This is a genomic window from Klebsiella sp. V115_8 (assembly GCF_029967715.1).
Lineage (GTDB): Bacteria > Pseudomonadota > Gammaproteobacteria > Enterobacterales > Enterobacteriaceae > Klebsiella > Klebsiella quasipneumoniae.
Window position 1 is genome coordinate 57,672 of record NZ_JASCAR010000029.1, and the last position, 51,684, is coordinate 109,355.

A 51,684-nucleotide genomic window follows, 5' to 3' on the forward strand; every position below is an offset into this window, starting at 1 on the left:
CTATGCGTTTATTGTGCAGGAGGCGGTGGCGCGTGGGGAGCTGGTCCCAGTGCTTCCGGCATTCGCCGGACGCTCACGGCCTTTCTCGGTCGTTTACCCGCCGCATAAAAGCCAGTCAGCCGCCGCACGGGCGTTGATTGCGCTGCTGACCCTGCCGGCGGAAGCTTTGGCGACGCTCAGCGCCACATCGTCTGATACGAATGGATGAAGGCTCATCCAAAGGGACTAATACATATTGTCAATTATTTTTATTTAATCTTATTTTTTATTGTATTTTCTTTTTTTAGGTTGATTTGTTTCTGTTTTTATAGGGTCTAATCATTAATCTCTCGACGAAAAGTAAACGTTACTAATAATGGAGTATGTTGTTAGGGATTGTCTTAAGTCACATAATTGTCAGGGATGCTTGCAGTTTATATTAATGAATGCTATCACTATATACGGTAACAATTTGTAGCATTTATATAAGGAAGGAATATGAAATGGACTATTCTTAATACCCTGATCTGCCCGCAATCCGGCATCGCCTTTTCGGCGATATCCAGCCTGCGTTTCTTAAAATTTATTATGTGGTACGAGGCCGATGTGATCCTGCTGCCCGGCGAGACAATGAAGCTCTATTCCTCAAGAGTTTTAATTAATGACCAGTATCATTCATTAAAAATCTACAATATTGCGGTGTACGACGAGGCGCAGTGGGAAATATTACGCGAGCGGCCATCGTGCCCGTACCATGCCGGCGGCGAGCGGTCTGACTCCTGTTTTTACCAGTCCTTTTGCGCGATTAAGCGCTGCCCGAATAATATTTCCCGCAGCGAAACCTGGCGGTAGTCAGGCCTCGCCGGGGGCGGTGTGGCGTCATTTCTCCAGCAGGGCGGCCAGTCGTAGCTGGACGCCTGCGCAGCCGGCCAGCACGCGGTTATCTCGCCGTAGCCCCTCATTGGCGAGAAACGCATTGCACGTTCCGCCCGCCTCCTCAATCAACAGCATGCCTGCCAGCGCGTCCCAGCTGTTCATATGCGCTTCATAATAGGCATGGAGTTGGCCGGCGGCGTTATCAGAGCAGACATAATCCACCCCGGGGATCGTTGCCGCCAGTATTTTTGTTTTTCTGGAGTCGTTGGATGAGCTTACCGGCACCTTCTTCGTCGGGGCGCCGGATGTCACTACGCTACCGCTGCTGCTCAATAACGCCAGCATGTCGGGTAACTATCAGGTCTCGTCGATTACCGCGCTGATTTTGCTGGCGCCATCGCTGCTCTTTATGGTGGCGATCCATAAATTTATGCGTCCGGAGATGATGGCGAAGCTGGGGAAATAAGGGCTGCAGAAAACGAAAAAGCTTCCCGGTGGGAAGCTTTTTAACCTCAGGTCATCATCATTGGCCATTCTGGCGGTGTCTGACTCATGACTTCAATCATCACATCTTTGATATTGCCCCAGATTTTGGCAATATCGAGCAGGGTGATGCCGAGCAAACCGGTGGCGAACCAGCAGGCGGCGGCAAGGCCGAGGCAGCTGCAGATCACCGCCAGACCGGCATAATCGCTTTTGCGAAGTTGGATATTCAGTGAACTGGCAAGAAACATCAGTACCGCGCTCACCAGGGGCCAGCGCAACAACACAACACTGGTAGTAATGGAAGCCATTAACCTGTCCTCAAAGAAAGTCGGGGAGCCATGGACGACCTGGCGCGACTGACGATGGCATAGCGCTCTGGTCTCAACTGGCGTACTAGAGAGTGATGAAACGCCATTTCTGTTTCATCAACTTGTGTGAACTATATCACACTTGGCGCTTTATTCACCAGTCAAAAAATGAGCTTTCGCTGCGCTTAATAACACTGTTATTTATGTGGATATTGGTAAGTAACCCCTGATGATCTTATTTTCATTCTCTTGCTAATGATTATTATTCTGCGGGTTTTATTACTTGTTCTTGTTTAATACACGGAGAAACCGAGTCAGAAGCGCGTCTATTCTTAATCTTGGCGGAATATCTTCCGAATACCTGATAAATAAGTATTATTCTTCCCTGTCAGTGGTAAAGCTGACGCCCGTGAGGGCTGGCGGAAATCGGCTGATGTCTATCGCAGTCGCGATTGCTAACGTGTTTGGGCTACCTTAATTAAGGCATATCGCATGGATGTAAGCGTAAATGGGTGACAGTACGCCGCATAAGGCGCTAAGGCTCATCGGAACGGGGTTGGTTATTTTATTGCCAGTGGTACTGGCATTGTGGTTTGCCCAACTGCGGGCAAAAGCCGAAACCATTGATCAATTACACTCATTTTCGCAGCTGGCGCTGCAAAAAACGGAAATGGTCATCCGCGAAGCGGATCAGGCCCGGGCGAAAGCCAGCCAGTATCGCGGGGAGCTGTGCTCAGCGGACCATCAGCGTTATTTATTGCATATCGTTCGCGGCCTGCTGTATGTGGAAGATCTGATCTACGCTAACGGTCAGCGCTTTATCTGTTCAACGTCCGTTCATCAGCAAACCGGCTGGCGGATGCCGGCGGCCAATTACACCAAAAAGCCGGATGTCGCGATTTACTATTACCGGGACACGCCGTTTTATCCCGGCTTTGCCATGAATTATATGCAGAAGGGGCCCTATGTGGTGGTGGTCAATCCCTTCTCGTTCAGCTCAGTGATCGCCAGCGATCGCGATTTAGCCTATGGCGTGTTCGATACCAAAACCAACCTCTTTTTCTCGGTGAGTAACAATGTCGAGCCCGCGGAGCTCCATGCGTTAATTCGCGAAGGCGATACCTTTTTTAATCAGAATGGCCGGGTGTATACGATAGCCCGCTCCGCTATCCGGCCGATCGCCGTCATTATGTCCACCTCGCGGGCCAGCTATTATCACAACTTTTGTGACCAGGCCAGCCTGACGCTGCCGCTGGGGATCATCTGCAGTATTTTACTGGTGCTGGTGTGGTCGCGTACCCGCCGGCAGTATCACTCGCCGCGCAATATGCTGCAGCGGGCTCTGAGCTGCCGCCAGCTGCGCCTGCACTACCAGCCGATTATCGATATTAAAAATAACCGCTGCGTCGGGGCGGAAGCGCTGCTGCGCTGGCCAGGGTTTGACGGTCCGGTGATGAACCCGGCGGAGTTTATTCCGCTGGCGGAAAATGAAGGCATGATTGCCCAGGTGACGGACTACGTGGTGGATGAGCTGTTTTACGAAATGGGAGAGTTTCTTGCCAGCCATCCGCAGCTGTACGTGGCGATCAATCTCTCTGCGTCGGACTTCCACTCGGCGCGGCTGATTTCACAGATCAGTGAGAAAGCGCGCAGCTATGCGGTCTGTATCGGGCAGATCAAAATCGAAGTAACCGAGCGGGGGTTTATCGACGTACCGAAGACCACGCCGGTGATTCAGGCGTTCCGCGAAGCGGGCTATGAAATTGCCATCGATGATTTCGGTACCGGCTATTCGAATCTGCATAATCTGCACGCCCTGAACGTCGATATCCTTAAAATCGATAAAACCTTCGTTGATACGCTGACCACCAACAACACCAGCCACCTGATTGCCGAACACATCATCGAGATGGCGCGCGGGTTACGTCTAAAGACTATCGCGGAAGGCGTGGAGACGCCTGAGCAGGTAAGCTGGCTCTACAAGCGCGGCGTGCAGTATTGCCAGGGCTGGCTGTTTGCGAAAGCGATGCCGGCGCGGGAGTTTATGCAGTGGTTAGCCAATGCGCCCGCGCCCGTGAACGTGCCTCAGCCGTCGCGTCACGCGGAGATCTGATGGCGGTAGTCGCTGGGGGTGCGGTCGAACTCCCGGCGGAAGACCCGCGAGAAGGTTTGCTGCGAGACGTAGCCCAGATCCATGGCGATATCAAAGATCGGCCGCTGGGTGGTTCGCAACGCCTCCGCCGCCAGCAGCAGACGGCGCTGACGAATATAATCCCCCAGCGTCTGATGCATCACGGTGCGGAACATCCGCTGCAGGTACCACTTCGAGTATCCTGACTTTCTGGCGACTACATCAATGTTAAGTGGTTGATCGATATGTTCATCAATCCATTCAATCAGTGTTTGAATAATATCCTGATGGGACATAAAGCGGCCTCTCTCAATTCTCGATTCGTCGTTTTGTCTGCGGGCGAGTATAATTCCTCAAGTTAACTTGAGGTAAAGCGCTTTATGGAAAAGAAATCACCCCGCATCAAAATGCTGCTGACGCCTGGGGAAGTGGCAAAACGAACCGGCGTGGCGGTCTCGGCCCTCCATTTTTATGAGAGTAAAGGGCTGATCCACAGCCAGCGGAATGCCGGCAATCAGCGGCGCTACCGGCGCGATGTCCTGCGCGCGGTGGCGATTATCAAAATTGCGCAACGTATCGGCATCCCGCTGGCCACCATCGGCGACGCGTTTGGCGTCCTGCCGGAAGGGCACAATCTCAGCGCAAAAGAGTGGAAAATGCTGTCATCCCAGTGGCGCGAGGAGCTGGACCGGCGTATCCACACCCTGACGGCGCTGCGCGACCAGCTCGACGGCTGCATCGGCTGCGGCTGTTTATCGCGGCGCGACTGCCCGCTACGCAACCCGGGCGATAAACTGGGGGAAGAGGGGACCGGCGCCCGGCTGCTGGAGGAGGAGTGATAAAACTAAAGCGCCACAACTGGGCGCTTTAGTTGTTTTCCGGTCTTGGTCTTTCGCATTATCTCGTTGGTTCACGAGAGGGTTTCCCCCGACGTCGACGTCCCTCAATATTGCGCAATCTGTTGATGGAGGTTCCGGTTTGCGTCGACACTTTAACTATGGCATCCGCCGCCGTTTTTTCCTCACTATTTTGCCGAAATTTTCCCGGCAATCCGCGCCTGTTCCTATAGTTAATTTGAACAAACCACGGGAGAGGCCCATGCTGACGGTACATCATCTTAATCAGTCACGATCGCAACGCGTACTGTGGGCGCTGGAGGAGCTACAGCTGCCTTATCAGATAGTCCGCTATCAGCGGGAAAAGTCGATGCTGGCGCCAGCGGCATTGAAGAAAATCCACCCGCTGGGGAAATCGCCAGTGCTGGAAGACAACGGCTATGTGCTGGCGGAGTCCGGCGCGATCCTTGAGTATTTGCAGGAGAGCTGGGACAGCGATGGGCTGCTGAAGCCACAGGGCGCGGATGACAAACTGCAGTACCGCTTCTGGCTGCACTATGCCGAAGGCTCGCTGATGCCGCTGCTGTTAATGAAGCTGGTGTTCGCCAGCCTCGGCAAACCCCCGGTGCCCTTTGGCGTCCGCTCGCTGGGCTCGCTGCTGGGCAAAGGTATCCAGAAAGCGTGGCTCGATCCTCAGCTGGCCACCCATGCGCGGTTCATTGACGACCATCTTGCCACGCGGCCATGGTTTGCCGGCGATCGGCTGAGCATGGCCGATATCCAGATGAGCTTCCCGGTGATGGCGCTGCTGGCCCGCGGCGGCATGCATGATCTTCGCCATATTGAGGCCTGGCGACAGCGGGTGGAGCAGCGCCCGGCCTGGCAGCAGGCTATCGAGCGCGGCGGCCCCTTCACCTTACCCGGCGCCTGAAGTATCAGCGGATCCGATGACGCGGCTAAATGAAAGCAACTCACTAAAAAATTGTTAGCGGATTGCGCATGGACGATAACGTTTGCGCATCGGCTGGTTATTTTCTGTTCGTCATAAGCGAAATTTAGCGAAATACGATAAACATCGGTTGAAAAGGGTTATCTAAAGGCCGGATAATCGTTTGCCTTTCTGTTTTGCTCCCTCTTTTTTCTGCTAGCCGGGGGGAGTTGATAAGGTTGACACACCGTAGTGTATGCGCGGAGTTAAACGTTTGCTTTTTTGCGGCCCCCCTGGCGCTGCGATTCGGTACAAGGAGATCGCGTTTAACTGGCAGTGGAAGGTCCACCACGCATATCAACGAACAATAAAAATTTTCAGGGGAAGTTTTCTATGTCTACGCCTTCAGCGCGTACCGGCGGTTCATTAGACGCCTGGTTTAAAATTTCGGCGCGCGGTAGCACCGTGCGTCAGGAGATTGTTGCAGGTCTTACTACCTTTCTGGCAATGGTGTACTCCGTCATCGTGGTGCCGGGCATGCTCGGAAAAGCGGGTTTCCCGCCGGCCGCGGTGTTTGTTTCTACCTGTCTGGTGGCGGGCGTTGGCTCGCTGGCGATGGGATTATGGGCAAACCTGCCGATGGCCATCGGCTGCGCTATCTCGTTGACCGCTTTCACCGCCTTCAGCCTGGTGCTGGGGCAGCACATCAGTATTCCGGTGGCGCTCGGCGCGGTATTCCTGATGGGCGTCCTGTTTACGGTGATCTCGGCAACTGGCATCCGCAGCTGGATCTTGCGCAACCTGCCGCAGGGCGTGGCCCACGGTACCGGGATCGGGATCGGTCTGTTCCTGCTGCTGATTGCCGCCAATGGCGTTGGCCTGGTGATCAAAAATCCGCTGGACGGTCTGCCGGTGGCGTTGGGGAACTTTGACAGCTTCCCGGTGGTAATGTCGCTGATTGGCCTCGCGGTGATCATCGGTCTGGAAAAAATGAAGGTACCGGGCGGTATCCTGCTGACCATTATCGGCGTGTCGATTGTCGGCCTGATTTTCGATCCTAACGTCCATTTCTCCGGGATTTTCGCCATGCCATCCCTGAGCGATGACCAGGGCAACTCGCTGATTGGCAGTCTGGATATCGTCGGCGCGCTGAATCCGGTCGTGCTGCCCAGCGTACTGGCCCTGGTGATGACGGCGGTCTTTGACGCCACCGGCACCATCCGCGCGGTGGCTGGTCAGGCGAACCTGCTGGACAAAGACGGACAGATCATCAACGGCGGTAAAGCGCTGACCACCGACTCCCTGAGCAGCGTCTTCTCTGGCTTAGTCGGGGCGGCGCCGGCGGCGGTGTATATCGAATCGGCGGCGGGTACGGCAGCCGGCGGTAAAACCGGCCTGACCGCGGTGACGGTAGGGGTCCTGTTCCTGCTGATCCTGTTCCTCTCTCCGCTCTCTTATCTGGTGCCGGCCTACGCGACCGCGCCGGCGCTGATGTACGTCGGTCTGCTGATGCTGAGCAACGTGGCGAAGATCGATTTCAATGACTTCGTTGACGCCATGGCTGGCCTGATCACCGCGGTGTTTATCGTGCTGACCTGCAACATCGTGACCGGCATCATGATCGGTTTCGCGACCCTGGTGATCGGCCGTCTGGTCTCCGGCGAGTGGCGTAAGCTGAACCTCGGCACGGTGATTATCGCGGTGGCGCTGGTGGTGTTCTACGCCGGCGGGTGGGCGATTTAAACCCTTTGTGCTCCTCACGGGCGGCTCAGGCCGCCCGTTTTATTTTTAAGCCACATCCTGTTTCCATTTGCGTTAATCTGGGTAGCGTATGATTCAAAGGCAAGACGCCTCACAGGTATAAAAGAAAACGCAGCAAACAGGGAACACATGGAAATATTCTTTACCATCCTCATCATGACCCTTGTGGTCTCACTCTCCGGGGTAGTGACGCGCGTACTGCCCTTTCAGGTTCCACTCCCACTGATGCAAATCGCCATTGGCGCGCTTCTGGCGTGGCCGACCTTTGGTTTGCATGTTGAATTTGATCCAGAGCTGTTTCTGGTCCTGTTTATCCCGCCGCTGTTGTTCGCCGACGGCTGGAAAACGCCAACTCGCGAATTCATTGAGCACGGGCGCGAGATCCTCGGCCTGGCGCTGGCGCTGGTGGTCGTGACGGTGGTCGGCATCGGCTTTCTGATCTACTGGATTGTGCCGGGCATTCCGCTGATCCCGGCGTTCGCGCTGGCGGCCGTGCTGTCGCCGACCGATGCCGTGGCGCTTTCGGGTATCGTCGGGGAAGGGCGGATACCGAAAAAAATCATGGGTATTTTGCAGGGTGAGGCGCTGATGAACGACGCCTCCGGCCTGGTCTCGCTCAAGTTTGCCGTCGCGGTGGCGATGGGCACCATGGTCTTTACCGTCGGCGGCGCCACCGTCGAGTTTCTGAAAGTGGCGATTGGCGGCGTGCTGGCCGGGTTTGTGGTGAGCTGGTCGTATGGCCGCTCGATGCGCTTCCTCAGCCGCTGGGGCGGTGACGAGCCCGCCACGCAGATCGTCCTGCTGTTCCTGCTGCCGTTTGCCTCCTATCTGATTGCCGAACATATCGGCGTCTCCGGCATTCTGGCGGCGGTGGCGGCAGGGATGACCATCACCCGTTCCGGCGTGATGCGTACCGCGCCGCTGGCGATGCGCCTGCGCGCCAACAGCACCTGGGCGATGCTGGAGTTTGTCTTTAACGGCATGGTGTTTCTGCTGTTGGGCCTGCAGCTGCCGGATATCCTCTCCAGCTCGCTGGTGGCGGCGGAAGCCGACCCCAATGTCGAGACCTGGATGCTGTTTACCGACATCATCCTGATCTATGCCGCGCTGATGCTGGTGCGTTTTGGCTGGCTGTGGTCGATGCGTAAGCTTAGCCAGCGCTTCCTGAAGAAGAAACCGATGGAGTTTGGCTCCTGGACCACGCGCGAGCTGCTGATCTCCTCCGTTGCCGGGGTGCGCGGGGCGATTACCCTCGCCGGTGTGCTCTCTATTCCGCTGCTACTGCCGGACGGGAATGTCTTTCCGGCGCGCTATGAGCTGATTTTCCTCGCCGCCGGGGTGATCCTGTTCTCGTTGTTCGTTGGGGTGATTGCGCTGCCGATCCTGCTGCGCCACATTGAATCGAGCGATAATGTGCAGCAGCGGAAAGAGGAGCGTCTGGCGCGCGCGGCGACGGCGGACGTGGCGATTGTGGCGATCCAGAAGATGGAAGAGCGGCTGGCGGCGGATACTAAAGAGAATATCGATAACCAGCTGCTGACCGAAGTCAGTTCGCGGGTGATCGGTAACCTGCGCCGCCGCGCCGATGGTCGTAACGATGTGGAAACCTCGATGCTCGAAGAGAGCCTGGAGCGGCGCTTCCGCCTGGCGGCGCTGCGCTCTGAGCGCGGTGAGCTGTACCATCTGCGCGCCACCCGGCAGATCAGTAACGAGACGCTGCAGAAGCTGCTGCACGACCTCGACCTGCTGGAAGCGCTGTTGATCGAAGATCAGTGATCGTCAGACCCGGTGGCGTAGCGCCGCCGGGTGATCTCTCGTAACGCACGTGTGCCCGCGGGCAGCTGACGCCTTACCGGGCCGACAACCTCCGCGGTATCCACCCGATGCGCACCAGCCTGGCGCCGCCAGGCGTTATTCCAGCCAGAACGCTTTACTGCACGCCAGCCAGGCCTCAGCGCTACGCGACATATACACGCCTTCCCGCCAAATCATCCCCAGCTCCCAGCGCAGCTCGCTTTGCAATGGGATCCAGCAAAAGTTCTGCGGGTCGAGACGCTGGCAAATCGGCTCCGGCAGGATCGCCACGCCAATGCCGGCCTGCACCATGGCGGCGAGAAAGTCCCACTGGCCGCTGCGCACGGCGATCCGCGGCTTCACGTCGTGCTCGCTAAACAGGCGCATCAGCTGCTGGCTGAGGGCAAATTCCTCGTTGTAGATAACCAGCGGATGCGCCGCCAGCTCCGCCGGCGAGAGCGACGTTTTGCCTTCCCACGCCGCGGTCCTGGGCGTCAGGACGCACAGTGGGTGGTTGAACAACGGCAGGGTGGTGAGGCTGCTACCCTCTTCGATCGGCAGGGCGGTCATCGCCATATCAAGTTCACCATTGCTGACCGCCTGCTGGACCGTCAGGCCGCCAAACTCGGCGATTTTCAGCTCGACGCCCGGGTAGCGCTGGCGGAAACGGCTGATCGGCTCCGCCATCAGCATCCCGACCATCGGCGGAATGCCAAGACGCAGCACCCCCTTATGCAGGTGATTGATATCGCTCAGCTCTGACTCCAGCTGGCTGAACTCGCCGAGGATCGCCTGGCCGCGTTCAAAAACCACGCGCCCGGTATCGGTAAGCAGCAGTTTGCGGCCGTCGCGGATCAACAGCGTGCAGTTCAGTTCATCTTCGAGATTTTTAAGCATCTTGCTGATGGTGGGCTGCGTGACAAACAGCTTTTCCGCCGCGCGAGTAAAACTCTGCTGACGAACCACTTCAACGAAATAGCGCAGCGTTCGGATATCCATAATTATTCCCTGAGACTATACCTGCGATGATTTTAATTCATTTCTGTCCGCGTCGGCGGCTCTCTATACTGCATGCCTGACTTCTTTTTTCAGGACTATCGCTCATGGCCTTCGCGCCAGCTCGCGTTGCCCCTGCTGTGGCGCAGCGACTTCAGATCCCGATACAGGTGCTGCTCTACGTCGGGTTATTCATCTTCGCACAATATCTGGTGAACAGGTGGCAGGTACCCTTGCCGGCCAACTTAGTGGGCATGGTGATGCTCCTGTTGATGATCGTTTGCCGGGTGATCCCCCTCAACTGGGTTCGCGCCGGCGCCCGCTGGCTGTTGGCGGAGATGCTGCTGTTTTTCGTCCCGGCGGTGGTGGCGGTGGTCAATTATGCCCAGCTGTTGATGGTCGACGGATGGCGTATTTTCCTGGTCATTGCGTTAAGCACGCTGATGGTGCTCGGCGCTACGGCCTGGGTCGTTGACAAGGTTTATCGTTACGAAGTGAACAGGATAAAGAAATGAGCGATGCCACGCTAAGTATCCTGTGTCTGGCGGCGACGCTGGGCCTCTATTACGCTAATAAAAAACTGTATCGCCGTTTTCATAAACTGCCGTTGATGCCGCTGGTATTTACGCCGATCCTGCTGGTGCTGATCCTGGTGACAGGCCATATCTCTTATCAGAGCTATATGGGAGAGACCCACTGGCTGCTCTGGCTGCTGGGCCCGGCGACCATCGCCTTTGCCGTCCCGGTCTATGAAAATATCGCGGTGATCAAACGCCACTGGATGTCTCTCAGCGCAGGGGTGGTGACGGCGGTGGTGGTAGCGGTGACCAGTTCCGTGTGGCTGGCGCGCGGATTGATGTTGTCTGACGAAATACAGCGTAGCCTGGCGGTGCGTTCGGTGACCACGCCTTTTGCCCTGGCGGCGGCGAAACCGCTCGGCGGTCAACCCGATCTGGTGGCGCTGTTTGTGGTGATCACCGGCGTCTTTGGTATGGCGGTGGGGGACATGCTGTTTTTACGGCTTGCTATCCGGGAAGGGATGGCGAAAGGGGCCGGGTTCGGGGCGGCCTCCCACGGTGCCGGAACCGCGCGCTCCTATGAGCTGGGCCAGCAGGAGGGCGTAGTGGCCAGCCTGGTGATGATGCTCTCAGGTGTGGTCGTCGTGCTGGCTGCGCCGGTCGTGCGCTGGCTGCTGTTTTAACATGGTCCCGTAACCGGATATTATGAAATATTGAGGGGGAGAATAGTTATGGACTATTTTCCCCTGTTTTTGTTTATACCCGTTATTACTCATCATAAAAGATTAAGTCGATTCTTATGTTTCTCCTGAATTTGTAAGAAAATATTTCAATGTCGTCGATTATTTAATTGCAATCTAAATATAATTCAGTGTTTTTATTATTTTCACGAATTATATAACTGCTTATCCAAGTGATTTTTAAGGTTTTTTATGTCGCGCCGCTAATCTTTTAATACGCGTTGTATAAAAAATAGCATATCTGTTGATAATTGAATTTTTACCATGTGTTAGTTATTCTTTTTACGCGAGCTTGTATTATTGAATGGATTCATAGTGGGTCGTTTATTTCTGCATAATAGTGCCTGTCATCAAGCCGATAGCATGTAAATGCCGGCATGACGCCGCGCTGATTGAATTTCATTCTCTAATATCGCTGCATAAAGCAATTGACGGACTGATTGTCGTTTATAATGGATATGGGAATAAATATGAAGATGAGTAAAAAATTTCTGGCAGGTGCCCTGATTTTCTCTGCCTGCAGCGCGCTGTCTACCGTTGCCCAGGCTGATAACACCATTACCTTTAATGGCATTGTTTCAGATACTACCTGTACGGCGACCATCGATGGCGGTGTGACTGCCATTGATATGGGTACCACCTCGGTGGCGGACCTGAAAGCGTATACCTTCGGCGCAGCCAAAAACTTTTCCTTTAGCTTAGCGGATTGCCCGACGGTGGAAGAGGGGGGAAATAACTCCGCCCGCGTGACTTTCGGCGGGGTTTCCGATACCGCGAATAGCGATTACTTTAAAAACCAGGCTACGGAAGACGCAGCAACGGGCGTCGCTGTGGCGCTGTATGACGAAGCCGGTAGCCTGATGAAAAATAACGAAGAAGGTTCCGATGTCGATATCTCTTCCGGTGCCGCAACGATTCCGTTCACCGTTAAGATGGTGAAATCGGGCTCTGGTGAACCGACAAAGGGTGCCGTTCAGACAACGGTAACTTATAACGTGACCTATCATTAATTCTGCATTTTATTGAAGGGAGAAAGGGGGATCGTCTGTTATTCCCCTTATTTAAGCGTATGAGATATCCTTTTTTTGTGGTTGGTTTAGTGCTGTCGTCTTCTATCGCGCAAGCCAGCGTGGTGGTTGGCGGTACGCGCCTTGTCTTTGATGGTACGAAGAATAACGCCGTTATTAGCGTTGAGAATAAAGATCAGAACAGCAATATCGTGCAGTCCTGGCTCTCTGTGGTTGATACTGCTTCACCAGCAAAAGATGCATTTATTATTACACCACCGCTATTTCGTCTTAAAGCCAGAGAAAAAGGATTTGTGCGTATTGTCCGTTCAGGAAAGATGTTACCAGACGACCGCGAATCCATGTTTTGGCTAAATATTAAAGGGATCCCGGCGACGGAATATATTCCTGATAAAAATGTCGTGCAGTTTGCTATCAACTCGAAAATAAAATTAATTTACCGTCCTGCCGCGTTAAAAGGTAATACACCAGAAAGCTATGCCGACAAATTACAATGGGGTAAAGAAGGGGCGTCCCTAACGGTAAAAAATAGTTCACCAGTGTATATGAATTTCTCGCAGGTTAGTGTTAACGGTAAAAATATTTCTGGTGCATGGTTTGCAGCCCCGTTTTCGACTTTAAAAATACCCGTCAGGAGTAACCTGTCCTCGGCAGGAAAAAAAGAAATCACATGGAGCGTGATTAATGATTATGGTATGTCAGGGAAGAAATATACCGCTCTTATTCAGTAGCATTGAGCCGCTATTTCCAACTAAAAGTCTCTGCGTCGCTATTTTTCTGTGCCTGAGTACCCTACCTACTTGCGCTGAGGCCGGCGAATATTTCAATCCAAACCTACTCGAAGTCACCGCTAATAGTGCGACTTCAGTTGATCTGTCTTATTTTTCGCAAGATGGCGTACCGCCGGGCACTTATTACCTGGATGTTTTCATCAATGATAAGTATGTCGGTTCTGAATCGCTCCTGTTTCAGGTAAATAACCCTGACGCTGGTGCAAACGCAACGGTAACTCCCTGTCTTTCTACGGAGTTTCTTCATTCATGGCTCATCAATACCGCCGCCTATCCGAAGCTGTTCGAGGCAGGAGAAACCTGTGCTCAGCTGTCGGCGATCCCGGGCGTGACGTTTACGGTTTCACTTGCCCAACAGCGGATAGATTTTACCGTCCCACAAGCCGCCATGCTGAACCGCCCCAGGGACTATGTGCCGGAGAGCCAGTGGCAGCAGGGGATTAACGCCGGTATTCTCAACTACAGCATTTCCGGTCAGCGCAATACCCCGCGACATAACGGCGCGACTATCGACAGTCAGTTTATCAGCCTGCAGCCTGGCGTGAACCTGGGGCCGTGGCGCCTGCGCAACTACAGCACCTATAGCCACAGCGACAATAGCAGTCGCTGGGAGTCGGTATACTCCTATATCACCCGCGATATCCAAACCCTGCGCAGTCAACTGGTGGTGGGCAACACCTATACGTCGTCCGGCATCTTCGACAGCATGAGCTTTACTGGCCTACAGCTCAGCTCCGATAAAGAGATGCTGCCGGATAGCCTTCACGGGTTTGCGCCGACGATCAAGGGTATTGCGCGTACCACCGCTGAGGTCTCGGTCTATCAGAATGGCTATAGCATTTATAAAACCACCGTTGCACCCGGCGCCTTTGAAATAAAAGATCTTTACGCCACCGGCAGCGCCGGCGATCTGTACGTCAGCATTAAAGAGTCTGACGGCAGCGAGCAAAACTTTGTGGTGCCATTCGCCTCGCTGGCGATCCTGCAGCGCGAGGGCCAGCTGGACTATGCGCTGAGCAGTGGCAGAACGCGCTCAGGTAGCTCCGACGATAAAGAATATAACTTTATTCAGTCCTCTCTGGTTTATGGCGTGACCAGCAACGTTACTCTTTATAGCGGCTTTCAGCAGGCGGAAGATAAATACACCAACTTGCTGTTAGGCGCCGGTTTTAATCTTGGGACTATCGGCGCCCTCTCATTTGATGGTTCTCAGTCATGGGCTGATGTCAACGCCAACGCCGCGGCCACATCGACCAGTAAAGAACAGGGGCAATCTTATCGCGTCCGCTTTAGCAAAAGTTTTCTCCAGACCGGGACCAACTTTTCCGTGGCCGGTTATCGCTACTCCACCGCGGGATACTATTCGTTTCAGGATTTTATCGATAACGCTTCCACTCAGTATGACTGCTGTACCAGCAACGGCAGAACGAAAGGCCGTTTTGACGCCTCGGTGTCACAGACGCTGTTTGGCTATGGCTCACTTTCGCTGTCGCTGATCAATGAAACCTACTGGGACAACTCGCGCATGGCGTCGGTCGGGGTGGGCTATAGCGGAGCAATCGGCAAAGCCTCCTACTTTATTAACTATTCCTATAACCGCAACGTGCAGAACACCGATGACAGCGGTCATAACCGGCCGGCCAGCGATACGGTCGTCTCCCTGACGTTAAGCATTCCGCTGGGAGACTCACTCTCCGCGAATTACACCATGAACCATGGCCGCCATAACGACACCACGCACAGCGTGGGACTTAACGGTTCAGCGTTCGAGGATCGCTCCCTGAACTGGAGCGTGCTGGAAGGGTACAACACCCAGGATAAGAGCACTTCCGGCAACCTCAGCGTCAACTACCAGGGGGCAAAAGGCGACGTGGCGGGCGGCTATGGCTACGACCGCTACAGCAATCACTACAACTATTCGCTGCGCGGCGGCATGGTCGCCCATTCAGGTGGGCTCACGCTGTCACGCTTTCTGGGGGAGAGTTCGGCGCTGGTCGAGACCCCCGGCGTCAGGGATGTGACGGTGCGCGGCCAGACAAACGTGACGACGGATGCCACCGGATATGCCGTGGTGCCCTACGTCCGTCCATACCATCGTAATAGCCTGGCGCTGGATGAACAGGAAATCCCCGGCGCTGAAGTGGATAACGTTGCCAGAACGGTGGTACCGACGCGCAACGCGATCGTCAAAGTGCAGTATGACACGCGAATTGGCTATAAGGCGATGCTCACACTGCGCACCCGCAGCGGGGTGGTGCCCTTCGGCGCGCTGGTGACCCTCGATAACGCCCGGCCTAACACCAGCGTCTCGCGCAGCAATATCGTTGGCGATGAGGGGCAGGTTTACCTGACGGGGTTGCAGAAAAAAGGCCAGCTGCTAGCACGCTGGGGGGACAAAAGCAGTGAGCAGTGCACCGCTCATTATGATTTCTCCAGCACCACGCTGAGCGACAATATTCAGTTTTATCAGGCCATCTGCCGATAATGGCCGCACGTTCGCAACAGGAAAAAAGGGCTGATATGAGCATTAAAGACTGCGGAGCAGGGGGCTGTGTACTGGCTAGCCTTTTACTGCTCTCCGCTCCCGGGTTGGCTTACGAGAGCAACAGCACGGTCAATTTTAAGGTTACGGGCACGATCGAAGCGCCCTCCTGTGAGGTGGCTGTGGAGCCGTCGAATCGTATTGATTTGGGCACCGTTCCCTATCAGACGTTCTCCGGAAAAGCGGGATCGAGCAGCGCCAGCGTGCCGGTTAAGCTGCTCTTTTCCAACTGTTCCGCCTATGCGTCGGCAGTGACGATCACATTCAGTGGGGCTGGTTTCGATGAAGCCCATACTTCGATCTATAAAAGCTATATGACAGGCAATAGCGGGGCCAGCGGCATTGGTTTGCAACTGCTCAGCATGGCCGACCAGCAGCCGCTGGGCCCCGGTAACCAGTATCTCTTCACCTTTGATAGCGAAGTGGACATCCACACGTTCACCATGGCGGCACGGATGTACTCACCTTATGGCCAGGTGAGTCCCGGCATTGTCGGTTTTACCGCCACTTTTGATGTGGCTTATAAATAATCATTTCGACAGGGAAGTTTATGAAAAAGCTTATTTTATTTTTCATTGTGGTGCTGATCCCCTCCTACAGCTGGGCGTTATGTGAGGGGAAAAATTATGGCGATATCTCGATGACTAACCTGCCGGAAAAAATACTGATCAACGCCGGAAATTATACCGCGGGTACGGTGCTATACGATTCCGGGAAAATGAATCACGCGCAAACGTTTATGCTCAATTGCCAGGGGCAAATTTACGCGGTGTTTGCCTGGTCTTCGAGCAATGCCGGGGCGTTGGTCGGCGATAACATCTATACCACCTCGGTGCAGGGGATCGGGATACGCGTTAAAGTGTGGCTTAATATCAGTGGTGAATATGAGAACGATACAGATGATTTCACTCCCGACTCGCAGGTGCATTATATCGGCGATGCCAACTTTAAACTCGGTGAACCTAATGGCTTTTTAGATTTCTACGCTTCCACACATTACACCCCGGCGTATCAACTGCAGCTGGTAGCGACTGGCGGCGCGATTGCCAGCAATAGTACATTATCCTTTAACGACCCGGTGGCGACGGTATCGGCAAAGGATAAGTCAGGCTCGGTAGCGATTTCCCAACTGCATATCAGCGGAACCACCAGCATCCAGATGATCCCGATGGGGTGCGATGTCAGTAGCAATAATCTTAGTTTTGCCATGGGCAGCATCAATACCGGCGAGTTTAATAGCGCGACGAAGGTAGGATCAGCGCGGCAGTCCATGAATCTCTTTTGCGAGCCGGGAACCAATGTTTCGATGCGGGTGGTGGCGGCGGAAGCGAGTGGGAATAATCCGGATAACACCGTAATGGCCTTAACGGCAGAAGAGAATGTTGCCACCGGGGTGGGGGTCCAGTTGAATCTGGATGGCGAAGCGCTGCCATTGAATACCGACATCAGCCTCTATACCTCGAGCCGTACGACGGTAACGAACGACGGCGCAGATGCCAGCTATAGCTATTTCACCCATCCCGACAGTCCTGGCGGGGCAGCCGCTCAGCAGTCGCTCGCTTTTTCCACAAACTATTATAAGACGGGAAATATGGTGACAGCAGGTTCAGCAAACGCAGCAGGGGTGATCACCTTCACCTACAACTGACGGGGGCAGAATAAGCCCCTTCCCCGGCAGGTGCCGGAGAAGGGAAGGCGACGGTTAATGCGCCTGGCCGCGTTCGATACCAATCCCGGTTTGTGAACGAATGAACTGGGCGCGGAACTGCTCGCGCTCGCGCATTCCTTCCGGTGAGTTATCAGTCGCGGAGAAGAGCCAGATACCGATGAACGCGATAGCGATGGAGAACAGCGCCGGGTATTCATACGGGAACAGCGCTTTCTCATGACCGAGGATCTGCACCCAAATGGTCGGGCCGAGGATCATCAGAATCACCGCCGTCAGCAGACCCAGCCAGCCGCCGATCATCGCCCCGCGGGTGGTCAGCTTCGACCAGTACATCGACAGCAGAATGATCGGGAAATTACAGCTGGCGGCAATAGAGAACGCCAGGCCGACCATGAAAGCGATATTCTGATTTTCGAACAGGATGCCCAGCAGAATGGCCACCACGCCGAGGATCAGCACCGTAATTTTGGAGACCTTCAGCTCCTGACGCTCGGTCGCCCCTTTACGGAAGACGTTGGCGTACAGGTCGTGCGACACCGCCGAGGCGCCCGCCAGCGTCAAGCCAGCGACCACCGCCAGAATGGTGGCGAAGGCGACCGCGGAGATAAAGCCGAGGAACAGGTTGCCGCCCACCGCATCCGCCAGATGCACCGCCGCCATATTATTGCCGCCGATAAGCTGCCCGGCCGCGTCTTTGAACACTGGGTTCGCGCCGACCAGCATGATGGCGCCGAAGCCGATGATAAAGGTCAGAATATAGAAGTAGCCCATAAAACCGGTGGCGTAGAACACGCTTTTACGCGCTTCTTTGGCGTCGCTCACGGTAAAGAAACGCATCAGGATATGCGGCAGGCCGGCGGTACCAAACATCAGACCGAGGCCAAGGGAGAGCGCGGATATCGGATCTTTCACCAGCCCACCCGGGCTCATAATCGCCGCGCCTTTCGGGTGGACGGCCATCGCTTCGGTAAACAGATTATTGAAGCTGAAGCCGACGTGCTTCATCACCATAAAGGCCATAAAGCTGGCGCCGAACAGCAGCAGAACCGCTTTGATAATCTGCACCCAGGTGGTCGCCAGCATGCCGCCGAACAGGACATAGAGCACCATCAGGACGCCCACCAGCACCACCGCAACGTGATAGTTAAGGCCGAACAGCAGCTGGATCAGCTTGCCGGCGCCGACCATTTGGGCGATCAGATAGAGGGCCACCACCACCAGCGAGCCGCAGGCGGAGAGGGTGCGGATCGGTCCCTGTTTGAGACGATAGGACGCCACGTCGGCAAAGGTGTAGCGGCCAAGGTTGCGCAGACGTTCGGCAATCAGAAACAGGATAATCGGCCAGCCGACAAGGAAGCCCAGCGAGTAGATCAGACCGTCGTAACCGGAGGTATACACCAGCGCGGAGATACCAAGGAACGACGCTGCCGACATAAAGTCGCCGGCAATCGCCAGCCCGTTCTGGAAACCGGTGATATTGCCGCCGGCGGTGTAGTAATCGCTGCGCGAACGCACCCGTTTTGACGCCCAGTAAGTGATGTACAGGGTCAGGGCGACGAAAATCAGGAACATGACAATCGCCTGCCAGTTGGTCGGCTGGCGCTGTACCGCGCCGGTAATGGCGTCTGCGGCCTGAGCGCCGAGGGGCAGCAGCGTGGCGGCGAGCGCCGTCAGGACTCTCTTGATCATGCTTTTACCTCGTTGAGAACGCTCTTGGTCAAACGGTCAAATTCACCGTTAGCCCGCCAGACATAAATACCGGTGAGAACAAACGAAATGACGATCACCCCGATGCCCAGCGGGATCCCGCGGGTGACGCTGGTCCCGGCGTGCAGCGGCGTGCCGAGCCAGCCTGGCGCGAAGGCGATAAGCAGAATAAAGCCCACATAGATCACTAACATAATCACTGACAGAATGGCGGCAAACCGTTGCCGTGATGCCACCAGCTCCCTGAAATGCGCACTATTTTCTATCCGCTGACAAAGTTGTTCATTCATCTTAGCGTCTCCAGAGGTCTCCCTTTCGTCATCCACGCAGCGGACGCTGGCGACAGCAATCCCTCCGGCGTTAAAGGCCGGGATACGGTTCGCTGACGGCGTTCCTGCGAGTGAAATCCTGGGGGAGGGACTTATTTTTATCCTCTCCCCGGTGGGGGAGAGGGTGTAGGGAATCGGTCCTTACTTAAGAAGGCATGGTAATGGCCTGCTTCTCTTCGAGCAGTTTTTCCACTACGCCAGGATCGGCGAGAGTCGAGGTATCGCCGAGGTTGCTGGTATCGCCCGCGGCGATCTTGCGCAGAATGCGGCGCATGATTTTGCCCGAGCGGGTTTTTGGCAACGAATCGGTCCAGTGCAGAACATCCGGCGTCGCCAGCGGGCCAATCTCTTTACGCACCCAGTTACGCACTTCCGCATACAGCTCCGGCGTCGGTTCTTCACCGTGATTGAGCGTCACGTAGGCGTAGATAGCCTGGCCCTTGATGTTGTGCGGAATACCGACCACTGCCGCTTCGGCGATTTTCGGGTGCGACACCAGCGCCGATTCGATCTCGGCAGTACCCAGACGGTGGCCGGAGACGTTCAGAACGTCATCCACGCGGCCGGTGATCCAGTAATAGCCATCTTCATCTCGGCGCGCGCCGTCGCCGCTAAAGTACATATTTTTGAAGGTGGAGAAGTAGGTTTGCTCAAAGCGCTCATGATCCCCGAACAGGGTTCGCGCCTGGCCGGGCCAGGAGTCGGCGATAGCAAGATTGCCCTCGGTGGCGCCATCCAGCGGCAGGCCTTCGTTATCCACCAGCACCGGCTGAACGCCGAAGAACGGGCGGGTAGCGGAGCCAGCCTTCAGCTCAATCGCTCCCGGCAGCGGGGTGATCATAAAGCCGCCGGTTTCGGTCTGCCACCAGGTGTCCATCACCGGGCACTTCTCGTTACCGATCTTCTTCCAGTACCACTCCCAGGCTTCCGGGTTAATGGGTTCGCCGACCGAGCCGAGAATGCGCAGTGAGGAGCGGTCCGTGCCTTCGATAGCCTTGTCGCCTTCCGCCATCAGGGCACGGATCGCCGTCGGAGCGGTATAGAGAATGCTGACCTTATGCTTATCGACGACCTGGCACATACGCGCAGGGGTTGGCCAGTTCGGCACCCCTTCGAACATCAGAGTGGTGGCGCCGCAGGCCAGCGGGCCGTACAGCAGATAGCTGTGGCCGGTGACCCAGCCGACATCGGCGGTGCACCAGTAAATATCGCCCGGGTGGTAATCGAAAACGTATTTAAAGGTGGTGGCCGCGTAGACCAGATAGCCGCCGGTGGTGTGCAACACCCCTTTCGGTTTACCGGTGGAGCCAGAGGTATAGAGGATGAACAGCGGATCTTCGGCGTTCATCTCGACGGGGCGGTGTTCGGCGCTGGCGTTCGCCATCAGATCGCTCCACCACAGATCGCGGCCCTCCTGCCAGTCGATTTTACCGCCGGTACGTTTCAGGACCACGACGTGTTCAATGCTGTTGACGTTCGGGTTTTTCAGCGCGTCATCGACGTTTTTCTTCAGCGGGATGGCGCGACCGGCGCGCAGCCCTTCATCCGCGGTGATCACCAGGCGCGAGCTGGAGTCGATAATGCGTCCGGCCACCGCCTCCGGCGAGAAGCCACCGAAAATCACCGAGTGGATGGCGCCGATGCGGGCGCAGGCCAGCATCGCCACCGCGGCTTCCGGCACCATCGGCATATAGATGGCGACCACGTCGCCTTTTTTAATCCCGAGGCCGAGCAGCACATTGGCGAAGCGGCAGACGTCCGCATGCAGTTCACGGTAGGTGATGTGCTTGCTCTGGCTGGCGTCGTCGCCTTCCCAGATGATGGCGGTTTGATCGCCGCGCTCGGCGAGATGGCGGTCGAGGCAGTTGGCGGCGAGGTTCAGGGTGCCGTCTTCATACCATTTGATGGAAATGTTACCCGGCGCAAAGGAGGTATTCTTCACGCGGGTGTAGGGGCGCATCCAGTCAAGGATTTTGCCCTGCTCGCCCCAGAATGTATCAGGGTCGGTTATGGATTGTTGATACTGCGCCTTGTACTGATCCGGGTTAATCAGGCAACGTTCCGCAATGTTAGCGGGAATAGGGTGTTTGTGTATTTGGCTCATGGCTTTTTTTCTCCTTTGAACTTGTTAAATATATGTCAAACAAACGTTAATAGTAGGGGTTTTGGCAGCTTTGTTTGTTAATTGGGGGGCAGATCACGCAATGATTCAACTGAGTGAAATTTCGTCAAATGAAACTTTGAAGTGAAATAATTGCGTAAATGAATTTATAGAAACGGAAGATGTGAAATATTTTTTATTACAAATACTTATGCATTGTAACTGGGGAAAATTCGTGACTTTATGCAGAAAACCAGAAGAAAGCCCTATTCTTAAAGGCTTGCGCAGCATGCCGTGCAAATGATACTGATATTGCGCGTTAAATAACCCCACAAAGCAACGCAACACAATTCATACCCCCTGCAGTGGGTACCATGACGAAAAGGAATGGTGCCTTTCATTGAGGAAGTCAGTAGTGAAGAAAACAAAAAAAGTCAGTCTGGCCTGGCAAATTTTGCTAGCCCTGGTGCTGGGTATCCTTTTGGGCAGTTATCTGCATTACCACGCCGAAAGTCGCGATTGGTTGATTAGCAATTTGCTGACGCCGGCGGGCGATATCTTTATCCATCTGATTAAAATGATCGTAGTCCCGATTGTTATTTCGACCCTGGTGGTCGGGATTGCCGGCGTGGGCGATGCCAAACAGTTAGGCCGGATCGGCGCCAAAACCATTATCTATTTCGAAGTGATCACCACGGTGGCGATCGTGCTGGGTATCACCCTGGCCAACGTCTTCCAGCCGGGAACGGGCATTGATATGTCGCAGCTGGCGGCGGTTGATATTTCGAAATACCAGAACACCACCGCTGAGGTGCAGAGCCATGCGCATGGCCTGATGGGCACCATCCTGTCGCTGGTGCCGACCAACATCGTGGCGTCGATGGCGAAAGGCGATATGCTGCCGATTATTTTCTTCTCGGTGCTGTTTGGTCTGGGGCTCTCCTCGCTGCCGGCGACGCACCGTGAGCCGCTGGTGACGGTCTTCCGCTCCATCTCCGAAACCATGTTCAAAGTCACCCATATGGTGATGCGCTATGCGCCGATCGGGGTGTTCGCCCTGATTTCAGTGACCGTCGCCACCTTTGGTTTCGCCTCGCTGTGGCCGCTGGCCAAGCTGGTGCTGCTGGTTTACTTCGCGATCCTGTTTTTCGCGCTGGTGGTGCTGGGGATTGTCGCCCGCCTGTGCGGCCTGAGCATCTGGATCCTGATCCGCATCCTGAAAGATGAGCTGATTCTGGCTTACTCCACCGCCAGCTCCGAGAGCGTGCTGCCGCGTATTATCGAGAAAATGGAAGCCTATGGCGCGCCGGCGTCGATCACCAGCTTCGTGGTGCCGACCGGCTACTCCTTTAACCTCGATGGCTCAACGCTGTATCAGAGCATCGCGGCGATCTTTATCGCCCAGCTGTACGGCATCGACCTCTCCATCTGGCAGGAGATCACCCTGGTACTGACCCTGATGGTGACCTCGAAAGGGATCGCCGGCGTGCCGGGCGTCTCTTTTGTGGTGCTGCTGGCCACCCTGGGCAGCGTCGGGATCCCGCTGGAGGGCCTCGCCTTTATCGCCGGCGTCGACCGTATCCTCGACATGGCGCGTACCGCGCTGAACGTGGTGGGCAATGCGCTGGCGGTGCTGGTTATCGCCAAGTGGGAGCATAAGTTCGACCGCAAAAAAGCGCTGGCGTATGAACGCGAAGTGCTGGGCAAGTTTGATAAAACCGCGCAATAAAACACAAAGCCCGGCTCGAGCGCCGGGCTTTTTCTTATCCTTTACTGATCCTGTCAAACTCTTCGCAGCCGGTATCAAACCCCTCCAGGCAACTGACGTTAAGCCAGTGCAGCGCCTTCTGCTTATTCGGTTCGATAAAGCCTTTCTCTCCCTGCTGGAACATCATCCCGGCCCAGTATTCGGCATAGCCGGTCCGCGAGAGCGCCGAGCTGCCTTTAAAGTAGGCGCTCGCTTTCCCATCATCTTCCGGACCGTGCACGCCGCTGGCGTAGATCAGCCCCAGCAGCATCTGGGCGTCTACCGCCGCATCGCTTTCGCTGTCCCGGGCGGCATCCTGCAGAAGCGTGATGGCGTGCGCCACGTCGGTGGGGCCAGCCTGACGGTTCACCAGCACTCGCGCGAGGACGATCTCCCCGGATTTACTGCCGGCCTCGACGGCTTTTTCCGCCAGCTGGCGAGCCTGCGGATAGTCCGCCTGCTGCGGATTGCGAATTTTTAGCTGCGCCAGCAGGGCCAGCGCGTCGCCATCGCCCTGTGCCGCTGCTTTCTGTGCCCAGAATTCGGCTTTCTGATAATCGCCGGAGCTAACCCAGGTATCCGCAAGGTAATATTGCGCGCGTCGATCGCCGGCTTCCGCCTGCTGTTGATACCGGCTACCCGGTTCGGTGGCCACCGCTGCGCCGCTGGTAATGACCAGTAAAAATAAAAAGAGGTATTTCATTTGTATTTATTATCAGCAAGGAACATAGCGCGCAGTATAAAGGGAGGCGAAAAAGAAGAAAATGACAGGGATCGGTAGGTAGAGCGGATTCGCTCTACCTACCGCAGGTACGCGGACACGGCGCCGCTTGTATGCCGGGTGGCGGCTACGCCTGACCCGGCCTACGCATCGCGCGAGCCGGATCAGGCCGCCGAACCTTAACCCATCGCGCTTTCGCGCAGGCGGGATTTCAGCTTATTGTACTCGTCGATCACGTACTGTTCCGCCGCGCGCTGATCGGCAATCCGCTCAACGTTGACCGCGCAGTACTTGTACTCCGGCGTTTTGGTTATCGGGCTCAGGTTCTCCGACACCAGCTCGTTACAGGCGCCAATCCACCACTGGTAGGTCATATACACCGCGCCTTTGTTCGGCCGGTCGCTGACCTGCGCGCGGGTGATGATCCGACCCTTGCGCGAATTCACCCACACCAGCGCTTCATCCTCAATGCCTAACCGTTCGGCGTCGGCGGTGTTGATCTGCGCATAGCCAGGCTCATCCGCCAGCGCCGCCAGCGCCGCGCAGTTACCGGTCATTGAACGGCACGAGTAGTGGCCGACTTCGCGCACCGTCGACAGCACCATCGGGTACTCGTCGGTGAGCTTATCGATCGGCGCGACCCAGTCGCAGGTGAAGAACTGCGCCAGCCCGTTCGGGGTATCGAACTTCTCTTTAAACAGATACGACGTCCCCTGATCGGCGTCGGACTCATCGCGGCACGGCCACATGACGTAGCCAAGCTCACCCATTTTCTCGTAGGTGGCGCCGTAGAAGTCCGGGCACAGATGCCGCAACTCGTCCCAGATCTCCTGGGTGTTGTTGTAGTGCATCGGATAACCCATCCGGGTGGCGATTTCGCTGATGATCTGCCAGTCGGTTTTCAGATCCCACTTCGGCTCTACCGCTTTAAAGAAGCGCTGGAAGCCGCGGTCCGCTGCGGTATACACGCCTTCGTGCTCGCCCCACGAGGTGGACGGCAGGATGACGTCGGCCGCGGAGGCGGTTTTGGTCATGAAAATGTCCTGGACGATAACCAGCTCCAGATCGTCGAACGCTTTGCGCACCGCCGAGAGTTCGGCATCGGTCTGCAGCGGATCTTCACCCATAATGTACGCCGCCCGCACTTCGCCGTGCGCCGCGCGGTGCGGCAGCTCGCTGATGCGATAGCCGGTATGTGCCGGCAGGCTGTCGACGCCCCAGGCTTTGGCGAACTTCTCGCGGTGTTCCGGGAACTTAACGTATTGATAGCCCGGATAGGTATCCGGCAGCGCGCCCATATCGCAGGCGCCCTGGACGTTGTTCTGGCCGCGCACCGGGTTGACGCCGACGCTCGGTTTGCCGAGGTTGCCGGTGAGGATCGCCAGGCTGGTCAGGGAACGCACGGTCTCCACGCCCTGGTAGAACTGGGTCACGCCCATGCCCCACAGAATGGCGGCGGATTTGGCGCTGGCGTACATCCGGGCGCAGGCGCGGATCTCCTGGGCGCTGACCCCGGTGATCTCCTCCACCGACTCCGGCGTATAGCCTTCAACGATTTTGCGATACTCCTCGAAGCCTTCGGAACGGCTGGCGACGAAGGATTTATCGTACAGATCCTCTTCAATAATCACGTGGCCAATGGCGTTGAGCAGCGCGATATTCGAGCCGTTCTTCAGCGCAATGTGCATATCGGCGATGCGCGCGGTTTCAATTTTGCGCGGGTCGCAGACGATAATTTTCGCCCCGTTGCGTTTAGCGTTAATGACGTGATTCGCCACGATAGGGTGGGAATCCGCCGGGTTGTAACCGAAGATAAACACCAGATCGGTGTTATCAATCTCCGTGATGGCATTACTCATGGCGCCATTACCGACCGACTGGTGCAGACCTGCAACCGAAGGGCCGTGTCAGACGCGAGCGCAGCAGTCGACGTTATTGGTACCAATAACGGCGCGCGCGAATTTTTGCATCACATAGTTGGTTTCATTACCGGTACCGCGGGAGGAGCCGGTGGTTTGGATCGCATCCGGGCCATATTTGGCTTTAATGGCGCTGAGGCGAGTGGCGACGTAATCCAGCGCCTCATCCCAGGAGACAGCTTCCAGCTTGCCGCCGCGTTGACGACGGATCATGGGGGTTTTCAGGCGCGGCGTCAGGATCTGGGTATCGTTAATAAAGTCCCAGCCATAATAGCCCTTCAGGCACAGGGTTCCCTGGTTGGTTTTCCCCTGCGCCGCTTCAGCCCGAACGATTTTGCCGTTATCGACCACCAGGTTGATTTTGCAACCTGATGCGCAATACGGGCAAACCGTGACGACTTTTTTCATCGGTCTTGCTCCAGTTATTCAATGGGCGCGTTTGCGCTATCGCGCCGTCACTATGCATCTTCTATGCCATATTTTCATTGTGGGTATTCCTTGATGATACGTGGCTTTTTTGGGCGAAATGCTGACGAAAAACAGCCTGTCGACAGATTTGACGTGTCGATACCCTGGAGATGTGACGGCGCTTGAAAAAATGTCACCGGGAGAGGAATTTATCGGCGCAGCCTTGCAGAATCGATCAGACTGACACTAACTCCCCGCGGGCAGAGGCAAAGATGAAACCGGTCATTTTAGTGGTTGATGACGACATAGCGATGGGCGAGCTGCTCAGCGATGTGCTCGGCGCGCACGCGTTTGAGGTGCTGGTCTGCCAGACCGGCGGCGACGCGCTGGCGACGGTGGCGCAGCGGGCGGACATCGCGCTGGTTTTGCTGGATATGATCCTGCCGGATACCCATGGTCTGCAGGTGCTCCAGCAGCTGCAGCGCACGCGGCCTGAGCTGCCGGTGGTGATGCTCTCCGGCCTGGGCAGCGAGTCCGATGTGGTGGTGGGCCTGGAGATGGGCGCCGATGATTACATCGCCAAACCGTTCAGTTCGCGGGTGGTGGTCGCCCGGGTGAAGGCGGTGCTGCGGCGCAGCGGGGCGCTGGCCAGCGAGGCCCCGGGCGGCGTCGCCGGCCTGACGTTCAACGGCTGGCGGCTGGATACCACCCGCTGTGAGCTGTATAACCCACAGCAGCAGGCGATCCCGCTGACCCAGGGAGAATACGGTTTGCTGCTGGCGCTGGCGCAGAACGCCCGCCGGGTGCTGAACCGCGAACAGCTGCTGGCGCTGACCCATACCGAAAGCACCGAGGTGTTCGATCGCACCATCGATGTGCTGATCATGCGCCTGCGGCGCAAAATCGAATTGAACCCGCATCAGCCGACGCTGATTAAAACGCTGCGCGGCCTGGGCTATGTCTTTTCCGCCGACGTGACCCACAGCGAGAAGGCGGCGTAGGGCGGGGGCTGTCTAACCGGCCTGCCCATTGCTGGCGGTGTTAACCCCTCTCACTATTCTGCAACTGAATAAACGCCTGCAGCTCAGAGAGCGTTTTAGCGCCGTCGATCGCATTGGCGGCCTGCAGGCTGGCGCGGGCGCAGGCATGAGCCAGCTGCAGACTGTCGGTTAACGGCCAGCGTTCGTGGCTGCCGTACAGCAGGCCGGCGCAGAAGGCATCTCCGGCGCCGACGCTGCCGACAATCTCCTCCGGCGGCAGCCGCCATGACGGTACCCAGCGCCCGGCTTCGGTACGGGAGACGCCCCATGCCCCCTCCGGACAGTGGATCACCACTCGCTGGCGCACGCCTGCGTCAAGCAATGCGCTGGCGGCGCGGGCGATATGGGCGACGTGCGGCTCGCCGTTGGGTAGACGAATCTCCAGCCCGCTAAACTCGCTGGCTTCCAGCTCATTGATGGTCAGGTAGTCAAGATGCGCCAGCGCCGGCAGGACCAGCGGGCGGTAGCGCGGGTCGCCCTTGCGCGACACCAGATCGAGGGAAACCTCATAGCCTCGCTCGCGCATCTGCGCCAGCAACCGCGCGCTGCGGGTGCCGTACTCTTCGTCGGGGCGATCGAGACTTTCAAGCAGCAGCAGATAGCCGAGATGGAAAATTTTCAGCGGCGCATCCAGCGGCTCAAAGGCCGGAAGGTCAAGCAGGCGGTTGGCGCCGGGAGAGTGAAAGAAGGTGCGCTGGCCTTCGGCGTCGGTCATCACCTGAGTCATCGAGGTGGGAGCGGAGCTGGTGCGCTGCACAAGCTGGCGATTGATATGGTACTGATCGAGCATGGCGGTAATGTAGTCGCCATCGTTATCCTCGCCAATCAGGCCGACCGACTGCAGCGGCAGACCGGCGTGCATTTTGGCCAGGGTCAGCAGGACATTCAGCGGCGCGCCGCCGGTGGCGCGTTCGCTGTGAATAATTTCCACCAGCCAGCCGCGCTCCGGCCACTGTCTGATCTGGTGGACATGATCGACCAGCATGTTGCCTGCGGCAATAATCCCTTTACGTTCCATGATCGCTACTCCGCGCCGTCATACCTGTTAAGCGTAGCGCACAATCGGCGGAACGATTGTGCGCCGGGTTGCGCTTATTTCACGGTCCAGCCTTTGTAGGAACTGACGTTGTTTTTGTCGATCATGGTCACCGGGATCAGCACCGGCGCGGTTGGGGCCGGTTTGCCCTGCAGGATGTTGTAGCCAATTTCCACCGCCTTCGCCGCCATCACCTGCGGATCCTGCGCCGGCGTCGCGACGAACAGCGAGTTCTTACGCTTCAGCGCCTCTTCGCCGTCCGGGCTGCCGTCGACGCCGACGATGAAGAACTCGCTGCGCTGCGCCTGTTTCGCCGCCAGATCGGCGCCAATCGCCGTCGGATCGTTGATCGCGAACACGCCGTCAATCTTCGGATTGGCCGCCAGCAGGGAGGTCATCACCTCCAGTCCGCCTTCCCGGCTGCCTTTCGCGTTCTGGTTGGAGGACAAAATTTTAATATCCGGGTGTTTTTTGAACTCCGTTTCGCAGCCTTCGACGCGGTTTTGTACGGCGGAGACCGGCGGCCCGTTGATGATCACCACGTTGCCTTTGTTGTTCAGACGGTCGCTAATGTATTTACAGGCCAGCTCGCCCGCCTGGGTGTTATCGGAGGTGATGGTGGCGTCGGCCCCTTCGGCGGCAACGTCAACCGCCACCACCACGATCCCGGCCTCTTTGGCCCGCTTCACCGCCGGGCCAATGCCTTTCGAATCGGCGGCGTTGAGGATAATCATATCGACCCTGGCGGCGATAAAGTTGTCGATCTGCGCCACCTGCTGGCCCAGGTCGTAGCCGCTGGAGACCAGCGTCACTTTGACGTTATCCCCCGCCAGCTTGCGGGCTTCCAGCTCCGCGCCCTTGGTGATCTGCACAAAAAACGGGTTGGCAAGGTCGCCCACCGTCACGCCTATCGCTTTCAGCTCTTTGGCCGACGCAAAGGGGGAGGCGGCCAGCAGCGCGCCAGCACACAGCGCGGTGACTATCGGTTTTAAACGCATTCGCTTTTCCTCGCAGGTAAGATGGTGTTGTTATGCACTTTGATGGTGTCGGGTACGGTATTTGTCGATCAGCACCGCAATGATGATCACCGCCCCTTTGATCACCAGTTGCCAGAAGTAGGAGACCCCCATGAGGGTCATACCGTTATTGAGGGTGGCGATAATCAGCGCCCCCACCAGCGTACCGGTGATGGTGCCGATGCCGCCGACGAAGCTGGTGCCGCCGAGAATGACCGCGGCGATGGCGTCCAACTCGTAGCCGACCCCGAGGTTGCCGTTGGCGCTGTACAGCCGGGAGGCGCTCATCACCCCGCCAAGGCCGGAGAGCAGGCCGCTCATGCCATAGACAAACAGCAGCACCAGCCAGACTTTGATGCCGGTCAGCCGCGCCGCCTGCATGTTGCCGCCCACCGCGTAGATATGCACCCCAAGGGTGGTTCGGCGCAGGATAAACCAGCACACCGCGATAACCGCCAGGGCGATGACCACCAGCCACGGCACCGGGCCGAGGTAGTCATTGCCGATCCACTCGAAGCTGATATCGGAGTTGATTACCGTGGTGCCGTCGGCCAGCAGATAGGCGGCGCCGCGCAGCGCCGTATAGGTGCCGAGGGTGACGATAAACGGCGGTAGCCCGGCGAAGGCCACCAGCGCGCCGTTGAACAGCCCAAGCAGCAGGCCGAGCATCAGCGCCGCCGGAATCGACAGCAACGCCAACTCCGGGATCAGCGAGACCACCATTGCCGCCACCGCGGTGGTGCCGAGAATGGAGCCGACGGAGAGGTCAATGCCGCCGGTGAGGATGATGAAGGTCATTCCCGCCGCCAGCACAATGTTGATCGAGGCCTGGCGGGTGATATTCAGCAGATTGCTTTCCGTGAAGAAGTTGGGGGCGATAAAGCCGAAAACGGCGACGATCAGGATGAGGATCGGCAGAATGCCGACGGTCTGCATCAGGTCGCCCATCAGCATTTTTTTCGCCGAAGCGGATGTCGCGACCGGCGCGGAGGTCTCTTTCGGTATGCTCATAGTTGCCCTGCCTTAAGGTGAGAATCGTTCACGCCGGTGGCCAGCGTCATGATCTGTTCCTGGCTGATATCGCCGGACTGCAGCTCGCCGGCGATAGTCCCTTCGCGCATCACATAGACCCGGTCGCTCATGCCCACCACTTCAGGCAGTTCGCTGGAGATCATCAGAATAGCGACGCCCTGGCGCGCCATGTCGTTCATGATGCGGTAAATCTCGCTTTTCGCGCCGACGTCGACGCCGCGGGTGGGTTCATCGAGGATCAGAATGCGTGGGCCAATCGCCACCCAGCGCGAAATTAACAGCTTCTGCTGGTTGCCGCCGGACAGTCCGCCGGCGCGCACCTGGGCGTGAGGCACGCGGATGTTCAGCAGCTGGATGGCGTCATCGGAAATAGTTTGCGCCTTACGGCGATTGAGCATCCCCCAGGTCGCGTCGCGCTCCAGCGTCGCCATGGTGATGTTTTCCTGGGCCGCCAGTTCGAGAAACAGGCCCTGCTCTTTGCGATTTTCGGTCAGAAAGCCGATTCCATGGTCGATGGCTTCGCGCGGCGAGTGGATCACCACCGGCTCGCCGTCGATCTCGATCACCCCGCCGGTGGCTTTGCGCACGCCAAAGATCAGCTGCGCCAGCTCGGAGCGTCCGGCGCCGACCAGCCCGGCGAGGCCGACGATTTCGCCAGCGTGCACCACCAGGCTGCTGGGCTTAACCTTGCCGCCATCGGTCAGATCCTCGACCCGCAGGCGCGGCTGGCCGCGGGGAATATCGCGCTCTTTATTAAACAGATCGCTGAGCGGACGGCCGACCATCATGCGCACCAGCTCCGGCGCATTGAGCTTGTCGCGCACCAGGCTGCCGACATACTGCCCATCGCGCAGGACGCTGACCCGGTCGGAGAGCTCATACACTTCCGCCATGCGGTGGCTGATATAGATGATCGCCATGCCCTCGTCACGCAGGCGCAGGATGAGGTCGAACAGGCGCTGGGTTTCCCGCGAGGAGAGGGCGGCGGTGGGTTCATCCATCACCAGAATGCGGCTTTGACGGTGCAGAGCGCGGGCGATCTCCACCTGCTGCTGTTCGGCGATGGTCAGGGTCATCACCCGGTCGCTGGCCTTGAACTGGGCGCCGAGACGGTCGATCACCGCCTGCGCCTGGCTGAGCATCGCTTTGCGCTGCACCAGGCCACCGCGCGCCAGCTCGCTGCCGAGAAAGATGTTTTCCGCGACGGTCAGGTTCGGCGCCAGCTGCATCTCCTGGTAGATCAACGTGATCCCGGCGGCCAGCGCGTCCTTGGGGCCGCGGATCGTTTGCGGTTTCCCGTCGATCAGGATCTCGCCGCTGGTGGCGGTATAGGCGCCGGCGAGGATCTTCATCAGCGTGCTTTTTCCGGCGCCGTTTTCCCCCATCAGGGCATGGATCTCGCCGGGCCAGACCGTCAGGTCGACGCCCTTCAGCGCGTAGAATTTGCCAAAAGCTTTGGCGATATGGCGCATTTCCAGTACCGGGGTGGCGGTCATCACGGCGCTCCTGTCTGCGAGAACAATAGCTGCAGTCCACCACCGGAAAATAAATGCAGGATGTCAGAATCCATTCATATTTGTCATAGTGATAAATAGTTAACCGCGATCACAGTTACGCGGCGTCATTTTCTGCACCGTCACGCTTATCTGCCGACCGTTCCTTCACCGGAGTTGCTATGACCGCTCGCCGACACCCGTTTTTCACCAGCGCCCGTGGCCGCCTGCTCTCCTTTAATCTGCTGATGGTGGTCGTCACCCTGCTGGTGAGCGGCGTGGCGGTGTTCGGCTTTCACCACGCCAGCCAGCTGCAGGAGCAGGTGCAGCGCCAGACCCTCAACGATATGCGCGGCAGTATGGATCTGGCGCGGGACACGGCGAATGTCGCCACGGCGGCGGTGCGCCTGTCGCAGGTGGTGGGCGCGCTGGAGTACAAAAGCGAAGCGGAACGGCTGCTGGCGACGCAGCAGGCGCTGAAGCACTCGCTGGCCCAGCTGGCGGCGGCCCCGCTGGCGCAGCAGGAGCAGGCGCTGGTGGCCAGTATTATTCGCCGCAGCAACGCGCTGCAGCAGAGCGTGGCGGAGATGCTGGAGCGCGGCCAGCGCCGCCATCTGCAGCGCAATGCGCTGCTGAGTTCGCTTTACCAGAATCAGAGCAACCTGCGCCATCTCGCCGATCTTAACGATCGCGGCGGGGAGCGGGCGATCGATCCTCGCCGGCTGGCCGAGATGGACCGGCTGATCGTCGCCGCGATCCATACCGTCACGCCGCGGTCGATCGTCCTGCAGCTCGACCAGCTGCGCGGCGACCTGCCGGCCCATAGCGCCGATCCCGCGCTGGCGTTTGTTCTCCCCGACGTCACCCGGGAGCTGGCGAAGCTGGCCCCGCTGTCGGCCCAGCTGGAGGAGAGCGACCTGACGATCAGCTGGTACATGTACCACATCAAAGCGCTGGTCGCGCTGCTTAACGACGACATCAATCAGTACGTGAGCCGGGTGGCGGAAGCCTCCGAACAGCGGGCGGCGCAGAGCCATCGGGAGCTGCGCTCCATCAGCATGTTTATTCTGCTTTCCGCGCTGCTGGCGCTGGCGATCACCGGCTGCGCCGGGTGGTACATCTACCGTAACCTGGGCTCTAACCTGACCGCTATCTCGCGGGCGATGTCGCGGCTGGCTCAGGGAGAGCCGAACGTCTCGGTGCCGGCCCTGCAGCGGCGCGACGAGCTGGGCGAACTGGCGCGCGCCTTTAACGTTTTCGCCCGCAATACGGCGTCGCTGGAGCACACCACCCGGCTGCTGAAAGAGAAGACCACCCAGATGGAGATCGATCGGATTAAGCGCCAGGAGCTGGAGGAGGCGCTGCTGCACAGCCAGAAGATGAAGGCCGTCGGCCAGCTGACCGGCGGCCTGGCGCATGATTTTAACAACCTGCTGGCGGTGATCATCGGCAGCCTTGAGCTGGTGGAGCCGAATGCGCAGGATGCGCCGCGCCTCACCAGGGCGCTGAAGGCGGCGGAACGCGGGGCGCTTCTGACCCAGCGGCTGCTGGCCTTTTCGCGCAAGCAGGCGCTGCATCCCCAGGCGGTGGCGATGGCGCCGCTGCTGGAGAACCTCAGCGAGCTGATGCGCCACTCCCTGCCGGCGACCTTGAGCCTGGAGATTGAGGCGCAGTCGCCGGCATGGCCGGCATGGATAGACGTCGGCCAGCTGGAAAACGCCCTGATCAACCTGGTGATGAACGCCCGCGACGCCATGGCCGGGCGCACGGGCGTCATTAAAATTCGCACCTGGAATCAGCGGGTCACTCGCAGCAGCGGCCAGCGGCAGGATATGGTGGCCCTGGAGGTGATCGATCACGGCAGCGGCATGTCGCAGGCGGTGAAAGCCCGGGTGTTTGAACCCTTCTTCACCACCAAAGCCACCGGCAGCGGCAGCGGCCTGGGGCTGTCGATGGTGTATGGCTTTGTGCGCCAGTCGGGCGGCCGGGTGGCGCTGGAGAGCGCGCCGGGGCAGGGGACGACGGTGCGGCTGCAGCTGCCCCGGGCGATGACCGAGGTCGTGAAGGCGGTGGCGCCGGTGGAAGACGAACCCATCCCGGCGGGAGAGCGGCTGGCGCTGGTGCTGGAGGATGAAGAGGATGTTCGCCAGACGCTGTGCGAGCAGCTGCATCAGCTGGGCTGGTTGACGCTGGAAACCGCCAGCGGGGAAGAGGCGCTGCAGCTGCTGGAGGCCTCGCCGGATATCGCCCTGTTGATCAGCGATTTGATGCTGCCCGGCGCGCTGAGCGGCGCCGATGTGATCCATACCGCCCGACGCCGCTTTCCGGCGCTGCCGGTACTGCTGATCAGCGGTCAGGATTTGCGCCCGGCGCAGAACCCGGCCCTGCCGGAGGTGGAGTGGCTGCGTAAGCCCTTTACCCGCGCCCAGCTGGCGCAGGCGCTAAGCGCGGCGTACGCGAGGATTTGAGATTCCTCCGCTACCCGGGCGGCATGCCGTTGATTAAGGTAGCGGCAGGACTCTGATGAGATTGGCCCCGATGAAACGTTACGCAACCGCACTGCTCTTTTGCACTCTGTCGCTGACCAGCCTGGCCGCTCGCGCCGATATTATCGATGACGCGATCGGCAATATTCAGCAAGCCATTAACGACGCCTATAACCCGGGCAGTAGCCGTTCCAGTGACGACGACGACAGAGACAACGACGATGGCCGTTATGATGACGGGCGCTATCAAGGGAGCCGCCAGCAGAGTCGTGACAGCCAGCGTCAGTATGACGATCGGCAACGCCAGCTGGACGATCGCCGCCGTCAGCTGGATGAACGCCAGCGCCAGCTCGATCGCGATCGCCGCCAGTTAGAAAGCGATCAGCGTCGTCTGGACGATGACTATTGATCGCCCCGCTGCAGACCGACGCTTAATCCAGTACTATTTCCATCCCGTCATAGCCCGCTTCGAAACCTTCCGGTAGCGGGTTATCCATCATCCAGACGTCAAACTGATGGCTGATATGGGTGAGGATCACTCGCGGACAGCCTATCGCCTGGTTAAGGGCGCGAACGGTAGTGAAATCGTTGTGGTTACGCGGGGTCTGCGCGCGCGGCTCATGGCTGCAGTCGATGATCATCGCCTGCGGGCGATTGTTGAGTAAAAACTTCAGCGTCTTGTCCGGCAGCCCGGCGGTATCCGAGAGCCAGGCCACCCGACTGTGGGCCGACTCCAGCAGATAACCGAAGGTGAGCTTCGAATGGTTGAGCGGCAGGGGCGTCACCCGCAGGCCCTGCAGCTCAAACACCACAAACGGCGTGACGGTATGGCTGAAGTCGAGCAGGCCGGGGTGCTTGAGCAGATCGTCGCAGCCGGCGTCGTCCGGCGGGCCATAGACCGGGATCGGCCCGCCCACGCCCCAGCGCAGCGGAAACAGCCCCTGCACATGATCCAGGTGATAGTGGGTTAGCAGCACTTGCTGAAAGCTGCCGGCGGGATGATGTTCCATCAGATCCGGCCTGCCGGCGTCCAGCAGCGTCACTGCGCTGTTGAACGTCACCACCCCGCTGCAGGGGCGGCGGCGATGGCTTTCCTCACGGCGGGCGCGGCGGCAGGCCGCGCAATCGCAGCCGAAGACCGGCACCAGCTGAGCGCCGCCGGTGCCGGTTAAGCGGAGGGTCAGGCTCATCGTGTCACCTTGTGTTTATACCAGCGGATCCGCTTCGCGCACCGCGTGGCTGCGCAGCAGGCGGAAAAATTCATCGACCGATTGTCGGAGACTGCCGTCGTTATTCAGCGTCAGGCAATCGTCCGGCTTATAGCGCGCGGCGCGATCCAGACGCTGGGCGATGTCCACCGCATTTTCCCGGCCGCGCTGCTCCAGCCGCTGGCGCAGCACCGGCGGCGAGACGGCGAGACAGATCGGCACCAGCACCTCGCCGTAGCGTTCCCGCGCCAGCGCCAGATGGGCGCGGGAGCCATTGGCCACCACGTCGAAGCCGGCGTGCAGCCAGAGGTCGATCTCCACGCCAATGCCATAGTAAGTATGGTTGGCGTGCCAGCTGAGGGCAAAGAGATGCTGCTCGGCGCGGGTAAAAAATTCATGTTCGCTGAGGGCGATATGGTTTTCGTTACCGGCGTTAAAGGGCCGGGTAATGTAACGATGCGCCACCAGCAGCTGCGGGTGCTCGCGCTGGCGCAGCGCCGCCAGCAGGCTGTCTTTACCGGAGCCGGAGGGCCCCACCAGCCAAATCAGTTTCCCCGGCATTAAAAGACCCTCCTTCCCTGGCGCCAGACATGGTCGATGTGGACATGCTCGCCGCGACGGTGCGCCAGCACCAGGTCGGCGCGTTTCCCCTCGGCGATGACGCCGCGATCGTCAAGGCCCAGCGCCTGCGCCGGATGTTTGCTGACCAGACGGATCGCCTGCGCCAGGGTGAAGGCGTTATCCTCGGCGTCGGCGATGCGGAATGCGGCATCCAGCAGGCTGGCGGGGTAGTAGTCGGAAGAGAGAATGTCGAGCAAACCATGGTTCGCCAGCTGGTGGGCGGCGACGTTGCCGGAGTGGGAACCGCCGCGCACGATATTCGGCGCCCCCATCAGGACGTGCATCCCGTGCTGACGTGAAGCCTGCGCCGCGGCCAGGGTGGTAGGAAACTCGGCGATCACGCTACCCAACTGGTGGGATTCAGCCACATGCGCCTCGGTGGCGTCGTCGTGGCTGGCGAGGGCGATACGGCGGGCGCGGCACATGGCGGCAATGGTCTGGCGATTGGGCTGCGACCAGGTGGCGGCCAGGGCCATCTGCTCGGCTTCAAACCGATCCATCTCGTCATGCGTCAGATGGTACTTTCCCTGATAGTAATCGCGGTACTTGCTGCGATCGGCATACTGGCGCTGGCCCGGGGAGTGATCCATCAGCGAGACCATGCTCACTGACTCGCGGTCAATGAGCTTTTCAAACAGCGGCAGCGTGGTGTGATGCGGCAGCTCGCAGCGCAGGTGCAGGCGGTGCTCGGCGCGGTTGAGGCCGCGCTTTTGCGTCTCTTCCACCGCATTGACCATCTTCTCCAGATTCTCAAGGCGATCGCCGCCATCGCGCACATCGCCAATCGCCACGGCGTCGAGCACGGTGGTGATACCGCTGGCGACCATCATTGCATCGTGGCTGCTCATCGCCGAGTGGGCCGGCCAGTCCACCTTCGGTCGCGGGGTAAAGAATTTGTCGAGGTTATCGGTATGCAGTTCGATAAGGCCCGGCAGCAGCCAGCCGCCTTCGCCATCCAGCGCCTGCGGCAGCCGGCTCTGGCTTTCCGCGAAGGCGAGAATGCGACCGCCCTGGACTTCCAGCGAACCGTGTACCACGTCGTCGTCGAGAACCAGTTTTACGTTATTGATAATCATGCTGTCATTCCCATGGGGTGCAGCCGGTCGGCGACCTGGCGGCGTACCCCTTCGTCATGGAAAATCCCGACGATGGCCGCGCCGCGCGCTTTGGCATCGTGGATCAGGTCGACCACGGCAGCACTGTTTTTGGTATCCAGTGAGGCGGTGGGTTCATCGAGGAGCAGGATCGGATAGTCGACCGCAAAACCGCGGGCGATATTGACCCGCTGCTGTTCGCCGCCGGAAAAGGTCGACGGCGCAAGATGCCACAGACGTTCGGGAACGTTGAGGCGGGTCAGCAGCTGGGCGGCTTTGGCGGCGCTCGCTTCACGCGGCGTCCCGAGGTCGAGCAGCGGCTGCATCACCACCTCCAGCGCCGAAATGCGCGGGATCACCCGCAGAAACTGGCTGACCCAGCCGATGGTGGTTTGACGCACTTCCAGCACCTTGCGCGGCGTGGCGGTGACCAGATCGACCCATTCGTCGCCGTGGCGGATATGAATATGGCCGCTGTCCGGCAGATAGTTGGCGTACAGCGAGCGCAGCAGGGTCGATTTGCCGCTGCCGGAGTGGCCATGGAGCACCACGCACTCCCCGGCGTTAACGGTCAGCGAGGCGTCGGCCAGCACCGGCAGACGCACGCCGTGCTGCTGGTGCAGAACAAAGGTTTTATGAATGTTTTCAACGCGGATCATGTTAGCCCTCACGGGGTTGAGTTGCCGGGTGGCGCTTCGCTGACCCGGCCTACGAATAACGCATCTGCAGGCCGGGTCAGGCGCAGCCGCCGCCCGGCAAAACAGCGTCAGTTCTGCAATACCGACGACACCAACAGCTGGGTGTAAGGGTGATGCGGATCGTCGAGCACCCGGTCGGTTAAGCCACTCTCCACCACCTGGCCCTGCTTCATCACCAGCAGTCGGTTCGCCAGCAGGCGGGCGACGCCGAGATCGTGGGTGACAATCACTACCGCCAGATTCAGCTCCACCGCCAGGCTGCGCAGCAGGTCAAGTAGCCGCGCCTGCACGGACACATCCAGCCCGCCGGTGGGTTCATCCATAAACACCAGCTTCGGCTGGGTGACGAGATTGCGGGCGATCTGCAGACGCTGCTGCATGCCGCCGGAAAAGGTGGTGGGCAGGTCGTCGATGCGCGAGGGCGGGATCTCCACTTCCTGCAGCCACTTTTCGGCGGTGGCGCGAATGTTGCCGTAGTGGCGGGCGCCGGTGGCCATCAGCCGTTCGCCGATGTTGCCCCCGGCGGAGACCTGGCGACGCAGGCCGTCCATCGGGTGCTGATGCACCACCCCCCATTCGGTGCGCAGCAGGCGGCGGCGTTCGGCTTCGCTCATGGCGTACAGCGAGCGCTGCTGGTACAGCACCTCGCCCCGCTGCGGCGTCAGGCGGGCGGAAATCGCCTTCAGCAGGGTGGTTTTACCGGATCCGGACTCCCCAACGATGCCGAGCACTTCCCCCGGCCACAGTTCGAAGGAGACGTTGCGGAAGCCTTTATCCGGGGCATAGAGATGGGTCAGGTGATTGACGGCAAGTAACGGCTGGCTCATTTTTTCTGCCCCTCGCTCTGCTGGCGGCAATAGTCGGTATCGGAGCAGACAAACATCCGCTGGCCGCTGTCATCCAGCACCACTTCGTCGAGGTAGCTGTGGCGCGAGCCGCAGATGGCGCAAGGCTCATCCCACTCCTGGACGGTAAACGGATGGTCGTCGAAATCGAGACTTTCCACCGGGGTATAGGGCGGCACGGCGTAGATCCGCTTTTCGCGCCCGGCGCCGAACAGCTGCAGCGCCGGCATCATGTGCATTTTCGGGTTATCGAATTTCGGGATCGGCGAGGGGTCCATCACGTAGCGGCCATTGACCTTCACCGGGTAGGCGTAGGTCGTGGCGATATGGCCGAAGCGGGCGATATCTTCATACAGTTTCACCTGCATCACGCCGTACTCTTCCAGGGCGTGCATAGTGCGGGTTTCGGTTTCGCGCGGCTCGATAAAGCGCAGCGGCTCCGGGATCGGCACCTGATAGATCAGGATCTGATCCTCCACCAGCGGCGTCTCCGGGATGCGGTGGCGGGTCTGGATCAGGGTGGCGTCTTCAGTGCGCTCAGTGGTGGCGACGCCGGTCACGCGCTTAAAGAACTGGCGGATCGACACCGCGTTGGTGGTGTCATCGGCGCCCTGGTCAATCACCTTCAGCACGTCGTTCTCGCCGATGACGCTGGCGGTCAGCTGGATGCCGCCAGTGCCCCAGCCGTAGGGCATCGGCATTTCGCGACCGCCAAACGGCACCTGATAGCCGGGAATGGCTACCGCTTTGAGAATAGCCCGGCGGATCATGCGCTTGGTTTGCTCGTCGAGATAAGCAAAGTTATAGCCAGTCAGTGGGTTAGCCACGTTCGTTCTCCCGTTGCAGGCGTTTCAGCAGCGCCAGTTCGGCCTGGAAATCGACATAGTGCGGTAGCTTCAGATGCGAGACGAAGCCGGCGGCTTCAACGTTATCGGCGTGGGCCAGCACAAACTCTTCATCCTGGGCGGGACCGGCAATCTCTTCGTCATAGTCCGCCGCCTGCAGGGCGCGGTCGACGAGGGCCATGGCCATCGCTTTGCGCTCGCTCATGCCGAAGGTCAGACCGTAGCCGCGGGTGAAGTGCGGCGGTTCATCCTGCGGGGCGACGAAGCCGTTGACCATTTCGCATTCGGTCAGCAGCAGCTCGCCAATATTGACGCTAAAGCCCAGCTCTTCCGGGACAATCTCCACCTGCACGTAGCCGCTGCGGATCTCGCCGGCAAACGGATGGTTGCGGCCATAGCCGCGCTGAGTCGAATAGGCCAGCGCCAGCAGGTAGCCTTCATCGCCGCGCATCAGCTGCTGCAGGCGCGAAGAACGCGAGCAGGGGTAGACCGGCGGGGTGCGGGTGATATCGTCGGGCGGTGTGCCGCGATCTTCCTCGGCCTTCGCCAGCCCCTGCTGCGTGAGCAGGCTGAAAACATGCGGCGAGGTCGGCGCTTCGCTATCGGCTTTCGGCACAGACGGCGCGTCGCCGTTCGCCAGCAGGGTAAAATCGAGCAGGCGGTGGGTGTAGTCGTAGGTAGGGCCCAGCAGCTGACCGCCGGGGATATCTTTGTACACTGCCGAGATGCGGCGTTCGAGACGCATTCCGGCGGTGTCGATCGGTTCGCTAACCGCCAGCCGCGGCAGGGTGGTGCGGTAGGCGCGCAGCAGGAAGATCGCTTCGACGTTATCGCCGCTGGCCTGCTTGAGCGCCAGCGCCGCCAGTTCGCGGTCGGCGATGCCGCCCTCGGTCATCACCCGGTCCACCGCCAGATTGAGCTGGTCGCTTATCTGGTCAACGCTCAGTTCGGGAAGCCGTCCATCGCCCCGTCGTTTCTGTTCCTGTAAGGCGTGAGCGGCGCGGATCGCCTTCTCGCCGCCCTTGACGGCAACGTACATTTAGCAAACCTCCACGTGGGTGGTGCGCGGGATCGCCAGCAGGCGCTCGCCGCAGGTGAGGATCAGGTCAATGCCCAGCGGGAACGGGTGCGGGCGCTCCGTCAGTTCGTCAATGATGCAGTCCGGCAGCTGAGGGGCGATCATTCGCTCTTCGGCAATGCCTGCCCCGGTCAGGCGCAGCATGCGCCCGCCGCTCAGGCTGGCGAGCTGGACGATCAGCGTGACGCCGGTCTCCGGGGCGGTGACGGTGCCCGCGGAGAGGACGTTGAGCTGCTCGGCGCTGATGCCGTCATTGGCGACCGCAAAGACCGCCTGCTGCGGCTGGTCCACCAGCGGCGCGCCGGTATGGAAGCGCAGATTCTGTCCCACCAGATCGTTATGCAGGGCGCTGGCGAGCCAGACCGGCGTTTCGTGATCGGCAAGGGTCAACAGCAGGCTGGTGGAGGCGACGTTCAGCGGCTGCCAGCCGTGCTGCAACTGCTGCAGGGAGACAATCACCCCCGGCTCGCTCATCGCTTTCAGCAGGCGACGAAAACTGTGTTGGGCATCCTGCACAGCCAGGGTAAAAGCGGGTTGTAAGGTCATGCGTTATCTCCGCGAACCAGGGTAAAGAAGTCGACCCGGCTGGCGTTGACTTCGGCGCGTCGGGCTTCAATGCGCGCGCTGCGTAGCGCTTCCAGCGGGGTTATCAGGGTTTCCATTAAATTGTGAAAATGGCGGGGCGACTGCAGCAGGGCGTCGATGGCCGCGCAGCGTTCGGCGTGCGGGCGGTCACGGCCTAAGATCCAGCTGTAGCCGAGCGTACCATCGGCCAGACGTACCGCCGCCCGGGTGAGCGTGGCGTCGCCGGCGAAGAAACGGTCGCCGATACCGCCCATCCGGGCCTGAAGCTGCACCAGGCCTGTCTCGGGAGAGCGGATCAGCTCATACTCCGGCGCCAGCTGCAGGGCGTGCATGCGTGCCAGAAGATCTTGCGGTTCACTGTGGGCCAGCACGGACATCCAGCGCTGGCGGGTGGCGGTATCGAAGTGCATTCAGTGCTCCATGGTGAATTCAATCATGTCGGCGCGGGTCAGGCTGACGGAGTATTCGGTGACGGCCTGCTCGCCCTGGCGGCTGTTGAGGGTGCGCACGCAGAGCAGCGGCGCCATATTGGAGATCTCCAGCAGCTTGCTCTCTTTCGCCTGCGCGCGACGGGCGCTGATTTTGGTGCGCACCCGGGTCAGTTCGACGTCAAGCCGATCGCGGAGCAGGTTGTGCAGCGAGCCGTGGCTGAAGGTCTGCAACACCGGCCAGAAGCGCAGGTCGGCAAAGTAGTGGTCAATCAGGCACAGGGCGACGCCATTGACCCGGCGCAGGGTGCGCAGGTGGATGACATTCTCGCCCTCGCTAATGCCAAAGGCCTCGGCAACGTGCGCGCTGGCGGGGCGCAGTACCGACAGCAGTTTTTCGCTGGTGGGATCGCTGCCTTGTTCCAGCAGGTTCTGGCTGAACCGCGCCTGGGCATTGAGCGGGTAATCGATCGGCCGCATCAGCACCAGCACGCCGACGCCCTGACGGCGTTGTACCCAGCCGCGCTCAACCAACTGGTCGATAGCCCGACGCAGGGTATGGCGGTTTACATCGAAGCGCGTCGCCAGCTGCTGCTCGGCGGGCAGATAGTCGCCGCAGCGATAGTGGTGGCGCAGCTCCTGCTCAAGCCGGGCGGCGATTTCCTGATAGCGCGTGGGATAACTGGTCGGATGTCTGGACAGGTGCATGGTCATCAAGCCTCACACAGCATAGGCGAGGAGCCTCCTCGCGTTGTGAGCCGATCCTGACCGGTTTATGTTGCAGTTCTGTTAAGTGATGATGACTAAAGGATGAAGAGTTAATGCCAGATGGATGACAGGGCGGCCAGGCCGCCCTGGCGGAGTCAGCCTTGTTTGACTACGTTGATCATCCATGGGATGCCAAAGCGATCGACGACTTTACCGAAGCCGTGGGCCCAGAAGGTTTCCTGCCAGGCCATCTCAATGCGCCCGCCGACCGCCAGCGCGTCGAACCAGCGCTGGCCTTCAGCGACATCGTTGGGATCGAGGACGAGGGTGAAGCCGGCGTAATGCACATCGGGCCCGAAGGCGCTGTCGCTTAGCATCAGCTCGCCGTTGCCGATGCGCAGGCTGGCGTGGGCGATGGCGTCATCCGCCATCTTCTGGCCAGACGGGCAGCCGTCAGAGGCTTCCTGCGCCGAAGGCGGCATTTCGCCAAAGGTCATTTTAAACATCAGCTCGGCGCCCAGCGTCTGCTGATAGAAGGCGATCGCCTCGGCGCAGTTGCCCGCAAAGGCAAGGTAGGGACTTAAGGACATGGTGAATACCTCAGTGACCGTAACCCGTAAAGCGTAGTCGCCCACAGCGGGATTGAGCCAGACGGCAGCGCGAAAATGGGGCGGGAATAGTGCTGCAGGCGGCAGCGTAAATAGCGGCGGCTGGCGGGATAAATAACCGGATGCGCAGGGAGGCGAAGGGCAGTGAGGATATCGGGAGCGGCGACGGCGATAGGGGAAAATAATCGCGTCGCCTGCCCGGAAATAAATCAGTTCTTTTTGACGAATTCAGATTTCAGCTTCATCGGGCCAAAACCGTCAATTTTGCAGTCAATATTGTGATCGCCTTCGACCAGGCGGATATTCTTCACTTTGGTGCCGATTTTCAGCATCGAAGAGCTGCCTTTAACCTTCAGATCTTTCACTACCGTGACGCTGTCGCCATCGGCCAGTAAATTGCCATTGGCATCTTTAACGATCAGAACGTCGTTTTCTTCCGTGGCTTCGGCAGGGTTCCACTCATGGGCGCATTCCGGGCAGATGTACATGCCGTTGTCTTCATAAGTGTAAGTCGAATCGCATTTTGGGCAGTGTGGCAGTTGCATGACGTTCCTCGTGATGTCGTCGAAAAACAGGACGTTGGTCCTTTAAACAGCGGCTGAGAGCCGAAAGTGGCTATGATTATAGCGCAATCACCCACTTTTGTCGGGTGTTTTTTTGCTAAAAAATAGCCAGGGCGCTATTCCGGGAAGAACCGAATAATTGCTGAAATTAACCGCCGGCGATGGAACAATATCGACGAAATAATTTCCGGGCAAACGGCAGGAAATGAACTTATTTATTTTCTGGGACTCTGTAATTAGGCGGTAAATTTATGTGAAGTTGATCGCAGATATAAACACTGTTAGGGTAAAAAAGGGGAGCAGGTCAATTTCATCAATTATGACGATGAGCCGCTCCATTTATTCACCAGTAGCCACAGCAGGCGTCAACAGGTTCGGTTGTACATTCTGTCAGCAGACAGTGCAGGCAAACCTGCTACGCTTGAAATGAGGAGCACAGCAATTCACCGCTCCTGACGCACGTTGCGAATGGCTTTGCCATTCGGCGAAGAGACGTGCATTCAAGGCGGAGTAGCAGAGGAAAAATATGCTTAAAAGGAAAAAAATAAAGCCCATCACCCTTAAGGATGTGACCATCATCGACGATGGTAAACTGAAAAAGGCGATCACCGCGGCCTCTCTGGGCAACGCGATGGAGTGGTTCGATTTCGGCGTCTACGGCTTTGTGGCCTACGCCTTAGGTAAAGTCTTCTTCCCCGATGCCAACCCAAGCGTGCAGATGATTGCCGCACTCGGTACCTTCTCCGTTCCATTTTTAATTCGTCCGCTGGGCGGCCTGTTCTTCGGGATGCTGGGCGATAAATACGGTCGGCAGAAAATTCTCGCGATAACTATCGTGATCATGTCGATAAGTACTTTCTGTATCGGCCTTATTCCTTCGTATGCCACGATAGGTATCTGGGCGCCGATCCTGCTGCTGCTGTGTAAAATGGCGCAAGGCTTCTCGGTCGGTGGTGAATATACCGGGGCGTCGATCTTCGTCGCGGAATACTCCCCTGACCGTAAACGCGGGTTTATGGGCAGCTGGCTGGACTTTGGCTCCATCGCCGGGTTTGTGATGGGGGCCGGCGTGGTGGTCCTGATCTCCAGCGTAGTGGGGGAACAAAACTTCCTTGAGTGGGGTTGGCGTATCCCGTTCTTCCTGGCGCTGCCGCTAGGCATCATCGGCCTCTATCTGCGCCATGCGCTGGAAGAGACCCCGGCGTTCCAGCAGCATGTGGACACCATGGAGCAGGGCGACCGTGAAGGTCTGCAGGACGGGCCGAAGGTCTCTTTTAAAGAGATTGCCACTAAGCACTGGCGCAGCCTGCTGACCTGTATCGGTCTGGTGATTTCCACCAACGTGACCTACTACATGCTGCTGACCTACATGCCGAGCTACCTGTCGCATAACCTGCACTACTCGGAAGACCATGGGGTGCTGATCATCATCGCTATCATGGTCGGGATGCTGTTTGTACAGCCGGTTATCGGTATGCTTAGCGACCGTTTCGGCCGTCGCCCGTTTATCCTGATTGGTAGCGTGGCGCTGTTTGCCCTGTCGATCCCGGCCTTCATTATGATCAACAGCAACGTGACGAGCCTGATCTTCGCCGGTCTGCTGCTGCTGGCGGTGGTGCTGAACTGCTTTATCGGGGTGATGGCCTCCTCGCTGCCGGCGATGTTCCCGACGCACATCCGCTTCAGCGCCCTGGCCAGCGCCTTTAACATCTCGGTGCTGATTGCTGGTCTGACGCCAACCCTGGCGGCGTGGCTGGTGGAAACCACTCAGAACCTGATGATGCCGGCATACTACCTGATGGTAATCGCGGTGGTGGGTATGGCGACGGGCCTGTCGATGAAAGAGACGGCTAACCGTCCGCTGAAAGGGGCGACCCCGGCGGCGTCGGATATTCAGGAAGCGAAAGAAATCCTTGGCGAGCACTACGATAACATCGAACAAAAAATCGAAGATATCGATCAGGAGATCGCCGATCTGCAGGCAAAACGGTCGCGTCTGGTGCAGCAGCATCCGCGTATCAACGACTAACTGTTTTCACTGCTAATCATGCCGCCTGGGGAAACCCCGGCGGCATTTTTTATGCCTCCGGCAAGGCCAGACCGTGACGACGCTGTTGGCTAAGTTTACGGTACTGCTGCGGCGGCATCCCCACGTAGCGGGTAAAGGTGCTGTAGAAGCGGCTGCTGGAGCGGAAACCGGCGGTGAGGGCGATATCCAGGATGGTCTTGTCGGTATCGCTCAGCAGCGCCCGCACGTGATTGATGCGCATGGCGGTAATGTACTGCTTCATGGTTTGCTGCATCACTCGCTGGAATACCCCCATCGCATAGTTCGGGTTGAGCTTAACGTGCTCGGCGACGGCATTGACGGTCAGCGCCTGGTCGTAGTGGGCGGCGATAAACTCCAGCATCTGGCTGACATAAAACTGCGCATGGCGCGAGACGCTGTTCTTATGGGTGCGCGAGGTTTTGTTGACCAGAATCGGCTGCCAGCCGGCGAGGCTCAGCCGCTTCAGCATCAGGGCGATTTCATCGATCGCCAGCTGGCGAATCTGTTCATTGTCGTGGTTCAGCTCCTGCTGCCAGCGGCGCACCTCGAAGGCGCTCAGCTGCTGGGCGGCGAGGGATTTAATCACCATCCCGTGAGTGACGTGGTTGATCAGCTCCCGGTCCAGCGGCCATGAGAGAAACAGATGCATCGGCAGGTTAAAGATCGCCATCTGCTGGCAATCCCCCGGGCGGGTCAACTGATGCGGCGTACAGGCCCAGAACAGGGTGATATAGCCTTTCTCTATGCGCACTACTTCGTTATTAATCAAATATTCCACGTCGCCATCGAACGGCACGTTGACCTCCACCTGGCCATGCCAGTGGCTGGTAGGCATGGCGTGCGGCGGGCGCAGCTCGATATCCATACGCTGATACTCAGAGTAGAGCGCCAGCGGGCTGCGGCTCTGCTTTTCATCGCTGCTGCACATAAAGGGATCGGGGGGCAGGGAGGTGAAGCGGTATTCCATCGTTAGCGTATTCCTGAATTGTCAGAGTGGCTGCATTTTTCGCCAGAACTGACGACAGCTTAGCGGAAGAATCGGCCCATTTTCTCTCCTTTTTGCGCAATCTGTTCCCGAAAACTCAGATTTTGTGGCGCTTAATGGCCGATCTGAGCTTTCGGGAATGCTCCGGTGGGAACAGGGCAGCGCAACGCTGAACGGCGTGCCACTCTGCAAGGGTTCAATGACCAGATGGAGAGAGCGTAATGACCGCCCCAAAAATTACCTTTATCGGCGCCGGTTCGACGGTGTTCGTTAAAAATATTCTCGGTGATGTTTTCCAGCGCCCGGCGCTGAAATCGGCGCATGTCGCGCTGATGGATATCGATGACACCCGGCTGGAAGAGTCGCATACCGTGGTGCGCAAGCTGATGGATTCCGTCGGCGCGAAGGGCGAAATCAGCTGCCATCGCGATCGCAAAACCGCCCTGCAGGGCGCTGATTTCGTTGTGGTCGCCTTCCAGATTGGCGGCTATGAGCCCTGTACCGTCACCGATTTTGAGGTCTGTAAACGCCATGGCCTGGAGCAGACCATCGCCGATACGCTGGGTCCGGGGGGCATTATGCGCGCCCTGCGCACCATACCTCACCTGTGGGCTATCTGCGACGACATGACCGAGGTCTGCCCGGACGCCACCCTGCTTAACTACGTCAACCCAATGGCGATGAACACCTGGGCCATGTACGCCCGCTACCCGCATATTAAACAGGTTGGCCTGTGCCACTCGGTGCAGGGAACGGCGGAAGAACTGGCGCGCGATCTTGACCTCAACCCGGCGGATTTACGCTACCGCTGCGCCGGGATTAACCATATGGCGTTCTATCTCTCGCTGGAGAAAAAGCTCGCCGACGGCAGCTATGTCAGCCTCTATCCCGACCTGCTGCAGGCCTACGCCGATGGGCGCGCGCCGAAGCCTAACCTGCACGGTAACCCGCGCTGCGAAAACATCGTCCGCTATGAGATGTTCAAAAAGCTCGGCTACTTTGTGACCGAGTCATCGGAGCATTTTGCCGAATACACGCCATGGTTTATCAAGCCGGGCCGCGAGGACCTTATCGCCCGCTATAAAGTGCCGCTGGATGAATACCCGAAACGCTGCGTCGAGCAACTGGCCAACTGGCATCAGGAGCTGGAGAGCTATCAGCGCGGCGAGCGCATCGAGGTGAAGCCATCCCGTGAGTATGCCAGCACCATCATGAACGCCATCTGGACCGGCGAGCCAAGCGTGGTGTATGGCAACGTACGCAATGACGGCCTTATCGACAACCTGCCGCAGGGCTGCTGCGTGGAAGTGGCTTGCCTGGTGGACGCCAACGGCATTCAGCCGACCAAAGTGGGCGCGCTGCCGGCGTATCTGGCGGCGCTGATGCAGACCAACATCAACGTGCAGACGCTGCTCACGGAGGCGATCCTCACCGAAAATCGCGATTACGTCTATTACGCCACGATGATGGATCCGCACACCGCCGCGGTGCTGGGGATCGAAGAGATCTACGCGCTGGTGGACGATCTGATCGCCAGCCACGGCGACTGGCTGCCGTCCTGGCTGCATCGTTAATTTTCTCATGCCGCCGGGGGCAACGACCCGGCGGCGTCCTGCATGCTCTATCAAACACTGAAGGAGGCGCTGGCGACAGCGACCTGTACCCTATGAGTATTTCAATGACAACAAAGCTCAGCTACGGATTTGGTGCCTTTGGTAAAGATTTCGCTATCGGTATCGTCTACATGTACCTGATGTATTACTACACCGATATTGTTGGACTGTCGGTTGGGGTGGTCGGCACCTTGTTTCTGGTGGCGCGGATCCTCGATGCGATAGCCGATCCGATCATGGGTTGGATCGTCAACTGTACGCGATCGCGATGGGGGAAATTCAAACCGTGGATCCTGATTGGCACGATAACCAACTCGGTGGTGCTGTATATGCTGTTCAGCGCCCATCACTTCTCCGGCGGGGCGCTGCTGGCATGGGTGTGGCTGACCTACCTGCTGTGGGGGTTCACCTACACCATCATGGATGTGCCGTTCTGGTCGCTGGTGCCGACCATTACCCTTGATAAACGCGAACGTGAACAGCTGGTGCCGTATCCACGCTTTTTCGCCAGCCTGGCGGGATTCGTCACTGCCGGCGTCACGCTGCCGTTTGTCAGCGCCGTGGGCGGCGCCGACCGCGGTTTCGGTTTCCAGATGTTCACCCTGGTGTTGATCGCCTTCTTCGTGGTTTCCACCCTCGTCACGCTGCGTAACGTCCACGAGGTTTACTCCTCGGATAGCGGCGTGAGCGAGGATGCCAGCCATCTCTCACTGCGCCAGATGGTGGCGCTGATCTATAAAAACGATCAGCTGGCCTGCCTGTTGGGCATGGCGCTGGCCTATAACACGGCGGCGAATATTATCGCTGGCTTTGCGATTTACTACTTTACCTACGTGATTGGCAGCGCGGAGATGTTCCCGTATTACATGTCCTACGCCGGCGCGGCGAACCTGCTGACGTTGGTGCTGTTTCCGCGGCTGGTGAAAGGGCTGTCGCGGCGCATTCTGTGGGCGGGCGCTTCGATCATGCCGGTGCTGGGCTGCGGCGTGCTGTTGCTGATGGCGCTGAGCGGGGTCTACAACGTCGCGCTGATTTCGCTGGCCGGCGTGCTGTTGAATATCGGCACCGCGCTGTTCTGGGTGCTGCAGGTTATTATGGTGGCCGATACCGTCGACTACGGCGAATATACGATGAACATCCGCTGCGAAAGTATCGCCTATTCGGTGCAGACGCTGGTGGTGAAAGCGGGCTCGGCGTTCGCGGCCTGGTTTATCGCCATCGTGCTCGGTATCATCGGTTATGTGCCGAATGTGGCCCAGTCGTCCCAGACGCTGCTGGGGATGCAGGCGATTATGATTGCGCTGCCGACGCTCTTTTTTGCCCTGACGCTGTTTCTCTATTTCCGCTATTACAAGCTCAACGGCGATATGCTGCGTCGCATTCAGATTCACCTGCTGGATAAATATCGTCGGGTACCGGAAAATGTGGCTGAGCCGGAACGGCCCATTGTGGTACCCAACCAGGTGTAAAAAGCGTTCGAAAACAGCTGACGAAAGAGGGGAGGGATACTCTCTTTTTTGGACAAAAATGAGCGTTGAAAGCGGATGAAAAGAGAAAACGTATTTCTCTAATTTGTCTCAAAATGTTCTCTATCTAGGTTCATGAAGTTGTTATTTGCTCCAATTGTTCTCAATTAAAACTCGGAATTGTCTCTTTTTCGTGCTCTTGCGCTGCTTTTTAACTCTTGCTACTCTTTTGGTTGTTACATTTTTCTCTTATTTGTCTCAGTGATGGAGCAATGCGATGCGCATTTTTATCGATGATGGTTCAACCAATATCAAAATGCTGTGGGAGCAAGATGGCGAAACTTTCACCCATATCAGCCCCAATAGTTTTAAACGCGGCTGGTCTGCCACCTTCGGTTCCGGGAAGCCCTTTAACTACACCGTGGATGATGAAAAGTACTCATTCGACCTGATCACTCCCGATGCGCTCCCGACCAATAATATTGACTGGCAGTACAGCCCGTTGAACTCCATCGCTGTCCATCACGCGCTGCTGACCAGCGGTCTTGAGCCACAGGACGTCGAAATAGTTGTGACGCTGCCGCTGACTGAATTTTATGACGAGGATGCGCAATATCGCCTCGACAACATTGAGCGTAAGAAAAAGAGCCTGCTGCGCGAAGTTAAGCTGAATAAAGGCGTGGTGTTCAACATCACCAAAGTCACCGTGCGCCCGGAATCGATTCCGGCGGGCATTAGCCTGTGCGATGAACTCAAGCCCTCCCATTCGGTGTTGATTATCGACCTCGGCGGCACCACGCTCGATATTTCGATGGTCGCCGGGCAGATGACCTCGGTTTCGCGCATTTACGGCGACCCGAAGCTGGGCGTATCGCTGGTGACCGACGCCGTTAAGCTGGCGCTGGCGCGGGCGAATACCGATACCTCAAGCTATAACGTCGACCAGATCATTATCAATCGCCATGACGAAGCGTACCTGACCGATAACATCAACGATCCGGATGCGGTTTCTGAGGTGAAAAAGGTGATCACTAACAGCATCGAACGTCTGACCACCCGCGTCCTGACGGCTATCGATAGCTTTAAAGGCTACTCGCATGCCATCGTGATTGGCGGCGGCGCGCCGCTGGTTGCCGATGCCATTCGTGAACGTATGGGCCTGCGTGAGGACCGTTTCGTGGTGGCTGAAGAGCCGCAGTTCGCCCTGGTGCGTGGTCTGAAAATTATTGGCTAAGGAGCGTCTATGACTCTGGAACGCAGAAAAGTGCTGATTTACCTGCGCCCGGATATCAGCGCCAGCGAGCGCTTCGCGGACGCAAAAATTGAGGCCCACCATCGCGGCGACCGCGGCGATATGTCGCGCACGGCGCTGCTGGCGGGGCTGGCGTTAGGGGAAGTCGATAGCCGCTTGCCGTCGATGCTGGCGGCGCTGCTGGCGGAAGACACGAAACCGGAAACGCTGCGCAAGATGCTGGCCTCGTTCCTTGAGATCCAGCCGGCCTCTTCCGCCCCGACAGCCGCACCAGCGGCCGCCCCGGCTAAGGCGCCGGAGCCGCCCGCGCCGGTCAGCGAGAGCGTTTCGGCGCGCAACCTCGCCGGTTCGCTGCCGGACTAAGCGCTATTCGCGGTTTGCGCTATCCGGGAAACTCCCCGGCTTGCGCTGCGCTTAGCCGGGCTACTGTTTACACTGTCCGGTAGCCCGGGTAAGGCGTAACGCCGCGACTGGGAAATTCCCCGGCTTGCGCTGTGCTTAGTTTGTAGGCCGGGTAAGGCGTAGCCGCCACCCGGCATACTGGCGGCTCCCTGGCTGTGGCCATGCCCGGCGGCGCTACGCTTGCGCGGGCCTACGGATCCAGTGCAATGGTGGGCCT

48 protein-coding genes and 3 pseudogenes (1 of these 51 cut by a window edge) are annotated in these 51,684 nt (G+C 58.3%); 25 read left to right on the forward strand and 26 right to left on the reverse strand.

Annotation, left to right across the window (positions count from 1 at the left end; all coding sequences use genetic code 11):
- Together QLG03_RS12480 and iraM are read left to right on the forward strand one after the other, a co-directional pair.
- Positions 1 to 208, forward strand: the end of a protein-coding gene (locus QLG03_RS12480) for a LysR family transcriptional regulator (protein WP_182962812.1). Its footprint begins 740 nt before the window's first position; only the last 208 of its 948 coding nucleotides appear in the window; the start codon falls outside the window, past its left edge; the stop codon is at positions 206 to 208.
- Between the two features lie 269 nt (positions 209 to 477).
- Entirely contained in the window at positions 478 to 831 is a 354-nt protein-coding gene (iraM, locus tag QLG03_RS12485; RefSeq protein WP_032454568.1) for an anti-adapter protein IraM, read from the forward strand.
- Positions 832 to 858: 27 nt separating this feature from the next.
- Here the strand turns inward: iraM and QLG03_RS12490 are convergent.
- Positions 859 to 1,053 (reverse strand): annotated as a pseudogene (locus QLG03_RS12490) (inositol monophosphatase family protein); the annotation flags it as partial.
- Between the two features lie 25 nt (positions 1,054 to 1,078).
- On the opposite strand from QLG03_RS12490, the pseudogene QLG03_RS12495 reads away from it, so the two are divergent.
- Positions 1,079 to 1,321: pseudogene (locus tag QLG03_RS12495) on the forward strand (ABC transporter permease); the annotation flags it as partial.
- A gap of 46 nt (positions 1,322 to 1,367) precedes the next feature.
- Here QLG03_RS12495 and QLG03_RS12500 read toward each other — a convergent pair.
- Positions 1,368 to 1,649 carry a YjcB family protein gene (locus QLG03_RS12500; RefSeq protein ID WP_002885064.1) on the reverse strand — a complete coding sequence of 94 codons (282 nt, stop codon included), beginning with the start codon at positions 1,647 to 1,649 and terminating at the stop codon, positions 1,368 to 1,370.
- Between the two features lie 508 nt (positions 1,650 to 2,157).
- Between QLG03_RS12500 and QLG03_RS12505 the strand changes: the two genes are divergently transcribed.
- Positions 2,158 to 3,762: an EAL domain-containing protein gene (locus QLG03_RS12505; RefSeq protein ID WP_023291645.1), complete on the forward strand. Its 1,605-nt coding sequence runs from the start codon at positions 2,158 to 2,160 to the stop codon at positions 3,760 to 3,762.
- Here QLG03_RS12505 and soxS read toward each other — a convergent pair.
- Complete coding sequence (gene soxS, locus QLG03_RS12510) at positions 3,747 to 4,076, reverse strand: superoxide response transcriptional regulator SoxS (RefSeq protein WP_023291646.1); 330 nt, start codon at positions 4,074 to 4,076, stop codon at positions 3,747 to 3,749. The two genes, QLG03_RS12505 and soxS, sit on opposite strands and share 16 nt — an antisense overlap.
- An 84-nt stretch (positions 4,077 to 4,160) precedes the next feature.
- Here soxS and soxR point away from each other — a divergent pair, with 84 nt between their 5' ends.
- The 4 genes from soxR to QLG03_RS12530 all read left to right on the forward strand — a co-directional run bounded on the left by soxR (position 4,161) and on the right by QLG03_RS12530 (position 9,081).
- Positions 4,161 to 4,619: a redox-sensitive transcriptional activator SoxR gene (gene soxR, locus QLG03_RS12515; protein ID WP_004206331.1), complete on the forward strand. Its 459-nt coding sequence runs from the start codon at positions 4,161 to 4,163 to the stop codon at positions 4,617 to 4,619.
- Between the two features lie 259 nt (positions 4,620 to 4,878).
- Positions 4,879 to 5,547, forward strand: a complete 669-nt coding sequence (locus QLG03_RS12520; protein WP_255989517.1) for a glutathione S-transferase — start codon at positions 4,879 to 4,881, stop codon at positions 5,545 to 5,547.
- Positions 5,548 to 5,937: 390 nt separating this feature from the next.
- Positions 5,938 to 7,287 (forward strand): NCS2 family permease, encoded by a 1,350-nt coding sequence (locus tag QLG03_RS12525; RefSeq protein WP_004206333.1) that lies wholly within the window; start codon positions 5,938 to 5,940, stop codon positions 7,285 to 7,287.
- A gap of 147 nt (positions 7,288 to 7,434) precedes the next feature.
- Positions 7,435 to 9,081, forward strand: coding sequence for a Na+/H+ antiporter (locus QLG03_RS12530; protein WP_004206334.1), 1,647 nt, complete (start codon positions 7,435 to 7,437; stop codon positions 9,079 to 9,081).
- 135 nt (positions 9,082 to 9,216) lie between these two features.
- Here QLG03_RS12530 and QLG03_RS12535 read toward each other — a convergent pair whose 3' ends face one another.
- Positions 9,217 to 10,098 carry a LysR family transcriptional regulator gene (locus QLG03_RS12535; RefSeq protein WP_017900105.1) on the reverse strand — a complete coding sequence of 294 codons (882 nt, stop codon included), beginning with the start codon at positions 10,096 to 10,098 and terminating at the stop codon, positions 9,217 to 9,219.
- 104 nt (positions 10,099 to 10,202) lie between these two features.
- Between QLG03_RS12535 and QLG03_RS12540 the strand changes: the two genes are divergently transcribed.
- From QLG03_RS12540 to QLG03_RS12570, 7 genes are all read left to right on the forward strand, one after another.
- Positions 10,203 to 10,610, forward strand: a complete 408-nt coding sequence (locus QLG03_RS12540; RefSeq protein WP_004206336.1) for a CidA/LrgA family protein — start codon at positions 10,203 to 10,205, stop codon at positions 10,608 to 10,610.
- A complete protein-coding gene (locus tag QLG03_RS12545; protein WP_255989516.1) occupies positions 10,607 to 11,296 on the forward strand; it encodes an LrgB family protein in 690 nt (229 codons plus the stop codon). Before QLG03_RS12540 ends, QLG03_RS12545 begins: the two co-directional genes overlap by 4 nt.
- Positions 11,297 to 11,805: 509 nt before the next feature.
- Complete coding sequence (locus QLG03_RS12550; RefSeq protein ID WP_072096590.1) at positions 11,806 to 12,363, forward strand: fimbrial protein; 558 nt, start codon at positions 11,806 to 11,808, stop codon at positions 12,361 to 12,363.
- A gap of 59 nt (positions 12,364 to 12,422) precedes the next feature.
- On the forward strand, positions 12,423 to 13,112 hold the full coding sequence (locus QLG03_RS12555; protein WP_255989513.1) for a fimbrial assembly chaperone: 690 nt from the start codon (positions 12,423 to 12,425) through the stop codon (positions 13,110 to 13,112).
- Positions 13,066 to 15,657: a fimbria/pilus outer membrane usher protein gene (locus QLG03_RS12560; RefSeq protein ID WP_255989511.1), complete on the forward strand. Its 2,592-nt coding sequence runs from the start codon at positions 13,066 to 13,068 to the stop codon at positions 15,655 to 15,657. The genes QLG03_RS12555 and QLG03_RS12560 overlap by 47 nt, the downstream gene beginning before the upstream one ends.
- Before the next feature lie 35 nt (positions 15,658 to 15,692).
- Positions 15,693 to 16,244, forward strand: a complete 552-nt coding sequence (locus tag QLG03_RS12565) for a fimbrial protein (RefSeq protein WP_104466400.1) — start codon at positions 15,693 to 15,695, stop codon at positions 16,242 to 16,244.
- A gap of 20 nt (positions 16,245 to 16,264) precedes the next feature.
- Positions 16,265 to 17,362 (forward strand): type 1 fimbrial protein, encoded by a 1,098-nt coding sequence (locus tag QLG03_RS12570; RefSeq protein ID WP_104466399.1) that lies wholly within the window; start codon positions 16,265 to 16,267, stop codon positions 17,360 to 17,362.
- Between the two features lie 54 nt (positions 17,363 to 17,416).
- Here the strand turns inward: QLG03_RS12570 and actP are convergent, their stop codons facing one another.
- The 3 genes from actP to acs all read right to left on the reverse strand — a co-directional run bounded on the left by actP (position 17,417) and on the right by acs (position 21,523).
- Positions 17,417 to 19,069, reverse strand: coding sequence for a cation/acetate symporter ActP (actP, locus tag QLG03_RS12575; protein ID WP_255989539.1), 1,653 nt, complete (start codon positions 19,067 to 19,069; stop codon positions 17,417 to 17,419).
- Entirely contained in the window at positions 19,069 to 19,380 is a 312-nt protein-coding gene (locus tag QLG03_RS12580; protein WP_004206350.1) for a DUF485 domain-containing protein, read from the reverse strand. The genes actP and QLG03_RS12580 overlap by 1 nt, the downstream gene beginning before the upstream one ends.
- Positions 19,381 to 19,564: 184 nt before the next feature.
- Positions 19,565 to 21,523, reverse strand: a complete 1,959-nt coding sequence (acs, locus tag QLG03_RS12585; protein ID WP_004206352.1) for an acetate--CoA ligase — start codon at positions 21,521 to 21,523, stop codon at positions 19,565 to 19,567.
- 100 nt (positions 21,524 to 21,623) lie between these two features.
- On the opposite strand from acs, the pseudogene QLG03_RS12590 reads away from it, so the two are divergent.
- Positions 21,624 to 21,824, forward strand: a pseudogene (locus QLG03_RS12590) (hypothetical protein).
- 111 nt (positions 21,825 to 21,935) lie between these two features.
- On the forward strand, positions 21,936 to 23,249 hold the full coding sequence (gene gltP, locus QLG03_RS12595; protein WP_004206354.1) for a glutamate/aspartate:proton symporter GltP: 1,314 nt from the start codon (positions 21,936 to 21,938) through the stop codon (positions 23,247 to 23,249).
- Between the two features lie 34 nt (positions 23,250 to 23,283).
- Here gltP and QLG03_RS12600 read toward each other — a convergent pair whose 3' ends face one another.
- Both QLG03_RS12600 and fdhF read right to left on the reverse strand, forming a co-directional pair.
- Entirely contained in the window at positions 23,284 to 23,970 is a 687-nt protein-coding gene (locus QLG03_RS12600; RefSeq protein ID WP_023291654.1) for a tetratricopeptide repeat protein, read from the reverse strand.
- A 197-nt stretch (positions 23,971 to 24,167) separates the two neighbouring features.
- Positions 24,168 to 26,315: a formate dehydrogenase subunit alpha gene (gene fdhF / locus QLG03_RS12605; protein ID WP_255989508.1), complete on the reverse strand. Its 2,148-nt coding sequence runs from the start codon at positions 26,313 to 26,315 to the stop codon at positions 24,168 to 24,170.
- Positions 26,316 to 26,587: 272 nt separating this feature from the next.
- Here fdhF and QLG03_RS12610 point away from each other — a divergent pair, with 272 nt between their 5' ends.
- Positions 26,588 to 27,316: a response regulator transcription factor gene (locus QLG03_RS12610; RefSeq protein WP_044525150.1), complete on the forward strand. Its 729-nt coding sequence runs from the start codon at positions 26,588 to 26,590 to the stop codon at positions 27,314 to 27,316.
- Between the two features lie 40 nt (positions 27,317 to 27,356).
- Here QLG03_RS12610 and QLG03_RS12615 read toward each other — a convergent pair whose 3' ends face one another.
- The 4 genes from QLG03_RS12615 to QLG03_RS12630 form a co-directional block, all read right to left on the reverse strand.
- Positions 27,357 to 28,373 carry a carbohydrate kinase family protein gene (locus QLG03_RS12615; protein ID WP_255989505.1) on the reverse strand — a complete coding sequence of 339 codons (1,017 nt, stop codon included), beginning with the start codon at positions 28,371 to 28,373 and terminating at the stop codon, positions 27,357 to 27,359.
- A 74-nt stretch (positions 28,374 to 28,447) separates the two neighbouring features.
- Positions 28,448 to 29,389 carry an ABC transporter substrate-binding protein gene (locus QLG03_RS12620; RefSeq protein ID WP_032454582.1) on the reverse strand — a complete coding sequence of 314 codons (942 nt, stop codon included), beginning with the start codon at positions 29,387 to 29,389 and terminating at the stop codon, positions 28,448 to 28,450.
- 30 nt (positions 29,390 to 29,419) lie between these two features.
- Entirely contained in the window at positions 29,420 to 30,418 is a 999-nt protein-coding gene (locus QLG03_RS12625; protein ID WP_023291658.1) for a ribose ABC transporter permease, read from the reverse strand.
- Positions 30,415 to 31,935 carry a sugar ABC transporter ATP-binding protein gene (locus tag QLG03_RS12630; RefSeq protein WP_048296446.1) on the reverse strand — a complete coding sequence of 507 codons (1,521 nt, stop codon included), beginning with the start codon at positions 31,933 to 31,935 and terminating at the stop codon, positions 30,415 to 30,417. The genes QLG03_RS12625 and QLG03_RS12630 overlap by 4 nt, the downstream gene beginning before the upstream one ends.
- Positions 31,936 to 32,114: 179 nt before the next feature.
- Here QLG03_RS12630 and QLG03_RS12635 point away from each other — a divergent pair, with 179 nt between their 5' ends.
- Positions 32,115 to 34,400, forward strand: coding sequence for an ATP-binding protein (locus QLG03_RS12635; RefSeq protein WP_255989502.1), 2,286 nt, complete (start codon positions 32,115 to 32,117; stop codon positions 34,398 to 34,400).
- Positions 34,401 to 34,470: 70 nt separating this feature from the next.
- Positions 34,471 to 34,827, forward strand: coding sequence for a DDRRRQL repeat protein YjdP (gene yjdP / locus QLG03_RS12640; protein ID WP_032429059.1), 357 nt, complete (start codon positions 34,471 to 34,473; stop codon positions 34,825 to 34,827).
- A gap of 22 nt (positions 34,828 to 34,849) precedes the next feature.
- On the opposite strand, the gene phnP is transcribed toward yjdP, so the two are convergent.
- The 12 genes from phnP to QLG03_RS12700 all read right to left on the reverse strand — a co-directional run bounded on the left by phnP (position 34,850) and on the right by QLG03_RS12700 (position 43,681).
- Positions 34,850 to 35,608: a phosphonate metabolism protein PhnP gene (phnP, locus tag QLG03_RS12645; RefSeq protein WP_023291662.1), complete on the reverse strand. Its 759-nt coding sequence runs from the start codon at positions 35,606 to 35,608 to the stop codon at positions 34,850 to 34,852.
- A 15-nt stretch (positions 35,609 to 35,623) separates the two neighbouring features.
- On the reverse strand, positions 35,624 to 36,187 hold the full coding sequence (phnN, locus tag QLG03_RS12650) for a ribose 1,5-bisphosphokinase (RefSeq protein ID WP_004206368.1): 564 nt from the start codon (positions 36,185 to 36,187) through the stop codon (positions 35,624 to 35,626).
- Positions 36,187 to 37,323 (reverse strand): alpha-D-ribose 1-methylphosphonate 5-triphosphate diphosphatase, encoded by a 1,137-nt coding sequence (gene phnM / locus QLG03_RS12655; protein ID WP_117145842.1) that lies wholly within the window; start codon positions 37,321 to 37,323, stop codon positions 36,187 to 36,189. Before phnM ends, phnN begins: the two co-directional genes overlap by 1 nt.
- Complete coding sequence (gene phnL / locus QLG03_RS12660) at positions 37,320 to 38,000, reverse strand: phosphonate C-P lyase system protein PhnL (protein WP_060589936.1); 681 nt, start codon at positions 37,998 to 38,000, stop codon at positions 37,320 to 37,322. Before phnL ends, phnM begins: the two co-directional genes overlap by 4 nt.
- 107 nt (positions 38,001 to 38,107) lie before the next feature.
- Positions 38,108 to 38,866, reverse strand: coding sequence for a phosphonate C-P lyase system protein PhnK (phnK, locus tag QLG03_RS12665; protein ID WP_255989497.1), 759 nt, complete (start codon positions 38,864 to 38,866; stop codon positions 38,108 to 38,110).
- Positions 38,863 to 39,711 (reverse strand): alpha-D-ribose 1-methylphosphonate 5-phosphate C-P-lyase PhnJ, encoded by an 849-nt coding sequence (locus QLG03_RS12670; protein WP_002885202.1) that lies wholly within the window; start codon positions 39,709 to 39,711, stop codon positions 38,863 to 38,865. Before QLG03_RS12670 ends, phnK begins: the two co-directional genes overlap by 4 nt.
- A complete protein-coding gene (locus QLG03_RS12675; protein ID WP_023291667.1) occupies positions 39,704 to 40,768 on the reverse strand; it encodes a carbon-phosphorus lyase complex subunit PhnI in 1,065 nt (354 codons plus the stop codon). Before QLG03_RS12675 ends, QLG03_RS12670 begins: the two co-directional genes overlap by 8 nt.
- Positions 40,769 to 41,353, reverse strand: coding sequence for a phosphonate C-P lyase system protein PhnH (phnH, locus tag QLG03_RS12680; protein WP_008807244.1), 585 nt, complete (start codon positions 41,351 to 41,353; stop codon positions 40,769 to 40,771).
- Entirely contained in the window at positions 41,350 to 41,802 is a 453-nt protein-coding gene (phnG, locus tag QLG03_RS12685; RefSeq protein ID WP_032454588.1) for a phosphonate C-P lyase system protein PhnG, read from the reverse strand. The genes phnH and phnG overlap by 4 nt, the downstream gene beginning before the upstream one ends.
- Positions 41,803 to 42,528 carry a phosphonate metabolism transcriptional regulator PhnF gene (gene phnF, locus QLG03_RS12690; protein ID WP_180264082.1) on the reverse strand — a complete coding sequence of 242 codons (726 nt, stop codon included), beginning with the start codon at positions 42,526 to 42,528 and terminating at the stop codon, positions 41,803 to 41,805. It abuts the gene before it with no gap.
- Between the two features lie 155 nt (positions 42,529 to 42,683).
- Entirely contained in the window at positions 42,684 to 43,118 is a 435-nt protein-coding gene (yjdN, locus tag QLG03_RS12695) for a VOC family metalloprotein YjdN (protein WP_255989495.1), read from the reverse strand.
- A 227-nt stretch (positions 43,119 to 43,345) separates the two neighbouring features.
- Positions 43,346 to 43,681, reverse strand: a complete 336-nt coding sequence (locus tag QLG03_RS12700; RefSeq protein WP_023291672.1) for a zinc ribbon domain-containing protein YjdM — start codon at positions 43,679 to 43,681, stop codon at positions 43,346 to 43,348.
- 544 nt (positions 43,682 to 44,225) lie between these two features.
- Between QLG03_RS12700 and proP the strand changes: the two genes are divergently transcribed.
- Positions 44,226 to 45,728: a glycine betaine/L-proline transporter ProP gene (proP, locus tag QLG03_RS12705; protein ID WP_023291673.1), complete on the forward strand. Its 1,503-nt coding sequence runs from the start codon at positions 44,226 to 44,228 to the stop codon at positions 45,726 to 45,728.
- 49 nt (positions 45,729 to 45,777) lie between these two features.
- On the opposite strand, the gene melR is transcribed toward proP, so the two are convergent.
- Complete coding sequence (gene melR, locus QLG03_RS12710; protein WP_004206385.1) at positions 45,778 to 46,716, reverse strand: transcriptional regulator MelR; 939 nt, start codon at positions 46,714 to 46,716, stop codon at positions 45,778 to 45,780.
- 239 nt (positions 46,717 to 46,955) lie between these two features.
- Between melR and QLG03_RS12715 the strand changes: the two genes are divergently transcribed.
- From QLG03_RS12715 to QLG03_RS12730, 4 genes are all read left to right on the forward strand, one after another.
- Positions 46,956 to 48,308: an alpha-glucosidase/alpha-galactosidase gene (locus tag QLG03_RS12715; protein ID WP_255989494.1), complete on the forward strand. Its 1,353-nt coding sequence runs from the start codon at positions 46,956 to 46,958 to the stop codon at positions 48,306 to 48,308.
- Between the two features lie 92 nt (positions 48,309 to 48,400).
- Positions 48,401 to 49,816, forward strand: a complete 1,416-nt coding sequence (gene melB / locus QLG03_RS12720; RefSeq protein ID WP_044525156.1) for a melibiose:sodium transporter MelB — start codon at positions 48,401 to 48,403, stop codon at positions 49,814 to 49,816.
- A 274-nt stretch (positions 49,817 to 50,090) separates the two neighbouring features.
- Entirely contained in the window at positions 50,091 to 51,047 is a 957-nt protein-coding gene (gene parM / locus QLG03_RS12725; RefSeq protein ID WP_032454592.1) for a plasmid segregation protein ParM domain-containing protein, read from the forward strand.
- Between the two features lie 9 nt (positions 51,048 to 51,056).
- Positions 51,057 to 51,428 carry a plasmid partitioning/stability family protein gene (locus QLG03_RS12730; RefSeq protein ID WP_017900087.1) on the forward strand — a complete coding sequence of 124 codons (372 nt, stop codon included), beginning with the start codon at positions 51,057 to 51,059 and terminating at the stop codon, positions 51,426 to 51,428.
- Positions 51,429 to 51,684 lie beyond the last annotated feature (256 nt).

Coding starts and splice junctions, on each gene's coding strand:
- iraM (WP_032454568.1), top strand. CDS start 478: ATGAAATGGACTATTCTTAATACCCTGATCTGCCCGCAATCCGGCATC.
- QLG03_RS12500 (WP_002885064.1), bottom strand. CDS start 1,649: ATGGCTTCCATTACTACCAGTGTTGTGTTGTTGCGCTGGCCCCTGGTG.
- QLG03_RS12505 (WP_023291645.1), top strand. CDS start 2,158: ATGGGTGACAGTACGCCGCATAAGGCGCTAAGGCTCATCGGAACGGGG.
- soxS (WP_023291646.1), bottom strand. CDS start 4,076: ATGTCCCATCAGGATATTATTCAAACACTGATTGAATGGATTGATGAA.
- soxR (WP_004206331.1), top strand. CDS start 4,161: ATGGAAAAGAAATCACCCCGCATCAAAATGCTGCTGACGCCTGGGGAA.
- QLG03_RS12520 (WP_255989517.1), top strand. CDS start 4,879: ATGCTGACGGTACATCATCTTAATCAGTCACGATCGCAACGCGTACTG.
- QLG03_RS12525 (WP_004206333.1), top strand. CDS start 5,938: ATGTCTACGCCTTCAGCGCGTACCGGCGGTTCATTAGACGCCTGGTTT.
- QLG03_RS12530 (WP_004206334.1), top strand. CDS start 7,435: ATGGAAATATTCTTTACCATCCTCATCATGACCCTTGTGGTCTCACTC.
- QLG03_RS12535 (WP_017900105.1), bottom strand. CDS start 10,098: ATGGATATCCGAACGCTGCGCTATTTCGTTGAAGTGGTTCGTCAGCAG.
- QLG03_RS12540 (WP_004206336.1), top strand. CDS start 10,203: ATGGCCTTCGCGCCAGCTCGCGTTGCCCCTGCTGTGGCGCAGCGACTT.
- QLG03_RS12545 (WP_255989516.1), top strand. CDS start 10,607: ATGAGCGATGCCACGCTAAGTATCCTGTGTCTGGCGGCGACGCTGGGC.
- QLG03_RS12550 (WP_072096590.1), top strand. CDS start 11,806: ATGGATATGGGAATAAATATGAAGATGAGTAAAAAATTTCTGGCAGGT.
- QLG03_RS12555 (WP_255989513.1), top strand. CDS start 12,423: ATGAGATATCCTTTTTTTGTGGTTGGTTTAGTGCTGTCGTCTTCTATC.
- QLG03_RS12560 (WP_255989511.1), top strand. CDS start 13,066: ATGATTATGGTATGTCAGGGAAGAAATATACCGCTCTTATTCAGTAGC.
- QLG03_RS12565 (WP_104466400.1), top strand. CDS start 15,693: ATGAGCATTAAAGACTGCGGAGCAGGGGGCTGTGTACTGGCTAGCCTT.
- QLG03_RS12570 (WP_104466399.1), top strand. CDS start 16,265: ATGAAAAAGCTTATTTTATTTTTCATTGTGGTGCTGATCCCCTCCTAC.
- QLG03_RS12580 (WP_004206350.1), bottom strand. CDS start 19,380: ATGAATGAACAACTTTGTCAGCGGATAGAAAATAGTGCGCATTTCAGG.
- acs (WP_004206352.1), bottom strand. CDS start 21,523: ATGAGCCAAATACACAAACACCCTATTCCCGCTAACATTGCGGAACGT.
- QLG03_RS12600 (WP_023291654.1), bottom strand. CDS start 23,970: ATGAAATACCTCTTTTTATTTTTACTGGTCATTACCAGCGGCGCAGCG.
- QLG03_RS12610 (WP_044525150.1), top strand. CDS start 26,588: ATGAAACCGGTCATTTTAGTGGTTGATGACGACATAGCGATGGGCGAG.
- QLG03_RS12615 (WP_255989505.1), bottom strand. CDS start 28,373: ATGGAACGTAAAGGGATTATTGCCGCAGGCAACATGCTGGTCGATCAT.
- QLG03_RS12620 (WP_032454582.1), bottom strand. CDS start 29,389: ATGCGTTTAAAACCGATAGTCACCGCGCTGTGTGCTGGCGCGCTGCTG.
- QLG03_RS12625 (WP_023291658.1), bottom strand. CDS start 30,418: ATGAGCATACCGAAAGAGACCTCCGCGCCGGTCGCGACATCCGCTTCG.
- QLG03_RS12630 (WP_048296446.1), bottom strand. CDS start 31,935: ATGACCGCCACCCCGGTACTGGAAATGCGCCATATCGCCAAAGCTTTT.
- QLG03_RS12635 (WP_255989502.1), top strand. CDS start 32,115: ATGACCGCTCGCCGACACCCGTTTTTCACCAGCGCCCGTGGCCGCCTG.
- yjdP (WP_032429059.1), top strand. CDS start 34,471: ATGAAACGTTACGCAACCGCACTGCTCTTTTGCACTCTGTCGCTGACC.
- phnP (WP_023291662.1), bottom strand. CDS start 35,608: ATGAGCCTGACCCTCCGCTTAACCGGCACCGGCGGCGCTCAGCTGGTG.
- phnN (WP_004206368.1), bottom strand. CDS start 36,187: ATGCCGGGGAAACTGATTTGGCTGGTGGGGCCCTCCGGCTCCGGTAAA.
- phnM (WP_117145842.1), bottom strand. CDS start 37,323: ATGATTATCAATAACGTAAAACTGGTTCTCGACGACGACGTGGTACAC.
- phnL (WP_060589936.1), bottom strand. CDS start 38,000: ATGATCCGCGTTGAAAACATTCATAAAACCTTTGTTCTGCACCAGCAG.
- phnK (WP_255989497.1), bottom strand. CDS start 38,866: ATGAGCCAGCCGTTACTTGCCGTCAATCACCTGACCCATCTCTATGCC.
- QLG03_RS12675 (WP_023291667.1), bottom strand. CDS start 40,768: ATGTACGTTGCCGTCAAGGGCGGCGAGAAGGCGATCCGCGCCGCTCAC.
- phnH (WP_008807244.1), bottom strand. CDS start 41,353: ATGACCTTACAACCCGCTTTTACCCTGGCTGTGCAGGATGCCCAACAC.
- phnG (WP_032454588.1), bottom strand. CDS start 41,802: ATGCACTTCGATACCGCCACCCGCCAGCGCTGGATGTCCGTGCTGGCC.
- phnF (WP_180264082.1), bottom strand. CDS start 42,528: ATGCACCTGTCCAGACATCCGACCAGTTATCCCACGCGCTATCAGGAA.
- yjdN (WP_255989495.1), bottom strand. CDS start 43,118: ATGTCCTTAAGTCCCTACCTTGCCTTTGCGGGCAACTGCGCCGAGGCG.
- QLG03_RS12700 (WP_023291672.1), bottom strand. CDS start 43,681: ATGCAACTGCCACACTGCCCAAAATGCGATTCGACTTACACTTATGAA.
- proP (WP_023291673.1), top strand. CDS start 44,226: ATGCTTAAAAGGAAAAAAATAAAGCCCATCACCCTTAAGGATGTGACC.
- melR (WP_004206385.1), bottom strand. CDS start 46,716: ATGGAATACCGCTTCACCTCCCTGCCCCCCGATCCCTTTATGTGCAGC.
- QLG03_RS12715 (WP_255989494.1), top strand. CDS start 46,956: ATGACCGCCCCAAAAATTACCTTTATCGGCGCCGGTTCGACGGTGTTC.
- melB (WP_044525156.1), top strand. CDS start 48,401: ATGAGTATTTCAATGACAACAAAGCTCAGCTACGGATTTGGTGCCTTT.
- parM (WP_032454592.1), top strand. CDS start 50,091: ATGCGCATTTTTATCGATGATGGTTCAACCAATATCAAAATGCTGTGG.
- QLG03_RS12730 (WP_017900087.1), top strand. CDS start 51,057: ATGACTCTGGAACGCAGAAAAGTGCTGATTTACCTGCGCCCGGATATC.